The sequence below is a fragment of the Stenotrophomonas sp. 1337 genome (assembly GCF_031455455.1).
GTDB classification, from domain to species: Bacteria; Pseudomonadota; Gammaproteobacteria; order Xanthomonadales; family Xanthomonadaceae; genus Stenotrophomonas; species Stenotrophomonas indicatrix.
Genome location: NZ_JAVDSR010000011.1, coordinates 55,563 through 112,878 on the forward strand (window position 1 = coordinate 55,563; position 57,316 = coordinate 112,878).

Annotated in this window: 51 protein-coding genes and 2 tRNA genes (1 of these 53 running past the window's edge); 22 read left to right on the top strand and 31 right to left on the bottom strand. The window is 66.7% G+C overall.

Going from position 1 to position 57,316, the window contains the following annotated elements:
• Window positions 1-14: 14 nt before the first annotated feature.
• From ung to rhlB, 5 genes are all read right to left on the bottom strand, one after another.
• The gene (gene ung, locus J2X70_RS15390; protein WP_033832381.1) at window positions 15-740 is read right to left on the bottom strand and encodes a uracil-DNA glycosylase; all 726 of its coding nucleotides are present in this window, start codon (window positions 738-740) and stop codon (window positions 15-17) included.
• Window positions 741-749: 9 nt separating this feature from the next.
• Window positions 750-1,592, bottom strand: a complete 843-nt coding sequence (locus tag J2X70_RS15395; protein WP_025878611.1) for a response regulator — start codon at window positions 1,590-1,592, stop codon at window positions 750-752.
• Window positions 1,593-1,599: 7 nt separating this feature from the next.
• Window positions 1,600-2,547: a permease-like cell division protein FtsX gene (ftsX, locus tag J2X70_RS15400; protein WP_025878610.1), complete on the bottom strand. Its 948-nt coding sequence runs from the start codon at window positions 2,545-2,547 to the stop codon at window positions 1,600-1,602.
• A 2-nt stretch (window positions 2,548-2,549) separates the two neighbouring features.
• Window positions 2,550-3,236, bottom strand: a complete 687-nt coding sequence (gene ftsE, locus J2X70_RS15405; RefSeq protein WP_025878609.1) for a cell division ATP-binding protein FtsE — start codon at window positions 3,234-3,236, stop codon at window positions 2,550-2,552.
• Window positions 3,237-3,362: 126 nt separating this feature from the next.
• Window positions 3,363-5,093: an ATP-dependent RNA helicase RhlB gene (rhlB, locus tag J2X70_RS15410; protein WP_025878608.1), complete on the bottom strand. Its 1,731-nt coding sequence runs from the start codon at window positions 5,091-5,093 to the stop codon at window positions 3,363-3,365.
• A gap of 512 nt (window positions 5,094-5,605) precedes the next feature.
• Between rhlB and trxA the strand changes: the two genes are divergently transcribed.
• From trxA to J2X70_RS15425, 3 genes are all read left to right on the top strand, one after another.
• A complete protein-coding gene (gene trxA / locus J2X70_RS15415) occupies window positions 5,606-5,935 on the top strand; it encodes a thioredoxin (RefSeq protein ID WP_025878607.1) in 330 nt (109 codons plus the stop codon).
• A gap of 228 nt (window positions 5,936-6,163) precedes the next feature.
• The gene (rho, locus tag J2X70_RS15420) at window positions 6,164-7,945 is read left to right on the top strand and encodes a transcription termination factor Rho (RefSeq protein ID WP_033832384.1); all 1,782 of its coding nucleotides are present in this window, start codon (window positions 6,164-6,166) and stop codon (window positions 7,943-7,945) included.
• 223 nt (window positions 7,946-8,168) lie between these two features.
• Entirely contained in the window at window positions 8,169-9,743 is a 1,575-nt protein-coding gene (locus J2X70_RS15425) for a sensor domain-containing diguanylate cyclase (protein WP_309911101.1), read from the top strand.
• 58 nt (window positions 9,744-9,801) lie between these two features.
• On the opposite strand, the gene J2X70_RS15430 is transcribed toward J2X70_RS15425, so the two are convergent.
• Both J2X70_RS15430 and aceK read right to left on the bottom strand, forming a co-directional pair.
• Window positions 9,802-10,677 (bottom strand): energy transducer TonB, encoded by an 876-nt coding sequence (locus J2X70_RS15430; protein ID WP_309911103.1) that lies wholly within the window; start codon window positions 10,675-10,677, stop codon window positions 9,802-9,804.
• Window positions 10,678-10,742: 65 nt separating this feature from the next.
• Window positions 10,743-12,473, bottom strand: a complete 1,731-nt coding sequence (aceK, locus tag J2X70_RS15435; RefSeq protein ID WP_025878603.1) for a bifunctional isocitrate dehydrogenase kinase/phosphatase — start codon at window positions 12,471-12,473, stop codon at window positions 10,743-10,745.
• Window positions 12,474-12,650: 177 nt separating this feature from the next.
• Here aceK and J2X70_RS15440 point away from each other — a divergent pair, with 177 nt between their 5' ends.
• Window positions 12,651-13,397, top strand: a complete 747-nt coding sequence (locus tag J2X70_RS15440) for a KilA-N domain-containing protein (RefSeq protein WP_025878602.1) — start codon at window positions 12,651-12,653, stop codon at window positions 13,395-13,397.
• A gap of 63 nt (window positions 13,398-13,460) precedes the next feature.
• Here the strand turns inward: J2X70_RS15440 and J2X70_RS15445 are convergent, their stop codons facing one another.
• The 9 genes from J2X70_RS15445 to J2X70_RS15485 form a co-directional block, all read right to left on the bottom strand.
• Window positions 13,461-13,820, bottom strand: a complete 360-nt coding sequence (locus tag J2X70_RS15445; RefSeq protein ID WP_025878601.1) for a hypothetical protein — start codon at window positions 13,818-13,820, stop codon at window positions 13,461-13,463.
• A 51-nt stretch (window positions 13,821-13,871) separates the two neighbouring features.
• On the bottom strand, window positions 13,872-14,288 hold the full coding sequence (locus J2X70_RS15450) for a roadblock/LC7 domain-containing protein (RefSeq protein ID WP_309911105.1): 417 nt from the start codon (window positions 14,286-14,288) through the stop codon (window positions 13,872-13,874).
• Window positions 14,281-14,829, bottom strand: a complete 549-nt coding sequence (locus J2X70_RS15455) for an ATP/GTP-binding protein (RefSeq protein WP_025878599.1) — start codon at window positions 14,827-14,829, stop codon at window positions 14,281-14,283. Before J2X70_RS15455 ends, J2X70_RS15450 begins: the two co-directional genes overlap by 8 nt.
• Window positions 14,822-15,769, bottom strand: coding sequence for a hypothetical protein (locus J2X70_RS15460; RefSeq protein WP_309911107.1), 948 nt, complete (start codon window positions 15,767-15,769; stop codon window positions 14,822-14,824). Before J2X70_RS15460 ends, J2X70_RS15455 begins: the two co-directional genes overlap by 8 nt.
• 303 nt (window positions 15,770-16,072) lie before the next feature.
• Window positions 16,073-18,295 carry an NADP-dependent isocitrate dehydrogenase gene (locus J2X70_RS15465; protein ID WP_033832390.1) on the bottom strand — a complete coding sequence of 741 codons (2,223 nt, stop codon included), beginning with the start codon at window positions 18,293-18,295 and terminating at the stop codon, window positions 16,073-16,075.
• A 377-nt stretch (window positions 18,296-18,672) separates the two neighbouring features.
• Window positions 18,673-19,176, bottom strand: coding sequence for a hypothetical protein (locus J2X70_RS15470; RefSeq protein ID WP_025878596.1), 504 nt, complete (start codon window positions 19,174-19,176; stop codon window positions 18,673-18,675).
• A 47-nt stretch (window positions 19,177-19,223) separates the two neighbouring features.
• Window positions 19,224-19,517, bottom strand: coding sequence for a LysM peptidoglycan-binding domain-containing protein (locus J2X70_RS15475; RefSeq protein WP_025878595.1), 294 nt, complete (start codon window positions 19,515-19,517; stop codon window positions 19,224-19,226).
• Window positions 19,518-19,715: 198 nt separating this feature from the next.
• Window positions 19,716-20,534 (bottom strand): NADPH-dependent 7-cyano-7-deazaguanine reductase QueF, encoded by an 819-nt coding sequence (gene queF / locus J2X70_RS15480; protein WP_059065354.1) that lies wholly within the window; start codon window positions 20,532-20,534, stop codon window positions 19,716-19,718.
• Between the two features lie 573 nt (window positions 20,535-21,107).
• A complete protein-coding gene (locus J2X70_RS15485) occupies window positions 21,108-22,427 on the bottom strand; it encodes a M20 family metallopeptidase (protein ID WP_080149909.1) in 1,320 nt (439 codons plus the stop codon).
• Between the two features lie 186 nt (window positions 22,428-22,613).
• On the opposite strand from J2X70_RS15485, the gene J2X70_RS15490 reads away from it, so the two are divergent.
• The 10 genes from J2X70_RS15490 to J2X70_RS15535 all read left to right on the top strand — a co-directional run bounded on the left by J2X70_RS15490 (window position 22,614) and on the right by J2X70_RS15535 (window position 39,314).
• Window positions 22,614-23,852, top strand: a complete 1,239-nt coding sequence (locus J2X70_RS15490; RefSeq protein WP_080149694.1) for an efflux RND transporter periplasmic adaptor subunit — start codon at window positions 22,614-22,616, stop codon at window positions 23,850-23,852.
• Window positions 23,853-23,924: 72 nt separating this feature from the next.
• Window positions 23,925-27,158, top strand: coding sequence for an efflux RND transporter permease subunit (locus J2X70_RS15495; protein WP_140228516.1), 3,234 nt, complete (start codon window positions 23,925-23,927; stop codon window positions 27,156-27,158).
• A 31-nt stretch (window positions 27,159-27,189) separates the two neighbouring features.
• Window positions 27,190-30,312 (top strand): efflux RND transporter permease subunit, encoded by a 3,123-nt coding sequence (locus tag J2X70_RS15500; RefSeq protein ID WP_025874641.1) that lies wholly within the window; start codon window positions 27,190-27,192, stop codon window positions 30,310-30,312.
• 287 nt (window positions 30,313-30,599) lie between these two features.
• Window positions 30,600-32,657 (top strand): TonB-dependent receptor, encoded by a 2,058-nt coding sequence (locus J2X70_RS15505; protein WP_309911112.1) that lies wholly within the window; start codon window positions 30,600-30,602, stop codon window positions 32,655-32,657.
• Window positions 32,658-32,793: 136 nt separating this feature from the next.
• Window positions 32,794-34,971, top strand: a complete 2,178-nt coding sequence (gene yccS / locus J2X70_RS15510) for a YccS family putative transporter (protein WP_032976661.1) — start codon at window positions 32,794-32,796, stop codon at window positions 34,969-34,971.
• Between the two features lie 306 nt (window positions 34,972-35,277).
• On the top strand, window positions 35,278-36,075 hold the full coding sequence (locus J2X70_RS15515; RefSeq protein WP_025874638.1) for an SDR family oxidoreductase: 798 nt from the start codon (window positions 35,278-35,280) through the stop codon (window positions 36,073-36,075).
• A gap of 93 nt (window positions 36,076-36,168) precedes the next feature.
• A complete protein-coding gene (locus J2X70_RS15520) occupies window positions 36,169-38,058 on the top strand; it encodes an MFS transporter (protein ID WP_105164770.1) in 1,890 nt (629 codons plus the stop codon).
• A 181-nt stretch (window positions 38,059-38,239) separates the two neighbouring features.
• Window positions 38,240-38,527, top strand: a complete 288-nt coding sequence (locus J2X70_RS15525; protein ID WP_025874636.1) for a CD225/dispanin family protein — start codon at window positions 38,240-38,242, stop codon at window positions 38,525-38,527.
• Between the two features lie 33 nt (window positions 38,528-38,560).
• Window positions 38,561-38,845 (top strand): CD225/dispanin family protein, encoded by a 285-nt coding sequence (locus J2X70_RS15530; protein WP_025874635.1) that lies wholly within the window; start codon window positions 38,561-38,563, stop codon window positions 38,843-38,845.
• A gap of 43 nt (window positions 38,846-38,888) precedes the next feature.
• Window positions 38,889-39,314: a DUF2752 domain-containing protein gene (locus J2X70_RS15535; protein ID WP_025874634.1), complete on the top strand. Its 426-nt coding sequence runs from the start codon at window positions 38,889-38,891 to the stop codon at window positions 39,312-39,314.
• Between the two features lie 465 nt (window positions 39,315-39,779).
• Here the strand turns inward: J2X70_RS15535 and ampE are convergent, their stop codons facing one another.
• The 5 genes from ampE to J2X70_RS15560 form a co-directional block, all read right to left on the bottom strand.
• Window positions 39,780-40,667, bottom strand: coding sequence for a regulatory signaling modulator protein AmpE (ampE, locus tag J2X70_RS15540; protein ID WP_025874633.1), 888 nt, complete (start codon window positions 40,665-40,667; stop codon window positions 39,780-39,782).
• 94 nt (window positions 40,668-40,761) lie between these two features.
• The gene (gene nudC, locus J2X70_RS15545) at window positions 40,762-41,694 is read right to left on the bottom strand and encodes an NAD(+) diphosphatase (RefSeq protein WP_025874632.1); all 933 of its coding nucleotides are present in this window, start codon (window positions 41,692-41,694) and stop codon (window positions 40,762-40,764) included.
• A 141-nt stretch (window positions 41,695-41,835) separates the two neighbouring features.
• Complete coding sequence (erpA, locus tag J2X70_RS15550) at window positions 41,836-42,228, bottom strand: iron-sulfur cluster insertion protein ErpA (RefSeq protein ID WP_309911119.1); 393 nt, start codon at window positions 42,226-42,228, stop codon at window positions 41,836-41,838.
• A 31-nt stretch (window positions 42,229-42,259) separates the two neighbouring features.
• Window positions 42,260-42,724, bottom strand: a complete 465-nt coding sequence (locus tag J2X70_RS15555; RefSeq protein WP_025874630.1) for a polymer-forming cytoskeletal protein — start codon at window positions 42,722-42,724, stop codon at window positions 42,260-42,262.
• Window positions 42,725-42,728: 4 nt separating this feature from the next.
• Complete coding sequence (locus J2X70_RS15560) at window positions 42,729-43,472, bottom strand: DUF6776 family protein (protein WP_025874629.1); 744 nt, start codon at window positions 43,470-43,472, stop codon at window positions 42,729-42,731.
• A 178-nt stretch (window positions 43,473-43,650) separates the two neighbouring features.
• Here J2X70_RS15560 and J2X70_RS15565 point away from each other — a divergent pair, with 178 nt between their 5' ends.
• From J2X70_RS15565 to J2X70_RS15575, 3 genes are read left to right on the top strand one after another with little or no spacing between them, the layout of a single operon-like run.
• The gene (locus J2X70_RS15565) at window positions 43,651-44,268 is read left to right on the top strand and encodes a DUF4126 domain-containing protein (protein ID WP_025874628.1); all 618 of its coding nucleotides are present in this window, start codon (window positions 43,651-43,653) and stop codon (window positions 44,266-44,268) included.
• Between the two features lie 44 nt (window positions 44,269-44,312).
• Window positions 44,313-46,208 carry an EAL domain-containing protein gene (locus tag J2X70_RS15570; protein WP_309911121.1) on the top strand — a complete coding sequence of 632 codons (1,896 nt, stop codon included), beginning with the start codon at window positions 44,313-44,315 and terminating at the stop codon, window positions 46,206-46,208.
• Entirely contained in the window at window positions 46,209-48,413 is a 2,205-nt protein-coding gene (locus J2X70_RS15575; RefSeq protein ID WP_309911123.1) for an ATP-binding protein, read from the top strand.
• Window position 48,414: 1 nt separating this feature from the next.
• Here the strand turns inward: J2X70_RS15575 and bfr are convergent, their stop codons facing one another.
• The 4 genes from bfr to J2X70_RS15595 all read right to left on the bottom strand — a co-directional run bounded on the left by bfr (window position 48,415) and on the right by J2X70_RS15595 (window position 50,293).
• Window positions 48,415-48,885: a bacterioferritin gene (bfr, locus tag J2X70_RS15580; RefSeq protein WP_025874625.1), complete on the bottom strand. Its 471-nt coding sequence runs from the start codon at window positions 48,883-48,885 to the stop codon at window positions 48,415-48,417.
• A gap of 140 nt (window positions 48,886-49,025) precedes the next feature.
• Window positions 49,026-49,235 (bottom strand): bacterioferritin-associated ferredoxin, encoded by a 210-nt coding sequence (locus tag J2X70_RS15585; RefSeq protein ID WP_032951724.1) that lies wholly within the window; start codon window positions 49,233-49,235, stop codon window positions 49,026-49,028.
• Window positions 49,236-49,370: 135 nt separating this feature from the next.
• Window positions 49,371-49,532, bottom strand: a complete 162-nt coding sequence (locus J2X70_RS15590; RefSeq protein WP_235204700.1) for a hypothetical protein — start codon at window positions 49,530-49,532, stop codon at window positions 49,371-49,373.
• A gap of 137 nt (window positions 49,533-49,669) precedes the next feature.
• Window positions 49,670-50,293, bottom strand: a complete 624-nt coding sequence (locus tag J2X70_RS15595) for an RNA pyrophosphohydrolase (RefSeq protein ID WP_025874624.1) — start codon at window positions 50,291-50,293, stop codon at window positions 49,670-49,672.
• 121 nt (window positions 50,294-50,414) lie between these two features.
• Between J2X70_RS15595 and J2X70_RS15600 the strand changes: the two genes are divergently transcribed.
• Together J2X70_RS15600 and J2X70_RS15605 are read left to right on the top strand one after the other, a co-directional pair.
• Window positions 50,415-50,491 (top strand) — tRNA-Met (locus J2X70_RS15600).
• A 52-nt stretch (window positions 50,492-50,543) separates the two neighbouring features.
• Window positions 50,544-50,617: transfer RNA gene (locus J2X70_RS15605), tRNA-Gln, on the top strand.
• Between the two features lie 302 nt (window positions 50,618-50,919).
• Here the strand turns inward: J2X70_RS15605 and rpsI are convergent.
• Both rpsI and rplM read right to left on the bottom strand, forming a co-directional pair.
• Window positions 50,920-51,312 (bottom strand): 30S ribosomal protein S9, encoded by a 393-nt coding sequence (gene rpsI / locus J2X70_RS15610; RefSeq protein WP_005411311.1) that lies wholly within the window; start codon window positions 51,310-51,312, stop codon window positions 50,920-50,922.
• 2 nt (window positions 51,313-51,314) lie between these two features.
• Window positions 51,315-51,743 carry a 50S ribosomal protein L13 gene (gene rplM, locus J2X70_RS15615; RefSeq protein ID WP_025874623.1) on the bottom strand — a complete coding sequence of 143 codons (429 nt, stop codon included), beginning with the start codon at window positions 51,741-51,743 and terminating at the stop codon, window positions 51,315-51,317.
• A 196-nt stretch (window positions 51,744-51,939) separates the two neighbouring features.
• Here rplM and coq7 point away from each other — a divergent pair, with 196 nt between their 5' ends.
• Window positions 51,940-52,584, top strand: a complete 645-nt coding sequence (gene coq7 / locus J2X70_RS15620; protein ID WP_099843937.1) for a 2-polyprenyl-3-methyl-6-methoxy-1,4-benzoquinone monooxygenase — start codon at window positions 51,940-51,942, stop codon at window positions 52,582-52,584.
• A gap of 95 nt (window positions 52,585-52,679) precedes the next feature.
• Here coq7 and sugE read toward each other — a convergent pair whose 3' ends face one another.
• Both sugE and speD read right to left on the bottom strand, forming a co-directional pair.
• Window positions 52,680-53,000, bottom strand: a complete 321-nt coding sequence (sugE, locus tag J2X70_RS15625; RefSeq protein WP_025874621.1) for a quaternary ammonium compound efflux SMR transporter SugE — start codon at window positions 52,998-53,000, stop codon at window positions 52,680-52,682.
• A 165-nt stretch (window positions 53,001-53,165) separates the two neighbouring features.
• Window positions 53,166-53,960 carry an adenosylmethionine decarboxylase gene (gene speD, locus J2X70_RS15630; protein WP_025874620.1) on the bottom strand — a complete coding sequence of 265 codons (795 nt, stop codon included), beginning with the start codon at window positions 53,958-53,960 and terminating at the stop codon, window positions 53,166-53,168.
• A 150-nt stretch (window positions 53,961-54,110) separates the two neighbouring features.
• On the opposite strand from speD, the gene crp reads away from it, so the two are divergent.
• Together crp and J2X70_RS15640 are read left to right on the top strand one after the other, a co-directional pair.
• Complete coding sequence (crp, locus tag J2X70_RS15635) at window positions 54,111-54,800, top strand: cAMP-activated global transcriptional regulator CRP (protein ID WP_025874619.1); 690 nt, start codon at window positions 54,111-54,113, stop codon at window positions 54,798-54,800.
• A 137-nt stretch (window positions 54,801-54,937) separates the two neighbouring features.
• Window positions 54,938-55,699: a sulfite exporter TauE/SafE family protein gene (locus tag J2X70_RS15640; RefSeq protein WP_025874618.1), complete on the top strand. Its 762-nt coding sequence runs from the start codon at window positions 54,938-54,940 to the stop codon at window positions 55,697-55,699.
• A gap of 151 nt (window positions 55,700-55,850) precedes the next feature.
• Here the strand turns inward: J2X70_RS15640 and J2X70_RS15645 are convergent, their stop codons facing one another.
• Window positions 55,851-56,567 carry a haloacid dehalogenase-like hydrolase gene (locus J2X70_RS15645; protein WP_025874617.1) on the bottom strand — a complete coding sequence of 239 codons (717 nt, stop codon included), beginning with the start codon at window positions 56,565-56,567 and terminating at the stop codon, window positions 55,851-55,853.
• A protein-coding gene (trpC, locus tag J2X70_RS15650; protein WP_309911130.1) for an indole-3-glycerol phosphate synthase TrpC crosses the window boundary here: on the bottom strand, window positions 56,564-57,316 show its 3' portion. It continues 42 nt past the right edge of the window; only the last 753 of its 795 coding nucleotides appear in the window; its start codon lies off the right edge, out of view; its stop codon occupies window positions 56,564-56,566. Before trpC ends, J2X70_RS15645 begins: the two co-directional genes overlap by 4 nt.

Here is a 57,316-nt window from a genome sequence, read left to right on the forward strand (position 1 = left end):
GCGTTGTTCGCCGTTCAGCCCGATGGCGCCAGCGTCGCCCGCGGCGGCAGCGACCAGTCGATCGGCGCCTGCCCGCGGCGCTGCAGGTACTCGTTGGCCATCGAGAAATGACGGCAGCCGAGGAAGCCGCGGTGGGCCGACAGCGGCGAGGGATGCGGCGCTTTCAGCACGCGGTGGCGGCCGGTATCGATCACCTTGCCCTTCTGCTGCGCGTAGGCACCCCAGAGCATGAACACCAGGCCCTCGCGCTCACGGTTCAACACGTCCACCACGTGGTCGGTGAAGCCTTCCCACCCGCGCCCCTGGTGCGCACCGGCCTTGCCCTCTTCCACCGTCAGCACCGCGTTGAGCAGCAGCACGCCGCGCTGCGCCCACGGGATCAGGCAGCCGTGGTCCGGGCGGGCAATACCGAGGTCACCCTCGATTTCCTTGTAGATGTTCAACAACGACGGCGGCACCGGCACGCCCGGCTGCACCGAGAAACTCAGGCCATGGGCCTGCCCACGGCCGTGGTACGGGTCCTGGCCGAGGATGACCACTTTCACCTGATCGAACGGGGTCGCATCAAAGGCGGCGAAGATCTGCGGTCCAGGCGGGAACACCGCCGCACCGCTGGCCTTGCGCTGCCGCAGGAAGCTGGACAGCTCGCGCATCTGCGGCTGCAGCAGGTAATCGCCCACACGCTGTTTCCAGCTCGGTTCCAGCTGGATCGCCGGGGTGTCCACTACTTCATCGATCATCGCAACACGTCATCGCAACAGGGGTCCATCATTCAACCGGGCCAGCCGCAGCTGGAACAGCACCTTGGTGATCAGCAGGCGCTCTTCGATCGGCTTCAGCACCAGATCGTTGGCGCCGGCCTGCAGCAGGCCGGTCTGGTTGTGCGGATTGCCATCGCCGGTCATCACCAGCACCGGCAGGCGGCGCTTGCCGTAGCCGAAGTCCACGCGCACGCGCTGCACCACGTCGCGGCCGCTCAGCTCTCCCTTCAGGGTCACATCGGTCAGCACCAGATCGATGCGATGGCGGCTGCGCCCGAGCGATTCGGCGGTGAGCAGGGTAAACGCTTCTTCGGCGCTGACCACATGCATCACGTTGAGCTGCTGGCGCTCGAGCATGCGCTTGGTCGCCTCGGCCACCACCCGGCTGTCCTCGATGTAGAGGATGGTCGCGCCGGGAATGGTCTGCGGCTGCACGTAGCCGCGCACGAAGGTCGCCAGGGCCTCGTGGCCCAGCGATTTGTCGAAGTAGTCGGTGACGTACTCGGTGAAGCGGCGCTGCTCCAGGTGCTGCTGGGCGTCGCCGGAGACCACGATCACCGGCACATAGGCCTGCCCTGCCGCTTCGCGCACCATCCGCGCCAACGCCAGGCCGTCGCCATCGCGCAGGGTCAACGAGGTGGTGACCAGATCGACCGGCCCCTGCGCCAGCGCATGCTGTGCGTCTTCGATGCTGTCGCAGCCGATCACCTCCACGCCCGGCAGATCGCGCTGCAGGACGTCGGCGATCAGCTTGCGCACCAGCTTGGAGCCGTCAACCACCATCACCCGCGTCGCGGGCCCTTCAAGGTGCTTCAGCGCTTGCGGTTGCATGCCGGTCTCAGGTGTCGGTCGGGCGGGTCTGGCGGAGGAAGTGGCCGGTCACCAGCCATGCACCCAGCCAGCCCAGCAACAAGGTGCCAAGCAGCACCAGGCTGCCATGCAGCAGGTCCAGGCCATGCAGCACAAACGGGCTGCCGTAGCTGCGCGACAGCTCGGCCAGCGGCGCGCGCAGGGCGGCACCGGCAATGCCGATCAGGCCCAGCGCGACCGCACCGGCGCCCAGGCCATACCAGGCGCCCAGGTACAGGAACGGGCGGCGGATGAAACCATCGCTGGCGCCGAGCAGCTGCAGCACGCCGATTTCCTCGCGGCGGGCCTGGATGTCCAGGCGCACGGTGTTGCCGACCACCAGCGCGGCACCGGCGCCGAGCAGCACCGACAGCACCTGCACCAGCCGCGCACCAAACGCGAGCCAGGCATCCAGGCGCTGCCGCCACAGGGCGTCGTGCTGCACCAGGTCGGCACCGGGCAGGCTTTCCAGCGCGCGTGCCAGTCGTGCATCGTCCTGGCCCTGGCCGGGGGTGACCACCAGCAACGAGGGCAACGGGTTGTCGTTGAGTGCGTCGATGGCTTCGCCGAGGCCGGCCTGGCGCAGTTCCTCCAGGCCCTGCTCCGGCGTGCGCACGGTGACACTGGCCACGTCCGGCCGGTCGCGCAGCTCCCCGGCCAGGCGCAGCGCACCCGGGCCGTCGACGTCCGCCTTCAGGAAGACATTGATGTCGCGCGACTGCTGCACGCTGCCGGCAAACTGCTTGAGGTTGTCCAGCGCGATCGACAGGCCCAGCGGCAGCGCCAGGGCCAGCGCCATGACCATCACGGTCAGCAGCGTCGCCCACGGCTTGCGGCAGGCACGGCCGAGGCTGAACACCACGCTGTGCACGTGGTGCTGGAACCACACGCCCAGGCGCGACGGTGCAGCAGCTTCGGTGTTTTCGTTCTTGGCCATGGTTACTCCGCCAGATCCTGCGGCGAGATGTCGTCCACCAGCCGGCCGTGGTCGAGGATCAGCACGCGCTTGCGCATGTGGCGCAGCAGCGGCAGGTCATGGCTGACCACCAGCACGCTGGTGCCGCGCGCAGGCAGCTCGGCGAACAGGGACATGATCTCGGCCGCCAGGGTGGGATCGAGGTTGCCGGTCGGCTCGTCGGCCACCAGCAGCTTGGGCTCGCCGACGATGGCCCGGGCGATGCCGACGCGCTGCTGCTCACCGGCCGACAGCTGCGAGGGCAGCGCCTTCTCGCGGTGACCAAGGCCCATGCGCTCGAGCACCGAACGCACGCGCTTGTTGATGTCGCCACGGCGGGTGCCGCGCAGGATCAGCGGCAGGGCCACGTTCTCGGCGATGGAGCGGTCCATCAGCAGGCGGTGGTCCTGGTAGACCGCGCCAACCGCGCGTCGATGCCGCGGCACATCACCGCCGCGCACCTTCAGCAGGTTGCGCTCGTCGAACATCACCGCGCCGCGGCTGGGCCGCTCGTCGAGGTGGATCAACTTGAGCAGGGTGCTCTTGCCCGCCCCGGAGTGACCGGTGACGAACAGCATTTCGCCCGGCGCGACCTCGAAGCTGACATCGGTCAGGGCTTCGTGGCCACCGGCGTACTGTTTGCTGACATTGTCGAAGCGCAGGACACTCATGCCCCGATTATGCAGGACCGGCGCGACAGATCGGTAGCGCCGGGCCATGCCCGGCGAAAACCTTCCGGCATCGCGGCCCCGGACGGAGGCCGCTGCGCTCGCCGGGCGTGGCCCGGCGCTACCGGCTTAATTGCCGGACAGCATCCGGCGGATCTTGCGGCCGATACGGGTCAGGAACGAGTCGCCGGCATCGGCGCTGGTACGCACCGGCTTGGCCACCACCTGCACCGGGGTAACCGGGCTGGCGCCGTTGCCGGCGTTGCTTGCCACACCTTCGGCGCCCTCGACCGGACGGCCGTGGCGACGACGACGGCGCTTGCGCGGCTTGCGCTCGCCGTCCACCGCACCTTCCGGCGCAGCTTCAGCGCGCGGCGGACGCGGGGCCTGCACGGCAGCAGCTTCAGCCGTCACTGCACCCTCGACTGCGGCGGCAGCAACCTGCTCACCTTCCACACGCGGCTTGCGCGGGCCACGCGGACGGCGTTCGCCGCTACGCTCGCCATCGCGGCCACCACGCCCAGCGCCAGCACCACTGCCGGAGCGACCGCCACTACGGCCGCCGCCACGACGCTCTTCCTCGGCGGCGCGCGCTTCGCGTGCTTCGCGGAAGATCTGGCCGACGCTTTCGTTCTCGTCGCCTTCCTCGCCCGGTGCCGGGGCGGCACGCTCAGGGCGCGGCAGCGACGTCAGGATCTCGCTGGTGACCGCTTCGACCGGGATCTTCTGTTCGATGTAGGCCTCGATGTCCGGCAGGCCCATCGCATAGCGCTCGCAGGCGAAGCTGATGGCATCGCCTTCCTCGCCCAGGCGGGCGGTACGGCCGATGCGGTGCACGTAGTCTTCGGCGTCGAACGGCAGGTCGTAGTTGTAGACGTACTTGATGCCGTCGATATGCAGGCCGCGGGCGGCCACATCGGTGGCCACCAGGATTTCCAGCTGGCCCTTCTGGAAGCGGTTGAGCAGGCTCTCGCGCTTCTTCTGCGGCACGTCGCCGGACAGCACGCCGACGCGGTAGCCGGAACGCTCCAGCGAACGGGCCACGCGCTCGACGAACACCTTGGTGTTGACGAAGACCATGGTGCGCGCGCCTTCGCTGCGCGACAGCAGGCCCAGCAGCAACGGGATCTTCTCTTCGTCGGCCGGGAAGTAGATGCGCTGGCGCACGCGCGCGGCGGTGATGGTCTCGGCTTCGACCACCAGCTTCTGCGGCTCGTTCATGTGCTCATAGGCCAGCTCGAGCACGCGGTGGCTCAAGGTGGCGCTGAACAGCAGGGTCTGCCGGGTGGAGCGCTCGGGCATGCGGCGCAGCAGGAAGCGGATGTCCTTGATGAAGCCCAGGTCGAACATGCGGTCGGCTTCGTCCAGCACGCAGATCTCGCAGGCGTGCAGCGACACCACCTTGTGCTGCTTGACGTAGTCGATCAGGCGGCCGGGGGTGGCGATGATCACGTCCACGCCCTGCTGCAGGATCTCGCGCTGCTTGTCGTAGTCAACGCCGCCGTAGACCAGCGCGAAACGCAAACCCAGGTCCGAACCGAACTTGACCGCATCCTTGTGGATCTGGATGGCCAGTTCGCGGGTGGGGGCCAGGATCAGCGCGCGCGGGTCTTCCGGCTTGCGATCGGCCAGTGCCGGGCGGGTCAGCAGGCGGTTCACGACAGCGACCAGGAAGGCCAGCGTCTTGCCGGTGCCCGTCTGGGCCTGGCCGGCGACGTCGCCACCGGGCAGCGCGACCGGCAGGGTCAGCGCCTGGATGGGCGTGCAGCGGGTGAATCCGGCTCCTTCAAGACCGGCCTGCAGGGCCGGATGCAGATCAAAGGAGGAAAAAGTCAAATCGGTCAGCGGTTTGTCGCTCATGTGTCCGTCTTGGTATGGCCACGCGCCTGCGGGCGGCGGCACTGAAATCTGTCTGGGGCTCCGTCGCAAACTGCGGCCCCTGCGGCGGGTCGGGCTGGCCGGGACCCCTCGGGTCCGCGCGCCGCACAATGCCCCAGTTTACCGCACTCGGGCCAGCAAACCGGAATCGGGCGTCTCACAGCTTACAGAGACGCGCCTCTTCACCCCGCAGTACCGCGCTTGAACAGCGGCGCGGGCTCCCATGGCCTACCGCGCCAGCACCCCCATTTCAGCCATGGACAGTGACATCGGACACATACCGGGCTCAGCACCGATCACGATACGCTGGGTTCCAGCCAGCATCTGTCCCTGCCCTGCGATAGGGGTACACTGCCGGCCGTGAGCGTCCAGGCATCCCGCCGAACGCACCGTGGCAGTCCGCCGCGAGGCAACGACGAGGGTCACGCCACCGGGCATGGCCCAGTTCACCCACCTCCGGCCTGGCCGGGTGCAATCCAAGACGAGAAACCAAGATGAGCGACAAGGTTGTACACGTCGGCGATGCCGACTTTGATAGCGCCGTACTGAATTCCAAGGAACCGGTGCTGGTCGATTTCTGGGCCGAGTGGTGTGGCCCGTGCAAGATGATCGCCCCGGCGCTGGATGAACTGGCCGATGCCTACCAGGGCCGCGCCAAGATCGCCAAGGTCAACGTGGACAACAACCGCGCCCTGGCCGCCAAGTACCACGTGCGTTCGATTCCCTACCTGGTCGTCTTCAAGGACGGCGAGAAGGTGGGCGAGCAGATCGGTGCCGTTGGCAAGGCCCAGCTGGCCGGCCTGCTGGACAAGGCCCTGGCCTGATCCCGCGCTTTCCGGCAGCCGTTTTCGACGGCTGCCGGGCAGGCGCCCCGGCGCCTGACTGAATACCGTATCCGGCGACCCTTGCGTGGCGCCGCGGGCCGATGATAGTGTCGGCACATCCGGCCGCGTTCGCGTGCCGCATCTTCTGGACGCAGTTTCTTCCAGACCCATTCCCAATGTTCGCCGCCCCAGCCGGGCGCTCGCACCTTCAAGCGAGGAATAACGCTCTTGTCCGATAACACTCCCGAAACCGGTAGCGCTGATGCGCCCGCCGAAAAGCGCGTGCGCAAAGCCCGCGTAACCAAGGCTGCCGCTCCGGCCGCCGCCGAAACCAGCGCCGCCCCTGCGCAGCCTGCCCTGCCGCTGGCAGCCGCGCCCGAGGCGCCGGCACCGGCCGCAGCGCCTTCCGCGCCGAGCGCACCCGCCGCCGAGGCCCCTGCCAGCAGTGGCGGCGGCGAAGGTGGCGAGGGCCGCGAATCCGGCCAGCCGCGGCAGTCGCAGCAGAACAACCAGGGCGGTGGCCAGAACCAGAACCCCTACAACCAGGGCGGTCAGCAGGGCCAGCAAGGCCAAGGCAACCGCCGTGACCGTTTCCGCAACCGCCGCGACCGTGATCGCAATGGCGGCGGTGGTGGTGGCGGTGGTGGCAACGGCGGTCGCTTCCGCGACGACGGCATGCCCAACGACAACGGCGAACAGCAGCCGTTCGTACCGCGTCCGCACGCCAACGTCCCCGAAGGCTTCCCGGTCTATTCGCTGAGCGACCTCAAGCGCATGCCGGCCCAGAAGCTGCTGGAGATCGCCGAGCAGCTGCAGATTTCCGAAGGCGTGGCCCGTGCCCGCAAGCAGGACGTGATCTTCGCGCTGCTGAAGGTGCTGACCCGCCACGGCGACGGCGTTGCCGCCGACGGCGTGCTGGAAATCCTGCCGGACGGCTTCGGCTTCCTGCGCGCGGCCGAGGCCAGCTACCTGGCCGGCCCGGACGACACCTACATTTCGCCCAGCCAGATCCGCCGCTTCAACCTGCGTACCGGCGACCACCTGTCCGGCCGCATCCGCTTCCCGAAGGACGGCGAGCGCTACTTCGCGCTGTCGATCGTGGACACCATCAACGGTGAGCCGCTGGAAGCGTCGAAGAACAAGGTGCTGTTCGAGAACCTGACCCCCCTGTTCCCGCGTCGCCGCTTCACCCTGGAGCGCGGCAACGGTTCGTCGGAAGACATCACCGGCCGCATCCTCGACCTGATGGCACCGCAGGGCAAGGGCCAGCGCTCGCTCATCGTGTCCCAGCCGAAGGCCGGCAAGACGATGATGATGCAGCAGGTGGCCACGGCCATCACCACCAACCATCCGGACGTGCACCTGATCGTGCTGCTGATCGACGAGCGCCCGGAAGAAGTGACCGAAATGCAGCGCACCGTGCGCGGCGAGGTCATCAGCTCGACCTTCGACGAACCGGCCGCGCGCCACGTGCAGGTGGCCGAAATGGTCATCGAGCGTGCCAAGCGCCTGGTCGAGCACAAGAAGGACGTGGTGATCCTGCTCGACTCGATCACCCGCCTGGCGCGTGCCTACAACAACGTCGTGCCGAGCTCGGGCAAGGTGCTGACCGGTGGTGTGGACGCCAACGCCCTGCATCGCCCCAAGCGCTTCTTCGGTGCCGCGCGCAACGTGGAAGAAGGCGGCAGCCTGACCATCATCGCCACCGCGCTGGTCGATACCGGCTCGAAGATGGACGAGGTGATCTACGAAGAGTTCAAGGGCACCGGCAACAGCGAAGTGCACCTGAGCCGTCGCATCGCTGAAAAGCGCGTGTTCCCGGCCATCGACATCAACCGTTCGGGCACCCGTCGCGAAGACCTGCTGATCGAGCCGGAGCTGCTGCAGAAGATCTGGATCCTGCGCAAGCTGCTGCATCCGATGGATGAAATGACGGCGATGGAATTCCTGCTCGACAAGATGAAGAACACCAAGTCCAACGACGAGTTCTTCGGTTCGATGAAGCGCTGATCGCGCGGCATTGATGGAATACGGAAAGGCCCCGCAGTGCGGGGCTTTTTCTTTGGGCGGCGGCAGGGCAAACGGCTTCACTTCGCGGCCCGGTGATTTGGCGATAATCTGCAGGACAAATGCCTGACTCTCCGCCCCGACCGCGCTGGCCGGGCCGCCGATTCCCGCTGTTGCCCCATCCGGAGGATCCGGCGGGTCCAGCCCTGCCCGATCCTTCAACTGCATGCGCACACTGTCTCCCCGGCTCAACCTGGGCAAGCTGATCCTTGCCCTGGCCCTGCTCAGCGCCGTCATCGCCCTGGCCAATACGCTGCTTGCCAGCTATCGCGTGCAGCGCGACCAGCTGGTGGGCAACACCCTGGAAGCCAACCGCGTGTACGCCACCAAGCTGGCCGAGACCACGCAGGACTTTCTGCTGGCCGCGCAGCAGCAGCTTGCCTACGCCGCCACCCGGCTTGGCAACAGCGACATGGATCCGGCCCAGGCGCAGGATGAGGCCCGTCGCCTGCAGCTGCAGTCCAGCAGTTTCAACTCTTCGCTGGTGGTGGCCAATGACGGGCGGGTGATCGCGACCTCGCCGCAGAGCCTGCAGCTGCAGGGCGAGATCCTGCGCAGCACGGGCAACCAGGCAGCGTTGGAACGGCGCCAGCCGATGATCAGCGATCCCTACCAGTCGGCCACCGGCAAGCTGCTGATCTCGATCTCGCACCCGGTATTCGACCGCAGCGGCCAGTACCGGGGCTATGTGAGCGGCACCCTGTACCTGCGCCAGCGCAGTGCACTCAACACCCTGCTGGGTACGCACTACTACCGCGATGGTTCCTACCTGTACGTGGTGGACCGCCATGGCCGCCTGATCTATCACAACAACCCCAAGGAAGTGGGCACCTACGCGTTGAACAACCCGGCGGTGAAAGAAGTGATGCGCGGCCAGCGCGGTGCGCAACAGGTGCGCAACAACCACCAGGTGGCGATGCTGGCCGGTTACGCGCCCGTGGCGGCAACCGGCTGGGGCATCGTCGCGCAGCGCCCGACCGAGGCGACGCTGCAGCCGCTGTCACGCCTGATGTCGGCGGTGATCTGGAATGCCATTCCGCTGGGCGTGCTGTCGCTGCTGATCACCTGGTGGTTCGCCCGCCGCATTTCGCTGCCGCTGTGGCAGCTGGCGCGCAACGTGCAGGACGGCGAAGACACCGGCAATGCGATCAGCCACGTCAATGGCATCCGCGCCTGGTACTTCGAAGTGGCGCAGCTGAAACAGGCCGTGCTGTACAGCTTCAATGCGCTGCAGGACCGGATCGGCACGCTCAACCGCGCCAGCCGTACCGATCCGCTGACCGGCCTGCTCAACCGTCGCGGGCTGCAGCAGGCGCTCGACGCGCTGCAGGCGCAGGGCCTGCCGTTTGCGATCCTGACGCTGGATATCGACCGCTTCAAGTCGATCAACGACAGCCACGGTCACGACATCGGTGATGCGGCCATCGTGCATATCGCCGAACAGATGCGCCGCCATTCGCGCGAGACCGACGTGCTGTGCCGCGCCGGTGGCGAGGAGTTCCTGGTGCTGCTGCCGGGCGTTGGCATCGAAGCGGCCCGGCAGACCGGCGAGCGCCTGCGCCAGGCCATCGCCGACGAACCGTTTGCTCCGGTGGGCACCATCACCGTGTCACTGGGAGTGGCCCACTTCCCCAGTTTCCATACCGATCCGGAACAGGCACTGCGCTTGGCCGACAAGGCCCTGTACCTGGCCAAGGAACAGGGCCGCAACCGGGTGGTGGTATACCCGCACGCCGATTGAGCACATCGATTCGAGCGGGATGCGCCGGGGCAGGCCCGGCGCATCCCGCAATGACGCATCAGCCCAGCGGGGTCAGCAGGCGCGGGCCTTCCTGCGCACGACCGACCATGTACACACCGCCTTCGGGCAGCAGGTCGCTTCCGGCGGCCAGGGCTTCCTCGCCGGTCTTCCACGGCGCCTGCTGGCGCGGGCCGGGAATGTACGCGCTCCAGCGGCCGTAACGCTCGCTCTGCTTGTCGAAGAAATAATTGACCGGCACGCGCACGGTCCAGAAGTCCCGGTCCTTGTCCTCGCCGGTAGTGGGCGGGTTGAAGGTCCATTCGCGGGCGCTCCTGACGCTGGCCTTGGCAAGCACGTCGCGCAGCTGGTTCATCGTACGCTCGGGACCGACCACGGTCAGGTTGGTCTGCTCGGCAATTACGTCAGCTACCTTGCCATCACGCCCGACCTTGACCAGAAGCATGACAGTGCCCTGCCCGCGGATCGATGCCGCCTGCGGTGGGTAGACCGGTGCGCGCGTCTTCGCTGCGGTGACGTCATCGGTGCTCGGCGCACTGGATCCGCCGAGCTTGCCGAAGCGGGCATCAACCACCCGTACCTGCATGCTGTTGCCCTCCATGTTGCCGGCAATCAGACGCAGGTGGACGGTAGTACGGGCAGGCATCGGCTTGCCGTCGACCAGCGTCGGCTCAAAGCGCCAGCTCTGCACCGCCTTGTCGACGAACCCCGCTACGCCAGCATCAACCTTCTCGCGACGATCGAGCTGGAACCCTTCAACCTGGCCTTCGCGGCCGATGTCGATGACCCCGCTGAGGGTCATGCTGGCCTCGGCCTGCCTGCGTACCTCGCGCGCGGTCTGTGCATCGGCGGTATCGATCAGGGCGCCACCGCCAGACACCGCAAGGGCCAGTGCCAGGAAAAGAGAAGAACGCATCATTGCCGATCCTTGGTGATGAAAGTGCCGAGATTACCCGAGTTCCTCGCCGTCGGCGCGGCCAATCACGCCAACCGCTGCGCAGCCGAATACGGTGGCGTGTCCGGATAATCGCCCGCCGCAAAGCGCGCCTGCAGCCCCTGCCACCAGGCGGGATCGAACAGGTGGCGATAGTGCTCGCGCACCGCTGCCAGTTCCTGCCCGGGCAAGCCCATGAACGGCCCGAACCGCTCAGGGAAAACATCGCGCGGACCGACATGGAACCAGGGCTCATCGGCCATCGCTTCTTCCGGAGAGCTTGGCTTGGGCCAGGCCCGGAATACGCAGTCGCTGACCAGGCACAACTCGTCGTAGTCGTAGAACACGGCACGGCCGTGGCGCGACACGCCGAAGTTCTTCGGCAGCATGTCACCGGGGAAGATGTTGTTGCGCGCCATGTCGGTGATCGCCTGCGCGTAGTCGAGTACCGCTGCGCGCACGGCCTCGCCAGCCTGTTCGCGCAGATAGAGATTCAATGGCCGGAAGCGACGCTGCACGTAGCACAACGCGATCTCCACCTCGTCGCCATCCACGCGCACGCTCTGCGCGCACTGCTGCAGCAGCTCGTCCAGCAGCACCGGGGCGAAGCGTTCGCGCGGGAAACGCAGATGCCGGTAGGGCTGTGCGTCAAGCAGGCGACCGACACGGTCGAGGTTGAACACCAGGGCGTACTTCTCCTCCACCTGCTGCCGCGACATCGTCTTGGGCCAAGCGAAACGATCGCGGATCAGCTTGAACACCAGCGGGTAACTGGGCAGGGTGAACACCGCCATGACCATGCCCGGCGTGCCTTCGGCATGCGCCAGACGCTCGTTCGGGTGTTCATTGAAGTGGCGGAAGAACGTCCGGTAGCGCTCGGTCTTGCCCTGTTTGGCGCGTCCGAGCACGGTATAGATCTCGTCGATCGGCTTGCCCGGCAGCAGGCTGCGCAGGAACACCACCGCATCGCCAACCGTACCCAGGTCAGCCTGGAAATAGCTGCGCGACACGCCGAACAGATGGGCCACATCGCGACGCCGGGTCAGCACGGCATCGGCGCGCAGGCCCTGGTCGTCATTGACCAGCGCGATCACGCACGGCGAGAAACGGTGTTCACCGAACACGCGCCCGACCAGATAGGCGCGACGCTCGCGGTAGAACACGGTATCGAGCAGCTCGATGCTGCGTACCGGCGTGTCGCCCCAGTGCGCCAGATCGTCCTGCAGGCGCACGGCGATGGCGGCGGCACAGCGCAACTGGTGCGCATACGGAACATCGAAGCGGTAGTCGGCCAGCACCCGTTGCAGTGCCTCTACCGGCCGCGTCGGCGAGACCGCGTAGGTGTGGCGCGCCACCGGATGGGTGATCGCATCGGAGGGCTCGACATCGAAGGCGATGAACTCCACTTCCGGGTCCACACCGCGGATGGCGAACAGCCGTCGCGACAACGTGTTGTAGAAGGTCTTGTAGAGCTCGGCGTCGATCAGGCCCTGCAACAGGGCACTGAAGTGCGCGTGCACCTGCAGCCACAGCGCGCGTTCGCTGATGGCGTCACCGGCCAGCCGCCGCAGCGCATCCATCTGCTCGGCGATGCACTGGTCGTACAGGGCGATGCGCTCCACCGCATCGTGGCGCGCCGCCGCCCAGTCGCGCTGCTGGAAACGCAGCCGGGCACGCGCCGTGATCGCGGCAAAGCGGGCGTGATACTGCTCGAAACCATCGCGGATGGCCTCGGCGATGCGCGGTGCCAGTTCGGTTGCAGTGACAGGATCGGACATGCACGACGTATCCGGGGAAACCGATCTCACCATACGCTGGCGTGGGGTAGCTTGTGTAGAGCCGAGCCACGCTCGGCTGCTGCTGCCTCAGAGAACCAGACAAACGCAACCATTCCTACAGACCCCGGGCGACTGCATTGCCTACTCTTTCAGGCCCATAACGGCATGAGGTGACGCATGCAGCAAATGACCCTGATCCCACGCATGGAGGAAGGCAACGTAATCCCGCAACGGGTACGCGACGGCTACATCAGCGCGACGGCGCTCTGCCAGTCAGTGGGCAAGCGCTGGTCGGACTATCGGTCGCTGAAATCCACCGGTGAGTTCATCGAGGAGCTGACCCTGCAGACCGGCCTCCCGGAGGACCAGCTCATCCATGTGGTGTCCGGGGGCAATGCGGCGATGCAGGGCACCTGGATCCACCCTTACCTTGCCATCAATCTCGGCCAATGGTTGTCACGCAAATTCGCGGTGAAGGTGTCGCAATGGGTGGTGGAATGGCAGCAGGGCCGGGCGAACGCCGTCATGCCCGCCCACATCGAGCGCTACATGCAGAACCGCTCGAAAGTGCCCTACACGCATTTCTCGATGTTGAACGAGCTGACCCTGAACCTGATCGCGCCACTGGAGCAGGCGGGCTATACGCTGCCGCAGGAGCTGGTGCCGGACATCTCCGAGGGCCGGCTGTTCTGCAAGTGGCTGCGCGATCACAAGGGCATCGATCCCAACACCTTCGACACCTATGAGCACAGCTATCCAGACGGCCGCAACGTGCAGGCAAAGCTCTATCCGAACGAGCTCTACGAAGACTTTCGCCGGCACTTCAACGAAACCTGGCTCCCACTGCATGCGCCCAGATACTTTGCTGCGCGCGACAGGCAGGCGCTGACCTTCGTACGCACGCTTCTGCTGCCTTCGACATGACATCACAGCGGACCGATCCCTGGGCTGCCGTGCAGCACCAGGGATCGGTCCCACCGAGCCGGCTCAGATCGCCAGTTCGGCCTCCACGTCCTGCACCTTGCGCCGCGCCAGGGCGAGGTTGGACTTGGTCCGGTCCAGCACGATGTAGAAGAACAGGCCCTTCTTCTTCGCCACCGGGCGCATGATGTGATACGCCTTGCCGAGCGAGATCAGGATGTCCTCGATGCCATCGTTGAGGTTGAGCGAGGCGGCGGTTTTCATCTTCGCGCGGATCACTTCGGTGTTGCCGGCCGCCGCCACTTCCATGTCCATGCCCGAACCGGCCTCGCCCAGCAGCATGCCGCTTTCGTAGTCGACCAGCGCCACGGCCTGCGCGCCATCGATACCCATCAGTGCAGTCAACGAATCATTCAATCCAGCCACGTTGCACCCCTCTCAATGTTGGTCGAGCCCCTCGTTCCCCTGCGGCCGGGCTCACGATCCGCTGAGTTCGGCCAGGATCGCCTGGCCACATTCCCTGCTCTGCCACAGCACCTGGCCGATCACGCTGCGCTGGTCGCAGGCCGCCATCAGCAGCAGCGGCGCTCGCCCCTCGGCCTGGATGGCCAGCATCAGTACCTTGCCGCCGGCGGCCTCCAGCATCAGTGTCTGCAGATCGCCCAGTGCCAGTTCGCGTCCCACTGCTGCGGCCAGGGCCAGCATCGCGCTGGTCATCGCCGCCAGGCGTTCGCCGCGCCCCTGCGCACCAGCACTGACCAGGGCAAAGCCATCGACGCTGGCCAGCACCACGGTCCGCACCCCTTCCACCCGCTGCTGCAGGTCCTGCAGCAGCGGCTGCAGGCGCTCGCGCTGCTGCGCGTCCGGCAACGGCGCGCCTTGTCCATCAGCCATGTGCGGCCACCAGTGCATGCGCTTCCATTTCGCTCATCAGTACGTCCATCAGCAGCAGTCCTTGTTCACGATCGCGGGCATCCACCGCCAGCAACGGCAGCGGCTGGCCATCGAGCCGGGCGCGCTCGGCCCAGTCATCCAGTGCCGCTGCCGGCACCTGGTCAAGATGGGTCACCGCCACCACCAGGGCCAATGCCGGACCGAACGGGCGCAGCACCTGCAGGTAGGCGTCCAGCTCGGCGGCCACCCCGGCACGGCGCGCGTCCAGCAGCAACACCGCACCGCGCGCACCCTGCAACAGGATCGGCCACAGGAAATCAAAGCGCTGCTGGCCAGGCGTGCCATACAGGCGCAGCCTCTCGCCGTTGGGCAGGTCGATATCGGCGTAGTCCAGCGCCACCGTGGTCGAAGCCTTGTCGGCACCCGCGCGGTCACTGTTGGCTACGTCGGTGTCGACCACCGCACCGGCGGCGATGCTGCGTACCAATGTCGACTTGCCGCTGCCCATGCCACCGAGCACCACCACCTTGTGCTCACGCATCGCGGTCACCCCCGCGCAGCGTGCGCCACAGGCGTGCGAGCAGGCCGTTGTCGGCATTGCTGGCACGCGCACCCGCCAGCGGTACTGCAGGTGCGACCTGCAGCTGCGCATAACCGCACAGGTAGGCGGCGTGGATGAAATCGCGCACGGCGGCGGCGGGAAGATCCAGCAGCATCGCGCATTCGTCCACCGTGCAGGCACGCTTGAGCAGCAGCGAACATAGACGGAAGCCATCGTGATCGTGGCCGAGCACGCGGAAGTCCGGCCAGCGCAGCAGCTTCACCGACGCCCCGCGCAGGCGCTCATCCAACGCCTGCCAGTGACGGCTGCGCTGCGCCCATTGCCACAGCAACGGACGCAACGGCAGTCGCGTGCGGTCACCCGCCAGTGCCTGCAGCTGCGCCGGCAGCAGCGCATCCAGATACAGGTGCTCGAAGCCCTGCGCCAGCCGTTCCACCAGCACCGTAGCCGGCTCGTGCAGCAGCACCGCCTGGTCCTGTTCCAGATCCAGCAGCAGCAGCGGCTCTCCACCCTCGCCCAGCAGCGCCTGGCCCTGCCGCGATGGCAGCCGCTCGCGCAGCAGGCGGGTGATCGCATGCGCGCCGTCAGCCAAGCGGATCGGTGTCGCATCGGTGCCGGTCTGCATGCCGCGCAGCGCCCGCCCTATCGCGCCATCATCCAGTACGTCCTGGCCGCCATCGCCTTCGCGCAACTGGCCGCCGAGGTCCTCGATCCAGCAGTGCAGGCGGGGGCGCTGCTGGCGCATGCGCAGTGCCGCGTTGCGCAGCGCCGGCGTATCGCGGATCACCAGCAGATCGCAGTCGTCCAGGTCCTGGCTGCGGCGGATCTGTCCGTCCGGCAGCGCCGAGGCCATCCGCAGCCTCTGCAGCAGGGCCTGTTCGCCCTGGATGTCGGTTCCCACTACGAGCACGCGTGCCATCCGTGTTCCCCGTGCGACCACCTCCCCGGCGGTCTCGCATCGCCAAGGCTAGGCCATGGCTTGCCGCCATCGTCGTGATCGACTGCTCATATTGGTGGCAGTGGTGAACATGCATGCGTCCGTTCTGCGACGGCCATCGCGGGCAAGTTTCATGCCGTGTTGACGGCGTTCCGACAGATGACGGATTTCACGGTTTTGTGCAGCTCCCGTCCGCGCGTGGACAGGCACCAGCGGCATGCGGGCAAAAAGAAACCCGCGCCGAGGCGCGGGTTTCTTTCCAGGTCTCAACCGGGCGGCGATGAATCAGCCGCGCAGCTGCTCCAGCGCGGCATTGAAAGTCGCGCTCGGACGCATTGCGGCAGCGGCCTTGGCCACATCCGGACGGTAGTAGCCGCCGATGTCCACGGCCTTGCCCTGCACCGCGATCAGCTCGTCAACGATCTTCTGCTCGTTGTCGGCCAGCGCCTTGGCCAGCGGAGCGAAGCGTGCCTGCAGTGCGGCATCTTCGTTCTGCGCTGCCAGGGCCTGCGCCCAGTACAGGGCGATGTAGAAGTGGCTGCCACGGTTGTCGATGCCACCGAGCTTGCGCGACGGCGACTTGTCGTTGTCGAGGAACTGGCCGTTGGCCTCGTCCAGTGCCTTGGCCAGCACGCGGGCGGCAGCGTTGTCGTAGCGGTTGCCCAGATGCTCCAGCGACGCGGCCAGGGCCAGGAACTCACCCAGCGAATCCCAGCGCAGGTAGTCCTCTTCGACGAACTGCTGCACGTGCTTCGGCGCCGAACCGCCAGCACCGGTCTCGAACAGGCCGCCACCGGCCATCAGCGGCACGATCGACAGCATCTTGGCGCTGGTGCCCAGCTCCATGATCGGGAACAGATCGGTGAGGTAATCGCGCAGCACGTTGCCGGTCACCGAAATGGTGTCCTCGCCCTTGCGGATGCGGGCCAGCGAGAAGGTGGTCGCTTCCACCGGCGGCAGGATGCGGATATCCAGGCCGGTGGTGTCGTGGTCCTTCAGGTACGTCTCGACCTTGGCGATGACCTGCGCGTCGTGGGCGCGGGCGGCGTCCAGCCAGAACACGGCCGGGGTGCTGCTCAGGCGCGCGCGTTCGACGGCCAGCTTGACCCAGTCCTGGATCGGCGCGTCCTTGGTCTGGCACATGCGCCAGATGTCACCGGCTTCCACGGCGTGTTCGAACACCACGTTGCCGGCCTCGTCGGTGACCTTGACGACGCCGTCGGCAGCGATCTGGAAGGTCTTGTCGTGCGAGCCGTACTCTTCAGCCTTCTGCGCCATCAGGCCGACGTTGGGCACCGAGCCCATGGTTGCCGGGTTGAAGGCACCGTTGCTGCGGCAGTCGTCGATGACAGCCTGGTACACGCCGGCATAGCAGCGGTCCGGAATGACCGCCTTGGTGTCCTGCAGCTTGCCTTCGGCATTCCACATCTTGCCGGAGTCGCGGATCATCGCCGGCATCGAGGCGTCGACGATCACGTCGCTCGGCACGTGCAGGTTGGTGATGCCCTTGTCCGAGTTGACCATGGCCAGGCCCGGACGCTGCGCGTACTCGGCCTGCAGGTCGGCTTCGATGGCGGCACGGGTGGCTTCGGGCAGCGACGGCAGGCGCGCGACCAGATCACCGATGCCGTTGTTGGCATCGAAACCGGCCTGCTTGAGCGTGTCGGCGTGCTTGGCGAGCACGTCCTTGTAGAACTCGTTGACGACCACGCCGAACATGATCGGGTCGGAGACCTTCATCATGGTCGCCTTCAGGTGCAGCGAGAACAGCACGCCCTGCGACTTGGCGTCGGCGATCTGCGCATCGATGAAGGCGGCCAGCGCCTTGCGGCTCATCACTGCCGCGTCGACGATCTCACCGGCCTTGACCGCGGTCTTTTCCTTCAGCACGACGGTGCTGCCGTCCTTGCCGTGCAGGGTGATCTTCAGCGCGCCGGCGTTGGCCAGGGTGGCCGACTTCTCGCTGCCGTAGAAATCACCCGCGTCCATGTGCGCAACGTGCGACTTCGAATCGGACGCCCAGGCGCCCATGCGGTGCGGGTGCTTGCGGGCGTAGTTCTTCACCGACAGCGGCGCGCGCCGGTCGGAGTTGCCTTCGCGCAGCACCGGATTGACTGCGCTGCCCTTGACCTTGTCGTAGCGCGCCTTGTAGTCGCGCTGCTGGTCGTCGGCCGGGGTCTCCGGGTAATCCGGCAGCGGATAGCCCTGGTCCTGCAGTTCCTTGATGGCGGCCTTCAGCTGCGGCACCGAGGCGGAGATGTTCGGAAGCTTGATGATGTTGGCGTCGGGGGTGGTCGCCAGCTGGCCCAGCTCGGCCAGGTCATCGTTGACCTTCTGCGCATCGCTCAGCAGTTCCGGGAACAGCGACAGGATGCGTCCGGACAACGAGATGTCACGGGTTTCCACTGCGATGCCCGCGGTGGAGGTATAGGCGTCGACGATCGGCAGCAGCGACTGGGTGGCCAGGAACGGTGCTTCGTCGGTCAGCGTGTAGAGGATCTTGGACATGGGGGACTTGGACTCTGTAGCAGTGCTCAGGGGAAGGCCGGCGCCAGCGCCGGGCCACGTGCAACCGTGTCACTTTCCCCGCCGCCGTCAGGGTGGGCGCGCGCCGGGGAAACCCCTGCATTGTCGCGTTTTCAGCCGCGCGGGGCAAAGCCGTGCCATACGCGGCGGTACTGCACGCCGGCAACGCTGTGATCCATCCACGCATGCCGTGGGTCTGCCGAAACATCGCCGCGCGAGGATCGGCCAGGTGTCTGCACCCGTACCCGTAGATCCACGCCATGCGTGGATAAGGCCTTCCCGCAACGCCACCAACAAAAAAGGACGCAGCCTCGCGGCTGCGTCCATCGTGAGTCCAACCGGGAGAGAGTCGGCGGGACTTACTTGACCTCGAACTCCTGCGGCGTTCCGGCCGCCTTACCATCAACCATGACTTCGGCGCGGTACTTGCCGGCCGGCCAGCCATTGGCATTCTTGAAGGTGATGTTGGTGGTCTCTGCACCGCTGGTGTTCAGGGTTGCGTTCTGCTCACCGGCCACCTGGCCATCCTGGAAGGTCAGCTTGGCGCCGACGGTGACATTGTTGGCCGCGCCATCGGTCTTCACCGAGACGATGACATCGTCCTTCGGCGCGAACAGGGCAGCCGTGGTGACCGACTTGTCAGCTGCGGCGGTCTTGCCGACAGTGACCGCCGATACCGCTACGGCCGATGCAGCCATCGGCGGCGGTGCGCCGGTCATCGGAGCGGGCGCCTCGGCCGGCGTGGTTGCCGCCGGAGCAGCGTTGTTGTCTGCGGTTTCTTCCTTCTTCTTGCAGCCCACCAGGGCGACGCTGCCCAGCAGCGCGGCCAGCAGGGCATTCTGAAGCGGGGTCGTCTTGATCATTCGGGGTTCCTCCAAGGATTGTTCGGACGGCGATTGGATCGCCGGTATTACTTCGGCGGCAGTTTCAGGGTCTGGCCCGGGAAGATCTTGTCCGGGTCGTCGAGCACATCGCGGTTGGCTTCGAAGATCTTCTTCCAGGCGTTGGCATCGCCCAGGTGCTGCTTGGCGATCTTCGACAGCGAATCACCCTTCTGCACGGTGTAGGTGCCACCGCTGACCACCTCGGCGGTACTGTCCACCGAAGCACTGACGCCGGAAAAGTCCGCCTTGGGGACCTGCTGGGCGGTACTGTCGACGCTGCCACTGACGCCGGAGAAATCGGCTTTCTTCTCGGTACTCATCCACACACTCCCGTCTGTATGACTACATGGCTGGCACGGTGTCATAGAGGTTGTTAAATGGGGATGGTGCCGATGTGAAGCCGCCCCCCGGGGCGGCTGAACAATCGGGGCCCAACCGGTAGCGCCGGCCATGCCGGGCGGCTCCGTATGGGGCTGCTGCGCTCGCCGCGCATGGCCCGGCGCTACCGCCTGCGGCGGTTACTGCCGCAGTTCGCGGTAGGTCGCGGCCGGGGCGGCAATGTCAGGGCTGGCGCGCCACGGGTTGATGTCCAAGCCACCGCGACGGGTATAGCGGGCTTCGACTTCCAGCCACTGCGGCCGGCAGCGCGCAGACACTTCACTGAAGATGCGCTCGACGCACTGCTCATGGAACTCGGCGTGCTCGCGGTAGCTGACCAGGTAGCGCAGCAGGCCGGCACGATCGATCTGCGGGCCGCGGTAGCGCAGGCTGACAGTGGCCCAGTCCGGCTGCCCGGTGACCGGGCAGTTGGACTTCAGCAGGGCCGAGACCAGGGTCTCCTCCACCAGCGCATCGGCGTTGGCCGACAGGTAGTCCGCCTGCGGCGGGCCATAGCAGTCGATGTCCACCTCAAGGCCGTCGATCGACTCGCCCAGCGGTGATTCGCGCAACGCCGGCAGGCCGAACGTGACCTGGACCGGGGCGCCGGCGCAGGCCGACAGGTCGGCGACGAGGCGCTCGCGCAGGGCTTCGGCACTGTCGATGCGGGTGCTGTTGAGGGAGTTCAGGTACAGCTTGAACGACTTCGATTCGATCAACCGCGGCGAGGTGCACGGCACCTGCACGGTGGCGACGGCGACCTGCGGTTTGCCACGCGGGTCAAGCCAGCTCAGCTCGAAGGCGTGCCAGCGATCATGGCCGACGAAGGGCAGCGCGGCCTCGTCCAGACCGATCTCGGCACGGGCGCCGACGCGCGGGATGGGAAACAGCAGGCCGGGATCGTACTGCGACGGGTAACTGACCTCGCGACCGAGGCTGGAATCCTGTGGGGTGTTCATGGCGCTTATTGTATCGCGCGCAGAGCGGGCCTTCGGCCGGGTCGGCCAACGGCGGAGCCCCTCCGTGGCGGGGTTGGTTGGTCGGCAGAGCGGTCTATCGGGTTGGCCGGGAGGGTGGGTTGGCTGGGGGACGCCGTGAATACGTCCTTGTAGGCTCGGGCGCGCCATGCATGGCGCTTACGCCCCCAGCCCACCCACCCTCCCGGCCACGGTCAATTTCCCGCGCCACCACGGGAAAGATCAGGAAAATCAAAATCAAAAACCGATGCTTCAGACGTTCATGATGTCCGCCGTGTCGACCAAGGTCGACACCTACCAAAGCAGGATGTCGTTCCGACAGCCGCGGGAAGCTGTCGAAGGCGGGGTGAGTCCGGTTGCGGGGGTGTCCGCGGCATGGATGCCGCGGCCAAGCCCCCATGGACGGGTTTACGGCGTCCCCTGCCACCGGACCCACCCCGCCATCCCACAGATAGCCCGCTTCTGCTGTTGCTGTTGCTGTTGCTGTTGAGGTTGCCGGCCAGCGGCCGGCACTACCGCTTCGGCGGGTGCAGGGCGCAGCCCTGCCGGAAACCCTCAACCCGCCGGGGTGCCCGCACCATGCAGATAATCCAGGCTCACCTGCAGCAGCGCACGGAATCCGACATCCAGCGCCTTCTCATCCAGCAGGAACTTCGGCGAATGGTTGGCCGGCGCCGTCGCCGGGTCGATGCCCACGCTGGTGGAACCGACGAAGAAGAACATGCCCGGCACTTCCTTGGCGTACAGCGAGAAATCCTCCGCGCCCATCTGCAGCGGCGGCTCGTACACGTTGTCCTTGCCCACCACCGCCTGCAGGCTCGGCAGCATCTTCGCGGTCAGCGCCGGGTCGTTCACCGTGGCCGGGTTGCCTTCCGATTCGTAGATGTCGGTCACCGCCTTGGCCCCATGCGCGGCAGCGGTGTGGTCGGCCACGTTGCGCAGATCGGCGAAGATCTGCTGGCGCATGCCTTCGTCGAAGGTGCGGATGGTGCCGACCATCTCCACTTCATCGGGAATGATGTTGTAGCGGATGCCGCCGTTGATCGCGCCGAAGGTCAGCACCGCCGGCTGCTTGGACAGGTTGGCGCGGCGGCTGACGATGGTCTGTGCGGTGCCGATCAGATCAGCAGTGGCCACGATCGGATCCACGCCGTTCCACGGTGCCGAGCCATGGGTCTGGCGGCCGATCACCTTGATGCCGAAACGATCGGACGCGGCCATCAGCGGGCCACCGCGCACCGCGATCTGCCCTGCCTGCACGCTGGAGAACACATGCAGGCCGAACACCGCCTCGGGCTTGAAGTCGGCAAACAGGCCTTCCTTCAGCATCAGCGCCGCACCGCCCTCTTCCGGCGGCGGCGCACCTTCTTCGGACGGCTGGAAGATCAGCATCACCTGGCCCGGCAGGTCCTTCTTCATCGCCACCAGCGCTTCGGCCACGCCCAGCAGGGTGGCAGTGTGCGCGTCATGGCCACAGGCATGCATCACGCCTACGGTCTGCCCGCGGTACTGCGCGGTGGCCTTGGAAGCGAACGGCAGGCCGGTCTGCTCGGTCACCGGCAGTGCGTCCATGTCCGCGCGCAGGGCGATCTTCGGCCCCGGCTTGCCGCCTTCGATGATCGCCACCACGCCGTGGTGGGCAATGCCGGTCTTCGGCTTCAGGCCCATCGCGCGCAGGCGCTTGGCGACCTCGGCGGAGGTGCGCTCCTCGCGGTTGGACAGTTCCGGGTGCTGATGGAAATCGCGGCGCCATTCAACCACCTTGGCCTGCAGGCGCTGTGCGGCAGCGGTCACTTCCGGGCGCTGTGCATCCTCGGCGTGGGCAAGGGACGGCAGGGCCAGCAGCAGGGCGGACAGCAGCAACGAACGGCGCATCTCGATCTCCACGGAAGGGGTCTGCACCTGAATGTAGGGCAACCTTGCCGTTACGGGAACCTCCAGCGTCGTCCATCTGTCAGAGCGCCCGTCCCATCCGTCATGCAGGAAACCCGGTGGGCCACAGGTATGCTTTGCGCATTGCCACCCGGGGTGCCACCCCGTCCAGCCCTCTTGGAGTCTTGAATGTCACGTGTTTGGAAGATCGTGCTGCTGGTCGTGGCGGTACTGGTGCTGGCCGTGGTCGGCCTGCGCGTACTCGGTGGCGGCAAGGACAAGGCTGCCGGGCAGCAGGCAGGCGCCGGCCAGGGGGGCGAAGATCCCGATGCCGGCCCGGTGCCGGTGACCGTGGTCGATGCCGCGCGCCAGGACGTGCCGGTGTATGCCAGCGCGCTGGGCACGGTGACCGCGATGAACACCGTGACGGTCAGCCCGCAGGTGGGCGGCCAGCTGATGAGCCTCAATTTCCGCGAAGGCCAGGAAGTGAAGAAGGGCGACGTGCTGGCGGTGATCGACCCGCGCACCGCCCAGGCCAGCTATGACCAGGCCGTTGCATCCAAGCGCCAGAACGAAGCCCTGCTGGCCACCGCACGTTCGAACTACCAGCGCTCGAACGCGCCGGAGTACCGCCAGTTCGTGGCCAAGACCGATCTGGATACACAACGAAACCAGGTGGCACAGTACGAAAGCGCAGTGGCGGCCAATGAAGCCAGCATGCGTTCGGCGCAGGTGCAGCTGCAGTACACCCGGGTCACCGCGCCGATCACCGGTATCGCCGGCATCCGCGCGGTCGACGCCGGCAACGTGGTCAACGCCGGTACCGCACTGGTCACCCTGACCCAGATCCATCCGATCCACGTGCTGTTCAACCTGCCCGAACGCCAGCTCGGCGACGTGCGCCAGGCGCAGGCCGCCGGCAGCGTGCCGATCGCAGCGCTGGACCGCGCCGATTCGCACGTGCTCAGCGGCGACGGCAAGCTGGACGTGGTCGACAACCTGATCAGCGCCGACAGCGGCACCTTCAAGGCACGCGCGGTGTTCGACAACACCGACAACGGCCTGTGGCCGGGCCAGTTCGTCAATGTGCGCATGCAGCTGCGCACCATCGGCGGCGGCGTGGTGATCCCGACGCAGGCAGTGCTGCGTGGCCCGGACGGCGAGTACGTCTACGTCGTGCAGGGCGACAACACGGTGAAGATGCAGACCGTGCGCAGTGGCGTGGAAGTGGGCGACAGCCAGGTGCAGATCGCCGAAGGCCTGAAGGGCGGCGAGCGCGTGGTCAGCGAAGGCCAGTTCCGCCTGAAGCCGGGCAGCAAGGTGACCGCGCTGAAGCCGGGTGAGACCCCGGCCGCACCGACCGAGGCCGAACTGAAGGCCGCCGAACAGAAGAGTGGCGGCGGCCGCCGCGGTGGTGGCCCGCGCTGAGCGCAGGCCTGCTCTTCCCCGCGCCGGCGATCCCGCCGGCGCTGCCATTGAAGTGCCAGCAAGGATCAGTCCGTGGGCTTTTCGACGATCTTCATCCGCCGCCCGATTGCCACCTCGCTGTTGATGGCGGGCTTGTTGCTGCTGGGCATCCTCGGTTACCGCAAGCTGCCGGTGTCGGCGCTGCCGGAAATCGATGCGCCCAGCCTGGTGGTGACCACGCAGTACCCCGGTGCCAACGCCACCACCATGGCCTCGCTGGTGACCACGCCGCTGGAGCGCCAGTTCGGGCAGATCTCCGGGCTGGAACTGATGACCTCCGATTCCTCGGCGGGGTTGTCGACGATCATCCTGCAGTTCTCGATGGACCGCGACATCGACATCGCCGCACAGGACGTGCAGGCGGCGATCCGCCAGGCCACCCTGCCCTCGTCGTTGCCGTACCAGCCGGTCTACAACCGGGTGAACCCGGCCGACGCGGCCATCGTCACCCTCAAACTGACCTCCGATACGCGGCCGCTGCGCGACGTCAACAACTACGCTGACTCGATCCTCGCCCAACGCCTGTCGCAGGTGCAGGGCGTGGGCCTGGTGTCGATCGCCGGCAACGTGCGTCCGGCCGTGCGCATCCAGGTCAATCCGGCGCAGCTGTCCAACATGGGCTTGACCCTGGAAGAGCTGCGCAGCGCGCTCACCCAGGCCAACGTCAATGCGCCGAAGGGCTCGCTGAACGGCAAGACCCAGTCCTACAGCATCGGCACCAACGACCAGCTGGCCAGCGCCGCCGAGTACCGCGACACCATCATCAGCTACAAGAACGGCCGCCCGGTGCGGCTGTCCGACGTGGCCGAAGTGATCGATGGCGTGGAGAACGACCAGCTGGCGGCATGGGCCGACGGCAAGCCGGCCGTGCTGCTGGAAGTGCGCCGGCAGCCGGGCGCCAACATCGTGCAGACCGTCGAGCGCATCCGCGCGCTGCTGCCGCAGCTGCAGGGCGTACTGCCGGCCGACGTGCACCTGGAGGTGTTCTCCGACCGTACCGAAACCATCCGCGCCTCGGTGCATGAAGTGCAGTTCACCCTGATCCTGACGATCGGCCTGGTGGTGGCGGTGATCTTCGTGTTCCTGCGCCGATTCTGGGCCACCATCATTCCCTCGGTGGCAGTGCCGTTGTCGCTGGCCGGCACCTTCGCGGTGATGGCCTTCACCGGCATGTCGCTGGACAACCTCTCGCTGATGGCGCTGGTGGTGGCCACCGGCTTCGTGGTCGACGATGCGATCGTGATGATCGAGAACATCGTGCGCTACATCGAACAAGGCAAGAGCGGCAAGGAGGCGGCCGAGATCGGTGCGCGCCAGATCGGCTTCACCGTGCTGTCGCTGACGGTTTCACTGGTCGCGGTGTTCCTGCCGCTGCTGCTGATGCCCGGCGTCACCGGCCGCCTGTTCCACGAGTTCGCCTGGGTGCTGAGCATCGCGGTGGTGCTGTCGATGCTGATCTCGCTGACGCTCACCCCGATGATGTGCGCCTACCTGCTCAAGCCCGATGCGCTGCCCGAGGGCGAAGACGCGCACGAACGTGCGGCCGCGGCCGGCAAGCAGAACCTGTGGACGCGCACCGTCGGCCTGTATGAGCGCAGCCTGGACTGGGTGCTGGAACACCAGCCGCTCACCCTGGCCGTGGCCGCGGCCGCGCTGGTACTGACCGTGCTGCTGTACGTGCTGATTCCCAAGGGCCTGCTGCCCGAACAGGACACCGGCCTGATCACCGCCGTGGTCCAGGCCGACCAGAACATCGCCTTCCCGCAGATGGAGCAACGCACCCAGCAGGTGGCCGAAGCGCTGCGCAGGGATCCGGACGTGACCGGCGTATCGGCCTTCATCGGTGCCGGCAGCATGAACCCCACGCTCAACCAGGGCCAGCTGTCGATCGTGCTGAAAGAGCGCGGCGAACGTGATGGGCTGGAAGACATCCTGCCGCGCCTGCAGAAATCCGTCGCCGGTATTCCCGGCGTGGCGCTGTACCTGAAGCCGGTACAGGACGTGACCCTGGACACCCGCGTGGCCGCCACCGAGTACCAGTACTCGCTGTCGGACGTGGACAGCGCGGAAGTCGCGCTGCAGGCCAACCGCCTGACCCAGGCGCTGCGCCAGCGCCCGGAACTGGCCGACGTCGACAACAACCTGTCCAACCAGGGCCGCGCACTGGAACTGAACATCGACCGCGACAAGGCCAGCGTGCTGGGCGTGCCGATGCAGACCATCGACGACACCCTCTACGATGCGTTCGGCCAGCGCCAGATCTCGACCATCTTCACCGAGCTCAACCAGTACCGGGTGGTGCTGGAAGTGGCGCCGCAGTTCCGCACCAGCACCGCGCTGATGGAACAGCTGGCGGTCGCCTCCAACGGCGCCGGCGCCCTCACCGGCACCAACGCGACCAGCTTCGGCCAGGTCACCTCGTCCAACTCGTCGACCGCCACCGGTATCGGTGCGCAGAACACCGGCATCACCGTCGGTGCGGGCGGCATCATCCCGTTGTCGGCGCTGGCCGAGGCGAAGGTTTCCAGCGCGCCGCTGCTGGTCAGCCACCAGCAGCAGCTGCCTGCGGTGACGGTTTCCTTCAACGTCGCGGCTGGCTATTCGCTGTCCGATGCGGTCAAGGCCATCGAAGAGACCAAGGCCAGCCTGGACATGCCGGCGCACGTGCATGCGCAGTTCATCGGCAAGGCCGCCGAATTCACCGGCAGCCAGACCGACGTGGTGTGGCTGCTGCTGGCCTCGCTGGTGGTGATCTACATCGTGCTGGGCGTGCTGTACGAGAGCTACATCCACCCGATCACGATCATCTCGACCCTGCCGCCGGCCGGCGTCGGTGCGCTGCTGGCATTGATGGTCTGCGGCCTGAGCCTGTCGGTGGACGGCATCGTCGGCATCGTGCTGCTGATCGGCATCGTCAAGAAGAACGGCATCATGATGGTCGACTTCGCCATCGAGGCGCGGCGCACCGGCGCCAACGCGCGCGAAGCCATCCGCCGCGCCTGCCTGCTGCGCTTCCGCCCGATCATGATGACCACCGCTGCAGCCATGCTTGGCGCGTTGCCGCTGGCGCTGGGCACCGGCATCGGCTCGGAACTGCGTCGGCCGCTGGGCATCGCCATCGTCGGCGGCCTGCTGCTGTCGCAGCTGGTAACCCTGTACACCACGCCGGTGATCTACCTGTACATGGAACGCTTCTCGGAATGGCTTGCCCGTCGCCGTGAGCTGCGTGCGCTGCGCGATGGCACGGTGCAGGAGCCGCAGGCATGACCCTGGCCCCGCACCTTCGGGGGGCTGCACGATGAACCTGTCCGGCCCCTTCATCCGCCGCCCGATCGGCACCGCCCTGCTGGCCATCGGCTTGTTCATGGTCGGCGTGATCTGTTACCTGCGGCTCGGCGTGTCGGCACTGCCGAACATCGAGATCCCGGTGATCTTCGTACACGCCAGCCAGTCCGGTGCGGATGCGGCGACCATGGCCTCCACGGTGACCGCGCCGCTGGAGCGCCACCTCGGCCAGCTGCCGGGCATCGACCGCATGCGCTCGTCGAGTTCGGAAGGCAGCTCGCTGGTGTTCATGATCTTCCAGAGCGACCGCGACATCGATTCGGCCGCGCTGGACGTACAGACCGCGATCAATTCGGCGCAGGCCGACCTGCCCTCGGGCATGGGCTCGCCGATGTACCAGAAGGCGAACCCGAACGACGATCCGGTGATCGCCATCGCGCTGACCTCGCAGACGCAGTCCGCCGATGAGCTGTACAACGTCGCCGATTCGCTGCTGGCCCAGCGCATCCGCCAGATCGGCGGCGTCGCCTCGGTGGATATCGCCGGTGCCTCGACGCCCGCGGTGCGTGTGGACGTCAACCTGCGCCTGATGAACGCGCTGGGACTGACCGCCGACGACCTGCGCAATGCCGTGCGCGCGGCCAACGTGACCTCGCCCACCGGCTTCCTCAGCGATGGCAACACCACCACGGCGATCATCGCCAACGATTCGGTCGCACGCGCCGCCGACTTCGCCGATCTGGTGGTCAAGACCCAGGGCGATGGCCGGGTGATCCGCCTGAAGGACATCGCCAACGTCTACGATGGCCAGCAGGACGCCTACCAGGCCGCGTGGTTCGACCACAAACCGGCCGTGGTGATGTATGTGTTCACCCGCGCCGGCGCCAACATCGTCGAGACCGTGGACCGGGTGAAAGCGCAGATTCCCGCGTTGCGCGACTACCTGCAGCCGGGCACCACGATGACGCCCTACTTCGACCGCACCCCGACCATCCGGTCGTCGCTGCATGAAGTGCAGATCACCCTGCTGATCAGCCTGGCGATGGTGGTGCTGACCATGGCGCTGTTCCTGCGCCGGTTGGCGCCGACGCTGATCGCGGCGGTCACCGTGCCGCTTTCGCTGGCCGGTGCCGCGCTGGTGATGTACGTGATGGGCTTCACCCTGAACAACCTGAGCCTGCTGGCGCTGGTGATTGCGATCGGCTTCGTGGTCGACGATGCGATCGTGGTGATCGAGAACATCATGCGCCACCTCGACGAGGGCATGCCGCGGATGCAGGCGGCCTTCGCCGGTGCGCGCGAAATCGGCTTCACCATCGTCTCGATCACCGCTTCGCTGGTGGCGGTGTTCATCCCGCTGCTGTTCGCCAGCGGCATGATGGGCGCGTTCTTCCGCGAATTCACCGTGACCCTGGTGGCGGCGATCGTGGTGTCGATGATCGTTTCGCTGACGCTGACCCCGGCGCTGTGCAGCCGCTTCCTCAGCGCGCACGACCACACGGCGGCACCGTCGCGCTTCGGCCGCTGGCTCGATGCCGGTCACGAGCGGATGCTGCGCGTCTACACCGTGTTCCTTGATTTTTCGCTGCGCCATGCACTGCTGCTGTCGTTGACGCCGTTGATCCTGATCGGCGTCACCATCTTCCTGTTCGGTGCGGTGAAGAAGGGCGCGTTCCCGCCGCAGGACACCGGCCTGATCTGGGGCCGCGCCAATTCCAGTGCGACGGTGTCCTTCGAGGACATGGTCAGCCGCCAGCGCCGCATCACCGACATGCTGATGGCCGACCCGGCGGTGAAGACCGTGGGCGTACGCCTGGGCAGCGGCCGCCAGGGCTCCAGCGCGCAGTTCAACGTGGAACTGAAGTCGCGCAAGGAAGGCCGCCGCGAAACCACCGCACACGCACTGGCACGGCTGAGTGCGAAGGCCGACCGCTACCCGGACCTGCAGCTGCGCCTGCGCGCGATCCAGGACCTGCCCAGCAACGATGGCGGTGGCAACAGCCAGGGCGCGCAGTACCGCGTCTCGCTGCAGGGCAACGACCTGGCCGCACTGCAGGAATGGCTGCCCAAACTGCAGGCGGCATTGAAGAAGAACCCGAAGCTGCGTGATGTCGGCACCGACGTCGACAACGCTGGCCTGCGCCAGAACATCGAGATCGACCGGGCCAAGGCCGCGCGCCTGGGCATCTCGGTCGGCGCCATCGACGGTGCGTTGTACGGCGCCTTCGGCCAGCGCCAGATCTCCACCATCTACTCGGACATCAACCAGTACAGTGTGGTGGTCAACGCGCTGCCGTCGCAGACCGCCACGCCTTCGGCGCTGGACGAAGTGCATGTGCGTGCACGCAACGGCGAGATGGTGCCGATCACGGCGGTGGCCCGCCAGGCGCCGGGCCTGGCGCCCTCGCAGATCACCCATGAAAACCAGTACACGACGATGGACCTGAGCTACAACCTCGCCCCCGGCGTCAGCATGGGCGAGGCCAAGGCCATCATCGACAGCACCGTGGCCGGCATGCGCATGCCCGGCGACATCCGCTTGGCCGACGACGCCGGCTTCGGCTTCAATTCCGACCCCAGCGACATGCTGATCCTGGTGCTGGCAGCCATCCTCACCGTCTACCTGGTGCTGGGCATCCTGTACGAAAGCCTGATCCACCCGGTGACGATCCTGTCCACCCTGCCGGCCGCCGGCGTCGGTGCGTTGCTGGCGCTGTTCGGCACCAACACCGAACTGTCGGTGATCTCGATGATCGCGCTGGTGCTGCTGATCGGCATCGTCAAGAAGAACGCGATCATGATGATCGACTTCGCCCTGGTGGCGCAGCGCGAACATGGGCTGACTCCGCGCGATGCTGCCCGTGAAGCCAGCATCGTGCGTTTCCGCCCGATCATGATGACCACGATGGTGGCGATCCTGGCGGCGGTGCCGCTGGCGATCGGCCTGGGCGAAGGTTCAGAGCTGCGTCGCCCGCTGGGCATCGCGATGATCGGCGGCCTGCTGTTCTCGCAGAGCCTGACCCTGCTCAGCACGCCGGCGCTGTACGTGATCTTCTCGTGCCTGGCCGAGCGCTGGAAGGCGCGGCGCGCGCGCAGGCGTGAAGCGAAGCTGCTCAGGCGCGCACAGCGGGCCTGACTTCGGTAGCGCCGGGCCATGCCCGGCGGCCTTTCAGCAATCCGCGCTGCGCGCTCGCCGAGCATGGCCCGGCGCTACCGGCCTCTGGTGGGTGCGGACCGTTGGTCCGCACGCCGATGGCATTTGACGCGCTGTAACGAAAAGAGAACAATTCTCATCCAGCCATGGTCCTGCGCCCCCTTGTGGCGCCCCGCTGCCGTCCCCGGCACGCCTGCGTGATCCCAGCCACCGACCTTTCCCCCCTGCATGGGCGGATGGCCCGTGGCCGCCCGCCGAGGATCTCCATGATGTTGCCGATTCGCTCCCCCCGCCTGGCCGTACTGGCCGTCGCGCTGTCCGCCGCCTGCACTGCACACGCCGAAGCCCCGGCCGGATCCCGCAGCGCCACCGATCTGGACGCGGTCAAGGTCATCGCCGAGCGTACCCATACCGAGGCTGGCGCCCTCGGCGATCGCGCCCTGCGTGATACCCCGTTCGCGATCACCGCCGTCGGCCGTGAGCAGATCGAACAGCGCCAGGTCGTGTCGCTGGGCGAAGCCTTCCTGCTCGACCCCTCGGTCACCACCCAGGTCAGCGCCTATGCCAGTGGCTGGAGCTCGCCGATCCGCAACCGTGGCATCGACCTGAATTTCGACAGCTACCGGGTCAACGGTCTGCAGGTCTCGTCCTGGGGCACCGAATGGCCGCTGGAAGTGATGGAACAGGTCGACCTGCTGAAGGGTCCGGGAGGTTTCCTGTACGGCTTCGGCGCGCCGGGCGGCATCGTCAACTACATCACCAAGAAGCCGACCGACGTACCGACCTTCTCCGCCCAGCTCGGCTGGCGCGAGCAGGGCATCGTCAGCGGCGGCATCGACGTCGGCGGCCGCTTCGGCAACGAGCAGATGTTCGGCTACCGCTTCAACGCATACCAGGAAAAGGGCGAAACCTTCAACGGTGGCCATGTCGATCGCAAGGTCGGTGCACTGTCGCTGGACGCGCGCCTGAGCGATGCGCTCACCTGGACCTTCGACGGCGTGTTCCAGTCGCGCGACCTGCGCGAGGAATCACCGCAGTACTACTTCCGTGACCTGACCTCACTGCCGCGGCCGATCGCCGGCGATGTCGACAACAGCGTGCCCGGCACCTACTACGACACCCGCTCCAGCCTGCTGTCCACCGCGCTGAACTGGCAGATCAACAGCGACTGGAAGGCCAGCCTGAGCTATGGCGTCACCACCTCGTGGAACGACGTCAACAAGATCTTCGCCTACATCGACGATACCAACGGCGACTATGCCGTCAACGTCTATGAGCTCGGCGGCAAGAGCGAGTGGAAGCTGGCACAGGCACTGGTGCAGGGCCGCTTCGGCACCGGCCCACTGCAGCACCAGCTGGTGGCCGGTGTCAGCCACCAGACCGGGCTGGGCTGGGACCGTCCCTACGAGTTCAGCCTGATCGGCCGCGCCAACCTCTACCAGCGCCATGGCATCCGTCACGACGCGGTGGGTTCCCGGGTGATGACCCGCGGTGACGAGACCGTGCAGCAGGCGGTGTTCGTCAGCGATACCGTCGATCTCGGCCATGGCTGGTCGGTGCTGGCCGGTTGGCGCTACAACGACTTCGAGACCAAGGGCGCCTACCACACCTATCCGGTCACCCCGACCTATGCGGTCATGTTCAAGCCCAGCGAGGCCGTCACCCTGTATGCCAGCTACATCGAGTCGCTGGAAGCAGGCAGCCGCGTAGGCAACAGCTACATCAATGCCGGCGATGTGCTCGACCCCACCATCAGCAAGCAGTACGAGATCGGCGCCAAGGTGGAAGCGAATCGCTGGAACGCGAACGTCGCTGCCTTCCGCCTGGAACGTGGCGCCAACATCGATCAGCTGACCGATGCAGGCAAGCGCCTGGTGCAGGATGGCATCACCCTGTACGAAGGCGTCGAAGCCAGCGCCGACCTGCACCTGACCGATGCGCTGACCGTGGGCGGTGGCGTGACCTGGCTGGACCCGACCTACGACAAGCTGTCACCGGGCAGCGCGGCGCAGGAAGGCAACCGTACCGTCGGTGCTGCGCGCTGGAGCGGCGTGCTGCACGCCACTTACCAGCTGCCGTGGGTGGAAGGGCTGGAGACCTATGCCGCAGTGCGCTACTACGGCGATGTCTGGTACGACGCCGACAACACCCTGAAGCTGCCCGACTACACCCTCGTCAATGCCGGCGTCGGTTACCGCCTGCTGGCCTCCGGCCATCCGGTGACCCTGCGTGCCAGCGTGGAGAACCTGGCCAACCGCAGGTACTGGTCCAATGCCGGCGTCGGCCTGCCGCGCACCTTCGCGCTCAGCGTGCGGTTCGACATGTAACGGGCCTCGGTAGCGCCGGGCCATGCCCGGCGGCTGCATGCCACGCCGCGCCGCGCGCTTGCCGCGCATGGCGCGGCGCTACCGGATTTCACGCGTGGCCCGTAATAATGGTGGCCGATCCTTTCGCCGAGCCTGCATGTCCGCACGCGAATCCCGCCTCAGCCGCCTGTGGGCCCACGAGAAGGCCAGCTATGGCCTGCGGGTGTTCATTGCCCTGACCGCGGCCATGGCCGTGTGCTGGCATCTGGATGCGCTGACCGCGCTGCCCGGCGTGTTCCTCGGCATCATCGCCAGTGCGATTGCCGAGACCGATGACAACTGGTGGGGTCGGACCAAGGCCGTGCTGCTGTCGCTGTTGTGCTTCTGTCTGGCAGCGGCGTCGGTGATCTGGCTGTTCCCCTGGCCGTGGATATTCATCGCGGCACTGGCGCTGTCCACGTTCGGCCTGACACTGCTCGGTGCACTGGGCGAGCGCTACGCGTCCATCGCCCAGGCGACCGTCACGCTGGCCATCTACACCATGATCGGCCTGGAACAGCATGGCGCCCATGACCTGCACAGTGCGCTGGATGCAGTCAGCCACCTGCTTGCGGGTGCGGTCTGGTACGGGCTGCTGTCGATCCTGTGGACCACGTTGTTCGCCAACCGGCCGGTGCGCGAGCGCGTGGCCCGCCTGTACGTGGAACTGGGCCGTTACCTGCAGCTCAAGGCCGCGCTGTTCGAACCCGTACGCGAGGCGGACCTGCAGCGCCGCCAGCTCGACCTGGCCGAACAGAACCGCCGCGTGGTCGGCGCGCTGAACGAGGCGAAGACGGCGATCCTGGCGCGCTTTGGCCGCTCCGGACGGCCCGGCGTCAACTCCGGCCTGTACCTGCGCCTGTACTACATGGCACAGGATTTCCATGAGCGCGCCAGCTCCTCGCATTACCCGTACGGCGCGCTGGTCGACGCGTTCTTCCACAGCGACGTGCTGTACCGCTGCCAGCGCCTGCTCGACCTGCAGGGCCAGGCCTGCGCACGGCTGGGCGAAGCGATCCGGCTGCGTCGTCCGTTCGTCTACGGCGAGAGCAACCAGCAGGCCGGGCGCGATCTGGCCGATGCCCTGGCCTACCTGCGCGACCAGCAACGCCCGCAGTGGCAGCGCCTGCTCGGCTCGCTGGACCTGCTGGTGCACAACCTGCGCAGCATCGAGCGCCGCCTGCTCGATGCCGAACGTTCCGAAGCCAGCCTGGACAACGTCGACACCCGCCTGCGCGACAGCAACCCGCACACGCTGCGCGAAATGGGCGTGCGCGTGCGCCAGCAGCTCACCCCCGGCTCGGTATTGTTCCGCCATGGCCTGCGCATGGCGCTGGCACTGATCGCCGGTTTCGTTGCCATCCATCTGTTCAATGCACAGAACGGCTCGTGGGTCCTGCTGACGATCGTGTTCGTGTGCCGGCCCAGCTTCGGTGCCACCCGCCAGCGCCTGGCCCAGCGCATCGTCGGTACGCTCGCCGGCCTGGTGCTGACCTGGGCGCTGCTGCAGCTGTTCCCAACGCTGGAGATCCAGCTGCTGATCGCACTGCTGTCGGCACTGCTGTTCTTCTTCACCCGTACCGACCGCTATCTGGTCGCCTCGGCCGCCATCACGGTGATGGCGCTGACCTGCTTCAACCTGATCGGCGACGGCTTCGTGCTGATCGTGCCGCGCATGGTCGATACGGTCCTGGGGTGCGCGATCGCCGCAGCGGCCGCGTTCCTGATCCTGCCGGACTGGCAGGGTCGACAGCTGCACCGCGTGCTGGCGCGGGTGCTGGATACCGCCGCCCGTTATCTGGAATCGGTGCTGGGCCAGTACCGCAGCGGCATGCGCGACGACCTGGCCTACCGCATCGCCCGCCGCGACATGCACAACGCCGATGCCGCACTGTCCACCGCATTGTCGAACATGCTGCGCGAACCGGGCCACGTGCGCCGCAACCTCGATTCGGGTTTCCACTTCCTGGCGTTGTCCAACACCCTGCTCGGGCATCTGTCAGCGCTGGGTGCGCACCGCGACCAGGTCGACAGCTACGCGGGCGATCCACTCGCGCTGGCCGCCGGCGAGCGGGTGCGTAAAGCGCTGCAGCAGCTGGCATCGGCATTGACGGCGCAGCAGCCGGTGTCGGAGGAGGACAACGACGCCGATCGTGCGGTGGCCGCGGAACTGGAGCAGCTCGATGAGACGATGCCGCCGAAACTGCAGTTGATCCGCACGCAGATGGCGCTGGTGCTGCGGATGTTGCCGAAGGTGAGGGCAGCGGCCAATGGCGCGGTGCGCGGCCTGGCCTGAGCGGAGGGCATCCACGCGTGGCGTGGATCTACTGGAGCGGCATCCACGCGTGGCGTGGATCTACTGGAGTGGCATCCACGCGTGGCGTGATCTACTGGAGTGGCATCCACGCGTGGCTTGATCTACTGGAGCGGCATCCACGCGTGGTTTGATCTACTGGAGCGGCATCCACGCGTGGCGTGGATCTACTGGAGCGGTATTCGGGCGTGACCCTGTCGGCCGTGCAACATCGTGTTGCGTGCACGGGGGCATTCCGATCACGCCCCGACGCCGATACTGCGGTGTCGCCCACGCAGGATCTCCCCCATGAAGATCGAACTCAACGACCGCACCGCACTGGTCACCGCCTCCACCGCCGGCATCGGTCTGGCCATCGCGCAGGGGCTTGCCGCCGCGGGTGCGCAGGTCATCCTCAACGGCCGCAGTACCGACAGCGTGGAACGCGCACGGCAGCGCCTGCTGGCTGCAATTCCCGGCGCCAACGTGCTCGGCGTGGCCGCCGACCTGTCCGACGCCCGCGGGGTCGACGCGCTGCTGGCCGGCCTGCCGGGCAACGTCGACATCCTGGTCAACAATGCCGGCATCTTCGGCCCGCAGGACTTCTTCGAGACCGACGATGCCACCTGGGAGCAATACTGGCAGACCAATGTCATGTCCGGCGTGCGCCTGTCGCGCGCCCTGCTGCCGGCGATGGTCGACGCCGGTTGGGGCCGCGTGCTGTTCATCTCCTCCGAATCAGCACGCAACATTCCTGCCGACATGATCCATTACGGCGTCAGCAAGACCGCGCAGCTGTCGTTGTCGCGCGGCCTGGCCAAGCGCGTAGCCGGCAGCGGTGTCACCGTCAATGCGGTGCTGCCCGGCCCGACGTTGTCCGATGGCTTCGCAACGATGTTCGAAGAAGAGCGTGCACGCACCGGCAAGCCGCTGGAACAGATCGGCCGTGAGTTCGTGATGGCCCATCGTCCCGCATCGGTGATCCAGCGCGCGGCCACGGTCGAGGAAGTGGCCAACATGGTGGTCTACCTCGCCTCGCCGCAGGCGTCGGCCACCTCCGGCGCAGCGCTGCGGGTCGATGGCGGCGTCGTCGACGATATCGTGTGAGCGTTGGTGGGGTGTGTGGACCAACGGTCCGCACCTACCGCATCCCTGCCTGACAGGCAGGGATGCTAGGCTGCGCCGGTCCAAGGAGGTTCCATGTCCGGTCACAACCAGTTCGCCCTGCTGCGCCAGCGCCGTTTCCTGCCGTTCTTCATCGTGCAGGGGTTGGGTGCCTTCAACGACAACGTGTACCGGCAGGCGATCATCGGCCTGCTGTTCTACCTGGGCGTGGCCGAGAGCGAGCGCACGCTCTACACCAACCTGGCACCGGCGCTGTTCATCCTGCCCTACTTCCTGTTCTCCGCCCTGGCCGGGCAGATCGCCGAAAAGCTGGAGAAGTCGCGGCTGATCGTGATCACCACCACCATGGAGATCGTGATCATGACGCTGGCTGCGGTGGGCTTTCTCACCGAGAGCCTGCCGGTGCTGCTGGTGGCCCTGTTCTGCACGGGCCTGCAGTCCACCCTGTTCGGCCCGGTGAAGTACTCGGTGCTGCCCTCGGTACTGCGTCCGGAAGAACTGACCGGTGGCAATGGCCTGGTCGAGATGGGCACGTCGATGTCGATCCTGACCGGCATGATCGTCGGCGGCCTGGTGTTCACCCTGGCAGGCACCCATGGCCCGATCGTGGCCGCCACCGCTGTCATCGCGCTGGCGATCTGCGGCAACCTGGCCGCGCGCATGATTCCCAAGGTGGATGCCGGCGCCCCGGACCTGAAGATCAACTGGAACCCGATCCCCGAATCGCTGGCCGTGCTGCGCATGGCCAGGAAACAGAAGGCGGTACGCAACGCCATCCTCGGCGTGTCCTGGTTCTGGTTCGTCGGCACCATCCTGACCGCGCAGCTGCCGTCCTATGCGGTCACCAACCTCGGTGGCGAGCCCACCCTGTACATCTTCGCCCTGGCGCTGTTCTCGGTCGGCACCGGTGTCGGTTCGCTGCTGTGCGAAAAGCTGTCGGCGCGCACGGTGGAGATCGGCCTGGTGCCGCTGGGTGCGTTCGGCATGACCGCCTTCCTGCTGGACCTGTACTTCGCACGCGCCGGTGAGGCCACCGCGCAAGGCCTGTCGGTCACCCAGTTCGTGCACCAGGCCGGCAGCATCCGCATCATCATCGACCTGCTCGGCATCGGCCTGTTCACCGGCTTCTTCGTGGTGCCGCTGTTTGCTTTGATCCAGAGCCGCACGCCGAAATCGGAGATGTCGCGCGTATTCGCTGCGCTGAACATCCAGAACTCCGGCTTCATCGTCGCTGCGGCCGTACTCGGCCTGCTCACCCAGCGCCTGCTCGGCTGGACCATCCCGCAGCTGTTCCTGGCACTGGCCATCGCCAATGCCGTGGTGGCGATCTACATCTTCACCATCGTCCCCGAATTCCTGATGCGCTTCCTCAGCTGGGTGATGGTGCGCACGCTGTACCGGCTGCGCCCGCACGGCATCGAAGCGAACGTGCCCGATGAGGGCGCCGCGCTGCTGGTCTGCAACCACGTCAGCTACATGGACGCGCTGATCCTGTCGGCGACGATCCCGCGCCCGGTGCGCTTCGTCATGTACTACAAGATCTTCAACATCCCGGTCATGCGCTGGATCTTCCGCACCGCCAAGGCGATTCCGATCGCTGGTGCGCGCGAAGACCCGGCCCTGATGCAGCGCGCGTTCGATGAAGTCGACGCCGCACTCGCCGAGGGCGAGCTGGTATGCATCTTCCCGGAAGGCGCACTGACCCGCGACGGCACGATGGCAGCGTTCAAATCCGGCGTGGAGAAGATCCTCGAACGCCGTCCGGTACCGGTGGTGCCGATGGCCCTGCGCGGCATGTGGTCGAGCATGTGGAGCCGCCGCGATACCCGTCTGGGCCGCATGCGCGTGCCGCGCCGGTTCCGGGCGACAGTGGAGGTGGTCGCCGCCCCGGCGGTGGATGGCCATTCAACCGATGCCGCCGCCCTGGAAGCGCAGGTCCGCACCCTGCGCGGCGACCTCGCCTGACGCAATCGCCCCCATCCGGGGGCGATGACGGTACGCTGCATACGCCACCGTCCAAGGGCGATGCGAGGCCTGACGGGGCTGAAAACGCATACATGCGTCGTTGGTTGCGGTAGATTACGCACCCACAGGGGGGAGGTTCGGCCCGTTCACACGGCCGACCACCAAGGAATGGAGTCTTGCTTTGAATCAACCGCCACCGCTCAGCCGTCCGGTCTACATCCCCAACCATCTGGTCTGGGCGATCCTGACGACGCTGTTCTGCTGCCTGCCGTTGGGCGTGGTGTCGATCGTGTATGCCGCCCAGGTCGATGGTCGCAATGCGGCCGGTGACCTGCCGGGGGCCTATAGCGCGTCGCGCAAGGCGGGCTGGTGGGCGGTGGCTTCGGCCGCGGCCCTGCCGGTCCTGTTGCTGTTGTGGTTCGGGCTGTTCGGCGGCTTGGCCGCGCTGGGCGCTCTATCCGACCTTTGATTCACCACCACCACCCATCGAGGAGCTTGAACCATGAACACCACCACTGCGCAGGTCCCCAACAATCTGGTCTGGGCCATCCTGTCCACCCTGTTCTGCTGCCTGCCGGCCGGCATCGTGTCGATCGTCTACGCCGCGCAGGTCAACGGCAAGCTGGCTGCCGGCGACGTCGCCGGTGCCCGTGATTCGGCCGACAAGGCCAAGAAGTGGGCCATCTGGTCGGCCATCGCTGCCGTTGTGGTTGGCGTCCTGTACTTCATCATCATCATGGCCGTTGGCGGCCTGGGCGCCCTGAGCGGCGGCAACGGCAGCTACTGATGCCCGCGACGGGGTCCGGCCATGCGCCGGATCCCGCCCCCGCATGTCCGCACTTCCTGCTCGTTCCCGACTTACCCGCTGGGCTCCGCTGCTGGCCGCGTCCGGCCTGGCTGCGGGTGCCGCCGTGGTCCTGCGTCACGTCAATCCGTATGTCTCCGGCAATCCGCTGCCGGGCTGTCCGCTGTACGCACTGACCGGCTTCTACTGCCCCGGCTGCGGCAGCACGCGCTGCCTGTACTCACTGGTCCACTTCGACCTGCCCGGCGCGATGGCGATGAACCCGTTGCTGGTCATCAGCCTGCCCTTCCTGTTCCTGATGCTGCTCAACACCGCCGGCGTACGCCCGCGCGTGCTTGATCCACTGATGCGGGTACTGGCCAGCCCCACGTTCTGGCTGTGGCTGCTGCCCGGCTACGCCGTGCTGCGCAACCTGCCGTGGGCACCGTTCACCGCGCTGGCTCCGGTGTAGGTTTCCAGCCAACGGCGCAGCCCCTCGTGGTGGAAGGCAGAAGCTGGGGTTGGCCGGGCGGGTGGGCTGCGCAGGGGCCGCTGCAAGTACGTCCATGTAAGCTCGGTCGCGCCATCCATGGCGCTTACGCCCCTGCGCAACCCACCCGCCCGGCCACGGACAATTTCCGCGCGCGTCCACCACGGAAAAGAAAGAGAAGATCAAAAGCCGAAGCGGGTCGCTCCGCTCGGCATCCACGCATGGCGTGGATCTACTGGCCGTCATCGGAAACTGTCGGGGGTGGGGCGGTGTGGGGCTGCAGGACCGTTGGCGCCATGGATGGCGCCATCGAGCCCCCATGGATGGGTTAACGGCGTGTCCTGCAGCCCCACACCCCCCACCAAACCCACAGAAATCCAGAGCCGCTGTTGCAGTTGCAGTTGCTTCCAGCGGGTGCAGGGCGGCAAGCCCTGCAGAAAAGCACAACTAGGTCACCCAGCCCGCGATCACCAGCAGGGCCAGCACCGCCAGCCACAGCAGCAGCATCCGCCACACCAGGCTCATCGCATCCCGCAGGTCCGGCAACCGCTGCCACACCGGCAGCAGACCGGCTTCGGTGTAATCGTGCGCATCTTCGCGCAGCTCGGCGTTGACGCTGGCGCGCGCCACCGCACCCAGGAAACCAATGCCACCGGCCAAGCGCTCACCATGCGCCTGGCGCCATGCCTTCCAGGCCGTGTCGAAGTTGCCGACCAGGGCCATCGAGAACGCCATCAACTGTGCCACCGGCCACTCGATCCAGCCCAGCAGCCGCTGTGCCAGCGCCAGCGGCTCCACCGGCACGCGCGCACGCATCGGGCTTTCCGCCATCAGTGCCAGCAGGCGATAACCGAGAGCCCCCACCGGGCCCAGCAGCAGGAACCAGAACAGCACCGCGAACCAGCGCCGCAGGGCGTTGAGCACGGTCGCCTCGACCAGTGAAGGAACATCCTCGCGCAGGCTGCCACCGGCCGACTGCAGGTTGCGTACCGCCGCCTGCCGGGTGGGCGCATCGTCGGCATCAATGATCGCTTCGATGTCGCGGTCCAGATCGCGCGGGCCCCAGCACCAGGCCAGCACGGCCACGCCCAGCAGCAGCGCCGGAAGGCCAAACAGCACCCCGCGCAGCAGCCAGGCGACCAGCGCCATCAGCAGCAGTGGCGGTACGATCGCCAGCGCCACGCCGGCGGCCCCCTGCCAGGCCCGACCACCGCGCGCGTCCAGCCAGCCCAGCCAACGCCGGAAGCCGTCGAAACGGCGCAGCGACGCGGCAGCGGCCGGGGCGACATGGCCAAGGGCCAGTGCCACCAACACGGCGACCAGGGTGGTGAACATGGCAGGTCTCCCTACGAGCGAGCGTTCGGCGTCGCTACCTTACCTGTCGCAGCGTCGCCGTCAGCGGTGAACCGTACTGTAACCGGCAGCGTGTTCAGGTGGCGGCAATGCTGGCACCGCCGGATGCCGGTTGCTGGCGGTACCAATGCTCGATCAGGCCCCGCGAAATGGAAATCGGCGGTGACAGACGGATGCCTTCTCCATCGTCCTCGACGTCACGCGCGAGGGCCGCGCCAACTTCCTCGGCGCTGAACCAGCGCGCGTCTTCCAGCTCGCCATCCACGGTCGGCACGTCGTCGTGTGCCTGCGCACGGAATCCGACCATTAATGCGCCGGGGAACGGCCAGGGCTGCGAGCCCAGGTACTGGCAGGCGGTCACCCGCACCTTGCTCTCTTCGTGCACTTCGCGCGCTACGGTCTGCTCGAAGGTCTCGCCCGGCTCGACAAAGCCGGCCAGCACCGAATAGCGGCGCGGCGCCCAGTTGGACTGGCGGCCCAGCAACAGCCGGCCCTGGTTTTCCACCGCGACGATCACCGCCGGGTCGACGCGCGGATAGTGCTCGGTCGCGCACTGCGGGCAGCGGCCGACGAAGCCACCCCGGGCGAACGTCACGGCACTGCCGCAGACACCGCAGAAGCGGGTACGCGATTGCCAGTAGGACATGCCACGGGCGTAGCTGAAGGCGGTCGCATCGGCCACGGTCCACAGCAGCGCGGCCTGGCGCAGATCGAGCCGGCGTGGCGCGGTGACCGTCACGCTGGCCGCTTCCACCGAGAACCACGCCTGCTCGCCACGCAGGCCGAGGAAAATCGCGACACCCGGCCCGCCACCGACATCGGCGCCGGTCAACGCCAGCGGCTGGTCGTCATCACCGGTGAAGGCGGTGCCGTCCTGGTCCAGGACAAGAATGCGCGCATCGGGCCACAGGCGCGCCAGAGCATCGGCATCTTCGCGCATGGCATCGGCGCGCTCCAACGGTTCACCCACGAAGGCAAAACCGGAAAGCGGCGAAGGAGAATTGAGCATCCAGTTAGCCTGCCGCCAATCACGGCAAGTGGCAAGCCGCAGACTGTGCAGAAACCCGCCTGTGGTTGCAGTAACGGTCATCCACGCATGGCGTGGATCCAGCGAAGGCAGCGCGCGGGGTGCATGCCCCACGCCCTGCAATTACATGCTGAAACTGCTGCCGCAGCCGCAGGTGGTCTTGGCGTTCGGATTGCGGATCACGAACTGCGCACCGGTCAGGCTCTCGGTGTAATCCACTTCGGCACCCATCAGATACTGCAGGCTGAGCGGATCGACCAGCAGGGTGACCCCGCTGGTCTGCACCGCCAGGTCATCGCCGGCACGGTTCTCGTCGAACTCGAACCCGTACTGGAAGCCCGAACACCCGCCACCCTCGATGTACACACGCAATGACAGGTCGGGGTTGCCCTCGTCCTGGATCAGTTCCTTGACCTTGGCCGCAGCGGCCTCGGTGAATTTCAGCGGCCGATCCAGCGACTGGTAATCGGGCGCGGCGGCCGGCGTGGCGCCGGGGAGGGAGACGAGCGTGTTCATGGGCTCAGCATGGGGGCGCCGGCGCTGGCTTTCAAGCCATCGCCTCGGCCAGCTTGCGGCGGGCGGCGGTGTCGCCCTTGCCGTCAGCGGACGCTTCGCCTTCCGGCGCCGGCAGGGCCTGCATCGGGGCGCTGGCATGGATCAGCCGGCCGTTCAGCTGGGCACCCGCATTCATTTCCACCACCTGGTAGTGAACGTTGCCGTTGACCCGCGCACTCGGGGTCAGTTCGACCTTCTCGGTGGCATGGACATCGCCGTCCAGGCGGCCACTGATGACCACCACCTGGGCGCGGATCTCGCCTTCGATCACGCCATGCTCGGCGAGGGTCAGGGTCGCCGCGCTGGCGCCCTCCTGGGCAATCACCTTGCCGTGGATGCGACCTTCCACGTACAGGCCACCACTGAATTCCACATCGCCACGGATCACCACCTGGTTGCCGATCAGGGCATCCACCACCAGTTGGCCATCACGGCTGGATTTGCTGCTTCCGAACATCTGCCTACTCCCCTTTGCTGGCCGGTGCGCCGGCCTGTTTCCAGTCGAATACCTGCGTGGTGCCCCCCGCACCACTCCCCAATGTCACCTTCACCCGTTGCGGGGTGAAGTCAGCCGGCAGCATCACGCTGCCGGTGAGCTGCTGGAAGTACCGGAACGAGTAATCCTGTCCCGGCACCTTGCTGCGCTGGTGCAGCTCGTCCCAGCTGATGGTGGCCAGCTTGCCGTTCTTCACGCCTTCCACCGTGAAACGCATCTGCCCTTGGCTGATCGCTCCGCGGTTGAGGTTCTGCGTCAGCACCACGCTGTACTGCCAGGTGCCGGCCGATTCCGGGCTGAATTCAATCGAATGGGTGTTCAGGCCCTTGCGCTGGCTGGTCGAGCCCACCAGGCGTTCGTAGAAGGCGACGTCAGCGCGCAGGCCGGCGATCTCTTCATCGCGCTCGGCCAGCGAGGACTGCACTTCGTTGTTGGCGGCGCGGCTGATGCGGTCCGACGCTTCCAGCGTGGCCTGCTTCTGGCGCAGTTCGGTCAGCTGCGTCTGCAGCGTATCGGCGCGCTTCTCGGCAGCCTGCACGCGCTGGCCCTGTTCACCGCGCGGCGTGCCCAGCCAGCAGCCGCCCAGCACCGCAAGCACCAGGCTCAGCAGCCAGATGCCGGCGATCACCAGCAGGCGACGGCGGTCGGCGGGTGGTTGCGCGGCACCGGGAAGGCGGACCTGCACGCGCATGGGAGGGCGGTTGTTCATGGGTAGTCTCCGTGGCAGCGCCGAAGCGCCGCCAGTACGGCCCCTGGGGCAAACGACGGGCTAGTGTATGACAGGAACGGCAGGTTTCCCCGGTGCCGGCCGGTACCGGGCGGTGGCATTCAGCCACTCCATGGTCGATAGTGTGGCACCCCGCACAGTTCCGCCGCCGGAGCCCGCCATGACCGAAGCCCACCTGTTCGTGATCGGCATCCTGCTGGCCTGGCTGGCCGGCATCCGCGTTTACCTCACCGTATTCGGCGTCGGCATCGCCGGCCTGCTCGGCTGGGTCGACCTGCCACCGGCGCTGCAGGCCACCGAGTCGTGGTGGGTGCTCGGCACATCGGCGGCGCTGGCCATTGCCGAATTCTTCGCCGACAAGATTCCCGGCGTGGATTCAGCCTGGGACCTGGTGCAGACCCTGGCGCGCGTGCCCGCCGGCGCCTTCCTCGCGGCAGCGACACTGTCGCCCGATGGCGACCTGGGCACCGGTGCACTGGTCGCCGGCGCGGGCGTTGCGCTGGCCAGCCATGGCCTGAAGGCCGGCACCCGCGCCCTGCTCAATACCTCACCGGAACCGGCCAGCAACTGGGTCGCCTCTGCGGCCGAAGATACCGTGGTGATCGGCGGCTTGGCGCTCGCGCTGGCGCATCCATGGATCGCGCTGGTGGTGGTGCTGGCCTGCAGCCTGGCCGGCGCATTGCTGGTCTGGCTGGTCTGGCGCACCCTGTGGAAAAGCGTGCGCTGGTTGGCACGTGGCGGCAGCGACGACGGACAACGGCAACCGCGTACCGGCTGATCGGCAGGCTTGTCGCATAATGGCCGCGAACACCAGGAGCATCGATGGCCGCAAACGAATCCGCCGCGGGCCCCCGCCCGGGACGCGCTGAAACCCCTCCGGCCGATCATTGGCAACGTTGGGCCGCCCCCTTGGCCTCGGCAACGCCTGCCGAAGCAGTACCGGCGGTGTCAGAGGCACCTGCCCTGTCGGTGCCCGGCGACGGCGCCCGACTGGCGGCTCCGCCCCCCCTGCCCTCCACCGCCGCACTGCCCGAGGCGGGCAACAGTGACATCCCGCCTGTCGATGCCGACTCGCCCTACCGCGTGCTGATCGTCGAAGACGATCGTGCCCAGGCGCTGTTCGCACAGAGCGTGCTGCATGGCGCCGGCATGCAGGCGATCGTGCTCGGCGATGCCGATGGCGTGCAACAGGCCATCCGCGAGCAACGCCCTGACCTGATCCTGATGGATCTGCACCTGCCCGGGCTGGATGGCATGCGGCTGACCGCGATGATCCGCCAGCAGCCCGGCATGCAGCTGCTGCCGATCGTCTTCCTCAGCGGCGACCCGGATCCGGAGCGCCAGTTCGAAGTGCTCGACTGCGGTGCCGACGATTACCTGAGCAAGCCGATCCGGCCGCGCCACCTGATTGCCGCGGTGGCCAACCGTATCCGCCGCGCACGCGCGCAGGCAGCGACCCTGCCCGGTGCCAACGGTGCACCGGCCACCAGCAACCCGGAAACCGGACTGCCCACGCGCCACCACGTGCTGCAGCAACTCAACGCGACGCTGGCGCAGCACGACCGCGGTGGCGTGTTCTTCGTGGAAATCTCCAGCGCGCTGGGCCTGCGCGAGCGCTATGGCTATGCGGCCTTCGAGCGGCTGATGGTGCAGGCCGGGCAACGCCTTGCCGAGGCGGGCCATCCGCACCTGCTGGCGCGCCTGAACGACAACAGCTTCCTGCTGCTGGCGCGCAACGCCGATGAGGACAGCCTGGAAGCGATCGCCGGCACCCTGCGTGAGCAGCTGTCCGCGCGCGCCTTCGTGATCCGCGACGACGAATCGGTACACCTGCGTGGCGTGGTCGGCTACGCGCCGCTGTCGCCGGGTTTCGACGATGCCAGCAGCGCCCTGGAAGCAGTCGAACGTACCACCCTGCAGGCACGCCTGCTCAGCGCCGGCGTGGCCGGCCACGTGCATCGCCAGGTCACGACCGAGCAGGAGCACCTGGCGTTGCTGGAAGGCCAGCTCGAGCTCGCTTACCAGCCGATCGTCGCCGTCGCCGGCGGCAGCAGCGCGCAGTACCAGTTGCTGCTGCGCCTGCGCCGGACCGATGGCAGCGTACTGACCGCCGGCCAGGTGATTCCGGCAGCCGAGGCGGCCGGCCGCATCGCCGACCTCGACCAGCAGGTGCTGGAGCATGCGATGGGCCTGCTCGACCTGTATCGCCACGCCACCCAGCCGCTGAACCTGTTCGTCTCGCAGTCGCTGCGTACCCTGCAGCGCGATGCCTTCGCCGACTGGCTGCTGGAATCGCTGCAGCAACGCCGCCTGCCCGGCAGCGCGCTGGTGATCGACGTGCGCCTGCCCGACGCGCTGATCCACACCGTGCCGTTGCAGCAGTTCTGTCAGCGCATGGCCAGCGTCGGCGTGCGCTTCTGCCTGAGCCAGTTCGAACCGGGCAGCGAAGCCCTGGCCCTGCTCACCCAGCTGCCACTGTCGTTCGTGCGCATGGCCGCACGCTTTTCCAGCAGCCACTCCAACCCCGATACGCGCGAAGAACTGCGCCGATCGATCGAGCAGGCGCATGCAGCCGGCCTGCAGATCATCGGCCAGCAGATTGAGGACCCGCAGGCAGCGGCCGCGATGTGGGTCGGCGGTGTCGATTACATCCAGGGCAACATGGTGCAGTCGGCCGGCAGCGACCTGAACTTCGACTTCCACAACGCGGTGCTCTGAGTGTCACCGACGGTCGCGCTGTTGGCGGTACTGGCGCTGGCCATCGTCGCCCTGCTGGTACTGGGCCTGCGATTGCGTTCGCGCAATCGCGCGCTGGCGACACTGCAGCGCGAACGCATCACCCTGACCAGTGAACGCGACCAGCTGCGGCGCACCACCGAGCGCCAGGGCCAGCTGGAACATCAGCTGCTGCAGGCCAAGCAGGCTGCAGAAGCAGCCGTGCTGGCCAAGGGCGAATTCCTGGCCACCATGAGCCATGAAATCCGCACGCCGCTCAACGGCATCCTGCCGATGCTGGAGCTGATTGCCCGCGGCCCGCTCGGCGAAGACCAGCGGCAGATGCTGGCCACCGCCTCGGCCAGCTCGCAGCAGCTGCTGCGCATCGTCGATGACATCCTCGATTACTCGCGCCTGGAAGCCCAGGCGCTGGAGCTGGAGATCACCAGCTTCAACCTGCGCGAACTGCTCGATGGCGTGGTGCAGCTGCTGCAGCGCGCCGCCGAAGCCAAGGGCCTGACGTTGAGCCTGCAACTGGATCCGGCCGTGCGCCTGCCGGTACGCGGCGATCCGGTGCGCCTGCGCCAGGTCCTGGGCAACCTGCTGGCCAATGCCATCAAGTTCACCGCACGCGGCCAGGTGCAGTTGCGCGTGCAGCGGCTGGGCGAAGGCCCCGCCCAGCACCAGCTGCGTTTCGAAGTGGTCGACACCGGCATCGGCATCGATGAGGCCCTGCAGGCGCGGCTGTTCCAGTCCTTCAGCCAGGCCGACGCGTCCACCACCCGCATCTACGGTGGCACCGGCCTGGGCCTGGCCATCTGCAAGCGCATCACCGACCTGATGCATGGCGACATCGGCGTGCATTCCACCCCAGGCCAGGGCGCAACCTTCTGGTTTGAAATACCGCTGCTGAAGGTTCCCGGCGACCTGCCGGCGCTGGCCCGCTCGCCGGCAGCGCTGCTGCTGTACACCGCCGATGCACAGCTGCAGCCACGCGTCGAACGCATCGCCGCGCACCACGGCCTGCAGGTGCAGCCGCTGGCCAGCATTGATGAGGCAATGGAACGCCTGCGCGCAGCACCACGCCCGGGCCAGAGCACACCGGCATGGTTGCTGGTCGACGCGCGCCACCGCCGCAATGGCGAGGTGGCCCTGCAGCGCGCCTTGGCCGAGCGCGGTGCCGACGACGCACTGCAGGTGCTGTGGCTGCAGGATGATCCGGTTGCAGCACGGCCGCGCCAGCAGCAGCTGCACAGCACATTCAACGATGCCGACCTGCACGCCCTGCTGGCGCAGCCAACAGCCACTGCACGCCCGGCAGCCCTGCTGGCCAACGCCGAAGACGCCAGGCCGGCCGCCGCGCTGCCACCGCTGGATCTGCATGTGCTGCTGGTCGAAGACAACACGGTCAACCGGATGGTGGCCGAGCACCTGCTGCGGGTCTTCCAGTGCCGGGTGCGCAATGCCGCCGACGGCGAGCAGGCCCTCGCACTGCTGCGCGAAGGTGGAATCGACGTGGTGCTGATGGATTGCCAGATGCCGGTGCTCGACGGCTACAGCGCGACACAGCGCTGGCGCAGGGAGGAAGCCGAAGCGGGGCGCACGCGGTTGCCGATCATCGCGATGACCGCCAACGCCATGGCCGGTGATCGCGAACGCTGCCTGCAGGCGGGCATGGACGACTATCTTTCCAAGCCGATCACGCGTGAAGCGCTGCATGCGCTGCTGCAGCGCTGGGGCCGGGTTTCCGTGGATCGCGGCCATGCACCGCTGCCGGAACCCGTGCAACCTGCCGCAACCCCGGGCGTGCCCGACGGCGAAAGCCTGGACGATGAACGAACGCGCGCGATCCCGATTCCACAGCCGGTGCTTGATCGCAGTGTGCTGGATGAACTGCAGGCGGTGATCGGCGATGCCGCCGCGCAGATCGTAACGGTGTTCCTGGAAGACGCACCGCAGCTGGTGCAGCAGCTGCAGCAGGCGGCGCAGGGCAACGACATCGAACGCCTGCAGGCGCTGTCGCACAGCCTGAAATCCTCCAGCGCCAACGTCGGCGCGCTGTCGCTGTCAGCGGTGGCGCGGCGGATCGAACTCGAAGCCCGCAGTGGCAGCCTGCAGCGCCCTGCCGTGGCAGTGGCGCTGCTGGTGGCGGAGTTCGCCCGCGCGCGCGTGGCGCTGACCGGCTACCTCGCCGACCAGGCCCGTTGAATCACTCTTCGAGCTTGCTCAGCAGGTACTTCGGCTCACCGATGCGCTCGATCAGCTCCAGCTGGGTTTCCAGCCAATCGATGTGTTCTTCCTCGGAGTCGAGGATCTTCACGAACAGCTGGCGGCTGACGTAGTCGCCGACCGAATCGGCATAGGCCACGGCCTCGCGCAGGGTGACCACGCCATCGCGTTCCAGCGACAGATCGCACTGCAGGATCTCGGTCGGGTTCTCACCGATGCGCAGCTTGCCCAGCGCCTGGAAGTTCGGCAGGCCTTCAAGGAACAGGATGCGATCGGCAAGCATGTCGGCATGCTTCATTTCCTCGATCGATTCCTTGTACTCGTGTTCGGCCAGTTCCTTGATGCCCCAGTTCTTGAGCATCTTGGCGTGCAGGAAGTACTGGTTGATCGCGGTCAGCTCGTTGTAGAGGACCTTGTTGAGGAATTCGATGACCTTGGTGTCGCCCTTCATGGGGATGCTCCTGCACGCTGAAATCGCGGGCACTGTAGCGCCTTGCGCGCGCGCGTGAAGGAACGCGAATCGTGCGCATTGGCCACTGCGGCCAACAATGAAGACCAGGAGAGCGCGGCGTCAACGCGTCGCGAAACGACTCAGGCGACCTGCGCCAGACCCAACACCGGCAACGGCAGATCGTGGGTGGCACGCGCCTTGGCCAGCAGTTCGCCGGCCATGTCCAGGCAGGAACCGCAGGTCGCGCCGCATCCGGTGCGCATGGTCAGCTCGGCCACCGACGTGACGCCATGGCTGGCGGCTTCGCGGATCTGGTGGTCGGTAACACCGTTGCAGATGCAGACGTACACGGGCGGGAACCAGGGCAGCAGGCCAGTAGCGGCCTGGTCGCTATTCCAATGGAAACGAGAATGGTTGTCAATCAGAGACCTGAACCATTCTCGATACGGTTCAGAGTACCGTCGAATCCACCCGGTACAAGGCGGCTACAGGGACAACAGCCCAAGTGCCAGCACCGGTGTACTGAAGAAGACGATCAGCCACTGCACACCACCACCTGCCGCTCTCAGCCGCAGCAGGTAGTCCGCCAGGAACAGCGCACCCGCACAGGTCGCGAAGGCGAGGCACACGCCCAGCGCAAGCGGCATCCATGCGATGCCGCCGAGGACCACCACGCTCAACAACAGCCAGGGGAGGCTTGCCAGACGGACAGCCAGTCCCTGCCGGAAATACCCGGCAGACGTGCGTTGCGACCGTTCGGCCCGCTCTTTGCGCAACCTGCCCGTCAAACGGCTCCCGGTTCACCCTTTGCTTTCCGCGGCCAGTACCCGCCGCGCATGGGCGTGCGCTTCCTGGGCCTGTCGTGGCCGGCCGCGTGGCCTGGCATCCAGGCCTCGGCAGCGCTCTTGGGCATGGCACTGATGCCCTGCCCCGCCACCCCCTGGGCCAACGGCGCCAGATGTCGCAGGGCGCGCGCGTAGACGCCACGCTTGAACACCACCACATGCTCCACCGGATACCAGAAGTCGACCCAGCGCCAATGATCGAACTCAGGCGAGTCGGTATGGTCCAGGCTGACGTGGGCTTCATCACCGGTCAGGCGCAGCAGGAACCAGACCTGCTTCTGGCCGATGCAGACCTGGCGTTCATTGCGGCGGATGGCACGCGCCGGCAGCTTGTAACGCAGCCAGCCCGGTGTCGCCCCAAGCACTTCAACGTGCTCCGGCAACAGCCCGGTCTCTTCCTGCAGTTCACGATACATGGCCTCGACAGGCGTCTCGTCGGTGTTCATGCCACCCTGCGGGAACTGCCAGCCATCCCGGCGCACACGTCGTGCCCAGAACACCTGCCCGTCCTGCCGCATCAGCACGATGCCGACGTTCGGTCGATAGCCGTCCGGATCGATCACGATGCGGACTCCTAAGAAAATCTACTGGTTGGGACTATCCCATGCCGTCTGTCGGGCCACAAGCACGATACAAAGGTGTTGACAGTCCTTGTACACATCAGCAGAATAGCGGGCTCACCAAGGCTATGTAGCTCAGCCGGTTAGAGCACAGCACTCATAATGCTGGGGTCGGTGGTTCGAGTCCACCCATAGCCACCACGTTGAAGTTGTTTTTCAACGTGAAAAGTGAGAAAATAGTTGCACGTTACATTGCCCCTTAGCCAAGCGGTAAGGCACCTGACTCTGACTCAGGCATCGGTGGTTCGAATCCATCAGGGGCAGCCAAATTAAAAAGAAAAAGGCCTGATCGAAAGATCAGGCCTTTTTCTTTTTAATTTGGTCACGCATCCCACCTTATCCCCGCGCCTGTCGGCGCACCCCCTTGAACAACAAGGGGGCTCTCCTCCAGAGAGGGATCCGGGGTCGGATCCTTTTCCAAAGGAAAAGGCCCTGACCCCACCCCATCGCCAGCCGCTAGCCGGCAACCTGGAAATGCGCAGCCCCAGAACGACAAAAGCCCGGCCGAAGCCGGGCTTTTGCTTTTCCAACCAGCGGGCTCCCGAAGGAGCCCGGCCAGGCGCGGTAAATCAGCGCTTGGAGAACTGGGTGGCGCGGCGGGCCTTGTGCAGACCGACCTTCTTACGTTCGACTTCGCGGGCGTCGCGGGTCATGAAGCCAGCCTTGCGCAGCTCGGACTTCAGGGTCTCGTCGTACTCGACCAGAGCACGGGCGATGCCCAGACGGATCGCACCGGCCTGGCCGGTGGTGCCGCCGCCAGCGGCGGTGACCAGGATGTCGAAGCTCTCGGTGTTCTTGGTCAGCTCGAGCGGCTGGCGCACGATCATGCGAGCGGTCTCACGGCCGAAGAACTCGTCCAGCGGACGGCCATTGACGGTGATGTTGCCCGAACCCTTGCGCAGGAACACGCGAGCGGTGGAGGACTTGCGGCGGCCAGTGCCGTAGTTTTGAGTGATAGCCATGATTAGATATCCAGAACCTGCGGCTGCTGTGCGGCGTGCGGATGCTCAGTGCCGGCGTAGACCTTGAGCTTGCGGTACATCTGGCGACCCAGCGTGCCCTTCGGCAGCATGCCCTTGACGGCGGTCTCGATCACGCGCTCCGGGTGGCGCTCAAGCGCCTGGGCGAGGGATTCGGTCTTCAGGTTGCCGATGTAACCGGTGAAACGGTGATACATCTTGTCCTGCAGCTTCTTGCCGGTGACGACAATCTTTTCTGCATTGATGACGACCAGGTAGTCGCCGGTATCAACGTGCGGGGTGTAGACCGGCTTGTGCTTGCCACGCAGACGGCGGGCCAGCTCGGTGCAGAGACGGCCCAGGGTCTTGCCCTCGGCGTCGACGAGGTACCAGTCGCGCTGGACGGTCTCGTTCTTGGCAGTGAAAGTGCTCATGAAGAACTCTTGGTTAGGTCGGGCTCATTGCGGCGAAGGACTCGCCGGAACTCTGCCACGCGTTGTGAAAGGTGGAGCGTAAGGGGCGGCATTGTACGCAGCTTGGCTGGCGGGTGCAACCGGCCCCCTGCCCCGGGTTGGCAGGGGACCGGGGCCGGGCGAGAATCGGGCTTCCCCCGCTCCACGCCGTGCCGCCATGACCGTGCTTCGCCAGACCACCCCGCTGGACCACCTGCTGACCGAGGCGCAGCGCGCCCTGGACACGGTGTTCGGCAACCCGCCGGCCAGCCGCCCCTATCCGGCCACGGACACCGGCGAGCCCGGCATGGACAGCGCCCAGCGTCGCCACGCGGCCGGGCTGATGCGCATCAACCATGTCGGTGAGGTCTGCGCCCAGGGCCTGTACTTCGGCCAGGCCGCGGTGGCACGCGACCCGGCGACCCGCGAACATCTGCTGGAAGCGGCCCAGGAAGAGACCGATCACCTGGCCTGGTGCGCCACCCGCCTGGGCGAGCTGGACAGCCGCCCGAGCCTGTTCAATCCGCTCTGGTACGCCGGCAGCTACACCATCGGCACCCTGGCCGGGCTGCGCGGCGACGGCTGGAACCTGGGCTTCGTGGTCGAGACCGAGCGCCAGGTGGAAGCCCATCTGGACGAACACCTGGTCGACCTGCCGGCCGGCGACCTGCGCAGCCGCGCGGTCATCCGGGTGATGAAGGAAGACGAGGCCCGGCATGCCGAACATGCCGAGCAGGCCGGCGCGCGCCGCCTGCCGTTCCCGATTCCGGGCGCGATGGCGCTGGCCTCCAGGGTGATGAAGACCATTGCCTACCGGCTGTGAGGCCACCTGACGGTAGTGCCGGCCGCTGGCCGGCAGCCCCGCATGGGTCGCCGCAGGTCATGAGGTTGCCGGCCAGCGGCCGGCACTACCAGGGCTTAGTTGGGTGACACCAGCTTCAGGCCGATCACGCCGGCCACGATCAGGCCCACGCAGGCCAAGCGTGCCGGCGACGCGCTGTCGTTGAACAGGTAGATGCCCAGTACGGTCACGCCCATGGCGCCGATGCCGGTCCAGATCGCATAGGCCGTGCCGACCGGAATGTTCTTCATCGCCTGGCTCATCAAGTACAGGCTGATCAGCGCCGACACCACCGTCAGGGCGGTCGGCACGGGTTTGCTGAAACCTTCGGAGTACTTCATTCCAAGGGCGAATCCGATCTCGAACAGACCGGCAAGCAGCAGGTAGATCCAGGGCATGGGTGGGGGCTCCTTACCTTTTTGGGAAAAACGAAACGGCCCGGTGTTTTCACACCGGGCCGTAGGTCGGTACATCGCCGTGGAACTGAAGATTGCGCCAAGCGCAGGCTCCACGGGGCGGGGCGTCCCGCCTGGGTGGCGATGCCTGCCGGCATCGCACATGGGTTACTCAGCCAGGTTGCGGCCGTGGAACAGCTCTTCGATCTCACGACGCAGCAGCGCTTCGATCTTCATGCGTTCCTTGAACGAGATGTTCTTGGCCTTTTCCTCGAACAGGTACTGGTCCAGGTCGAAGTCCTTCAGGTGCATCTTCGTGTGGAAGATGTTTTCCTGGTAGACATTGACGTCGAACATCTCGTAACGCGACTTGATGTTCTTGGCCAGGAAGTTCTGGATCGAGTTGATCTTGTGATCGATGTAGTGCTTCTTGCCCTTCACATCACGTGTGAAGCCACGGACACGGTAGTCCATGATCACGATGTCCGATTCCAGGCTCTCGATCAGGTAGTTCAGTGCCTTCAACGGCGAAATGACGCCACAGGTAGCCACGTCGATATCGGCGCGGAAGGTGGCAATGCCTTCCTGCGGGTGCGTTTCCGGATAGGTGTGCACGGTGATGTGCGACTTGTCCATGTGCGCGACCACGGCATCGGAAATCAACTCCTTGCCGGCCTGCTTCTTGTCGATCACCGGCTCTTCGGAGATCAGGATCGTCACCGAGGCACCCTGCGGATCGTAATCCTGGCGCGCCACGTTGAGGATGTTGGCGCCGATGATCTCAGCGACATCGGTCAAGATTTGAGTAAGCCTGTCGGCGTTGTACTCTTCATCGATGTATTCAATGTAACGCTGACGCTCCTCTTCGGTGCGCGCGTAACACACGTCATAGATGTTGAAGCTCAGCGCCTTGGTGAGGTTGTTGAAACCCTGCAACCTCAGGCGAGGCAACGGCTTGACCACGGCGGTCGATTCCTGTGTAAGAAGGGAAAGGGGGAATTATGCGGCATAAGTGTCTCCAGGGGGAACGTGAAGACGCTCAGGTTCTGGCACACTGTTTGCCCTTAACAATTGCGCTGGTTAAGCTCCGCTATCGACCCCGTGAATCCGTTCATGCGCAGAGGGAGCGCCCCTATCGTGTCAACCGTGCGCCTAGCTAGCAGCCCATTGGCCTTGGACATCGCAACAATCGACCGCTTCCTGGCACACAGCCACCGGCGGCGCTATCCCACCCGTACCGACGTCTTCCGACCCGGTGACCCGGCGGGAACCCTGTATTACGTCATCAGCGGCTCGGTTTCGATCATGGCCGAGGAGGAGGAGGACCGCGAGCTGGTGCTGGGCTATTTCGGCGCCGGTGAGTTCGTCGGCGAGATGGGCCTGTTCGTGGAGTCGGACCGCCGCGAGGTGATCCTGCGCACCCGCACCGCCTGTGAGCTGGCCGAAATCAGCTACGAGCGCCTGCATCAGCTGTTCCTCGGCCCGCTGTCGGCCGATGCCCCGCGCCTGCTGTACGCGCTGGGCCAGCAGATCTCCAAGCGCCTGCTGGACACCAGCCGCAAGGCCAGCCGCCTGGCGTTCCTGGATGTCACCGACCGTATCGTGCGCACCCTGCACGATCTGGCGCAGGAGCCGGAGTCGATGAGCCATCCGCAGGGCAGCCAGCTGCGCGTCTCACGCCAGGAACTGGCCCGCCTGGTCGGCTGCTCGCGCGAAATGGCCGGCCGGGTGCTGAAGAAGCTGCAGACCGACGGCCTGCTGCACGCCCGCGGCAAGACCGTGGTGCTGTACGGCACCCGTTGACCACCCGGTGTCCGCCGGGCATGGCCCGGCGCTACCACAAGACCTGCGCCGGGAGCGCCGGGACATGCCCGGCGGACCGCCGTACGTGCGACGTACCATCGCATGTCCCGCACACCCGCTTCCGCTAGGCTCGATCCATGGAACTGAGCAGCGAATTCTGGTGGTTCATCCTCATCGGCCTTGGCGCACAGCTGGTCGATGGTGCGCTGGGCATGGCATTCGGGCTGGTTTCTTCATCGGTGCTGCTCAGCATGGGGCTGCCTCCCGCACAGGTCAGCGCCAGCGTCCATACCGCTGAGGTGTTCACCACCGGGGCATCCGGTGTGTCGCATCTGGTAGCAGGAAATGTCGACAAACGCCTGTTCTTCCGCCTCGCGCTGCCCGGCGCACTGGGTGGTGCACTCGGCGCGTACGTCCTGACACAGGTCCCTGGCGACCTGATCCGCCCGCTGATCTACCTGTACCTGCTGGTGCTGGCCATCATCATCCTGGCCCGCGCGGCCGGCCGCTGGATGCCCAAGGGCGAGATCCGCCGGGTGCCGGTGCTGGGATTCTTCGCTGGCCTGCTCGATGCCAGCGGCGGCGGCGGCTGGGGCCCGGTGGCCACCTCCACCCTGCTCGCCCGCGGTGGCCAGGCCAGGACCACCATCGGCACCGTCAACGCGGCCGAGTTCGTGGTCACTCTGACCATTTCGGCCACGTTCCTGCTATCGATGGGGGTGCAGCACCTGCAGATCGTCGCCGGCCTGTTGATCGGCGGCATGATGGCCGCGCCGGTGGCGGCGGTGCTGGTGAAGCGGGTGAAGGAACGCTGGGTGCTGGTCGCAGTGGGCGTGCTGGTGCTGGGCATCAGCCTGTTCCAGGTGGGCCATGCACTGTTCGGGTACCTGGGCCGCTGACCGCCCGCCGGGCGTGGCCCGGCGCTACCCGCGTGGGCTTCGGTAGTGCCGGCCGCTGGCCGGCAACCTCATGAACTCCGGAAACGCGTGCCAGGTTGCCGGCCAGCGGCCGGCACTACCGGGTCCCTGCCCGGCGCGCAGGCGGGATCGATTACGCCTTGTCGCCGCCGCGGTCCACGCAGCCCCAGTTGAGGATGCGGGTGCCGGCCGGCAGCACGCGGCGGAAGAATTCCACCTTGGCCGGCTTCGGGTTGACCACCACCGGCGCTTTCGCCGCCAGCAGCAGCGGCAGGTCGGCGGTGCTGTCGGAATAGGCGATGTCGATGTCGCCGTAGCCGCGCTCGCGCAGCATGCGCATCTTCTCTTCGTTGTGGCAGTGTCGGGTCGGCCCTACCCCGCCCAGACGCGGCCCCACTTCGGTGCCGATCACCGGCACGTCCTGGTGAGCGACAAAGGCCAGGATCGCACGGGCCAACTCCGGCGGCGCACCGGTGGCCACCACCACGCGGTCGCCCTTGGCACGATGCGCGGCGAACACCTCCAGCGCCTGCGGCAACAGCTTGGCGCGCATCTGCGCCTCGTTGCGCAGCACGTAGGCGTCGATCACCTTGTTGAACTCACGCGCGCGGTGCAGCCCGAAACTGCCGATCCAGACATAGACCGAGATACCGGCACGGCGGGTCGGCAGCATCGCCACCATCGGCCCGGCGATCGGGGTGACCAGCAGCGCCGCCAGCATCCGCAGCGGGTTGCGCTTGATCAGCGAGGCGAACAGGTGGGTACCCGAATCGCCGTCATACAGGGTGTGGTCGAAGTCGAAGACCACCAGCGGCGCATCCTCGCGCGGCGTTGGATAGTGCGTTTTCATGCTGCGAAGAATAGCTGACGCAGACCCTCACCCGGCTCTTCCACGCGCATGAAGGCCTCGCCGACCAGGAACGCGTGGATGCCGGCATCGCGCATCAGCGCCACGTCCTGCGGGCCGAGAATGCCACTCTCGGTGACCAGCAGGCGATCGCGCGGCACGGCCAGGCGCATGTCCAGCGTGGTCTGCAGCGACACTTCGAAGGTGCGCAGGTTGCGGTTGTTGATGCCGATCATCGGCGCCGGCACCTGCAGTGCACGTTCCAGTTCGTCGATGTCGTGCACTTCCACCAGCACGTCCATGCCCAGCGACATCGCCAGTTCGGACAGCGTGGCCAGCTGCGTATCGTCGAGCGCGGCGACGATCAGCAGGATGCAGTCGGCGCCGAGCACGCGCGCCTCGACCACCTGGTAGGCGTCGATCACGAAGTCCTTGCGCAGCACCGGCAGCGTGCAGGCATCGCGGGCCTGCTGCAGGTAGACGTCGGCGCCCCGGAAGAAGTCCACGTCGGTCAGCACCGACAGGCAGCTGGCGCCGCCGAACTCATAGCTGACCGCGATGTCGGCCGGGCGGAAGTCGGGGCGGATCACGCCCTTGGACGGGCTGGCCTTCTTCACTTCGGCAATCACCGCCGGATCGCCATTGGCCACCGCGGCCTGCAGCGCGCGCACGAAACCGCGCACCGGTGGCGCATCGGCCAGCGCGGCCTGCAGCTCCTCAAGCGGCCGCTGGGCGCGGCGCTGGGCTACTTC

Coding starts and splice junctions, on each gene's coding strand:
- J2X70_RS15520 (WP_105164770.1), top strand. CDS start 36,169: ATGTCCGGTCACAACCAGTTCGCCCTGCTGCGCCAGCGCCGTTTCCTG.
- ftsX (WP_025878610.1), bottom strand. CDS start 2,547: ATGGCCAAGAACGAAAACACCGAAGCTGCTGCACCGTCGCGCCTGGGC.
- J2X70_RS15640 (WP_025874618.1), top strand. CDS start 54,938: ATGGAACTGAGCAGCGAATTCTGGTGGTTCATCCTCATCGGCCTTGGC.
- J2X70_RS15425 (WP_309911101.1), top strand. CDS start 8,169: ATGCGCACACTGTCTCCCCGGCTCAACCTGGGCAAGCTGATCCTTGCC.
- nudC (WP_025874632.1), bottom strand. CDS start 41,694: ATGCTCAATTCTCCTTCGCCGCTTTCCGGTTTTGCCTTCGTGGGTGAA.
- aceK (WP_025878603.1), bottom strand. CDS start 12,473: ATGTCCGATCCTGTCACTGCAACCGAACTGGCACCGCGCATCGCCGAG.
- J2X70_RS15395 (WP_025878611.1), bottom strand. CDS start 1,592: ATGCAACCGCAAGCGCTGAAGCACCTTGAAGGGCCCGCGACGCGGGTG.
- J2X70_RS15475 (WP_025878595.1), bottom strand. CDS start 19,517: ATGAGTACCGAGAAGAAAGCCGATTTCTCCGGCGTCAGTGGCAGCGTC.
- J2X70_RS15555 (WP_025874630.1), bottom strand. CDS start 42,724: ATGTTCGGAAGCAGCAAATCCAGCCGTGATGGCCAACTGGTGGTGGAT.
- coq7 (WP_099843937.1), top strand. CDS start 51,940: ATGACCGTGCTTCGCCAGACCACCCCGCTGGACCACCTGCTGACCGAG.
- J2X70_RS15460 (WP_309911107.1), bottom strand. CDS start 15,769: ATGGCACGCGTGCTCGTAGTGGGAACCGACATCCAGGGCGAACAGGCC.
- J2X70_RS15500 (WP_025874641.1), top strand. CDS start 27,190: ATGAACCTGTCCGGCCCCTTCATCCGCCGCCCGATCGGCACCGCCCTG.
- bfr (WP_025874625.1), bottom strand. CDS start 48,885: ATGAAGGGCGACACCAAGGTCATCGAATTCCTCAACAAGGTCCTCTAC.
- rpsI (WP_005411311.1), bottom strand. CDS start 51,312: ATGGCTATCACTCAAAACTACGGCACTGGCCGCCGCAAGTCCTCCACC.
- J2X70_RS15430 (WP_309911103.1), bottom strand. CDS start 10,677: ATGCGTTCTTCTCTTTTCCTGGCACTGGCCCTTGCGGTGTCTGGCGGT.
- J2X70_RS15590 (WP_235204700.1), bottom strand. CDS start 49,532: ATGCCGCTTGCGCTGGGCGTGTGCCTCGCCTTCGCGACCTGTGCGGGT.
- J2X70_RS15570 (WP_309911121.1), top strand. CDS start 44,313: ATGGCCGCAAACGAATCCGCCGCGGGCCCCCGCCCGGGACGCGCTGAA.
- J2X70_RS15565 (WP_025874628.1), top strand. CDS start 43,651: ATGACCGAAGCCCACCTGTTCGTGATCGGCATCCTGCTGGCCTGGCTG.
- rplM (WP_025874623.1), bottom strand. CDS start 51,743: ATGAGCACTTTCACTGCCAAGAACGAGACCGTCCAGCGCGACTGGTAC.
- rhlB (WP_025878608.1), bottom strand. CDS start 5,093: ATGAGCGACAAACCGCTGACCGATTTGACTTTTTCCTCCTTTGATCTG.
- J2X70_RS15470 (WP_025878596.1), bottom strand. CDS start 19,176: ATGATCAAGACGACCCCGCTTCAGAATGCCCTGCTGGCCGCGCTGCTG.
- J2X70_RS15465 (WP_033832390.1), bottom strand. CDS start 18,295: ATGTCCAAGATCCTCTACACGCTGACCGACGAAGCACCGTTCCTGGCC.
- J2X70_RS15535 (WP_025874634.1), top strand. CDS start 38,889: ATGTCCGCACTTCCTGCTCGTTCCCGACTTACCCGCTGGGCTCCGCTG.
- sugE (WP_025874621.1), bottom strand. CDS start 53,000: ATGCCCTGGATCTACCTGCTGCTTGCCGGTCTGTTCGAGATCGGATTC.
- J2X70_RS15450 (WP_309911105.1), bottom strand. CDS start 14,288: ATGGCTGATGGACAAGGCGCGCCGTTGCCGGACGCGCAGCAGCGCGAG.
- J2X70_RS15515 (WP_025874638.1), top strand. CDS start 35,278: ATGAAGATCGAACTCAACGACCGCACCGCACTGGTCACCGCCTCCACC.
- ampE (WP_025874633.1), bottom strand. CDS start 40,667: ATGTTCACCACCCTGGTCGCCGTGTTGGTGGCACTGGCCCTTGGCCAT.
- crp (WP_025874619.1), top strand. CDS start 54,111: ATGCGCAGAGGGAGCGCCCCTATCGTGTCAACCGTGCGCCTAGCTAGC.
- yccS (WP_032976661.1), top strand. CDS start 32,794: ATGTCCGCACGCGAATCCCGCCTCAGCCGCCTGTGGGCCCACGAGAAG.
- erpA (WP_309911119.1), bottom strand. CDS start 42,228: ATGAACACGCTCGTCTCCCTCCCCGGCGCCACGCCGGCCGCCGCGCCC.
- J2X70_RS15560 (WP_025874629.1), bottom strand. CDS start 43,472: ATGAACAACCGCCCTCCCATGCGCGTGCAGGTCCGCCTTCCCGGTGCC.
- J2X70_RS15490 (WP_080149694.1), top strand. CDS start 22,614: ATGTCACGTGTTTGGAAGATCGTGCTGCTGGTCGTGGCGGTACTGGTG.
- ung (WP_033832381.1), bottom strand. CDS start 740: ATGATCGATGAAGTAGTGGACACCCCGGCGATCCAGCTGGAACCGAGC.
- J2X70_RS15455 (WP_025878599.1), bottom strand. CDS start 14,829: ATGCGTGAGCACAAGGTGGTGGTGCTCGGTGGCATGGGCAGCGGCAAG.
- trxA (WP_025878607.1), top strand. CDS start 5,606: ATGAGCGACAAGGTTGTACACGTCGGCGATGCCGACTTTGATAGCGCC.
- queF (WP_059065354.1), bottom strand. CDS start 20,534: ATGAACACCCCACAGGATTCCAGCCTCGGTCGCGAGGTCAGTTACCCG.
- ftsE (WP_025878609.1), bottom strand. CDS start 3,236: ATGAGTGTCCTGCGCTTCGACAATGTCAGCAAACAGTACGCCGGTGGC.
- J2X70_RS15485 (WP_080149909.1), bottom strand. CDS start 22,427: ATGCGCCGTTCGTTGCTGCTGTCCGCCCTGCTGCTGGCCCTGCCGTCC.
- J2X70_RS15645 (WP_025874617.1), bottom strand. CDS start 56,567: ATGAAAACGCACTATCCAACGCCGCGCGAGGATGCGCCGCTGGTGGTC.
- J2X70_RS15530 (WP_025874635.1), top strand. CDS start 38,561: ATGAACACCACCACTGCGCAGGTCCCCAACAATCTGGTCTGGGCCATC.
- J2X70_RS15505 (WP_309911112.1), top strand. CDS start 30,600: ATGTTGCCGATTCGCTCCCCCCGCCTGGCCGTACTGGCCGTCGCGCTG.
- J2X70_RS15440 (WP_025878602.1), top strand. CDS start 12,651: ATGCAGCAAATGACCCTGATCCCACGCATGGAGGAAGGCAACGTAATC.